We start from the raw sequence: 56,077 nt of genomic DNA on the forward strand, positions 1-56,077 counted from the left end.
GCTCTTGACGCTGCTATTGCAGGCGACCTGGACCCCTTCAGCCGCCTGATGGCCGTCGTGGCTGAACCGTACACGCAGCGCCCCGGGCTGGAACGCTACGCCGGCCCCGCCCCTGAAGACTTCGGGAACTACCGGACCTTCTGCGGAACCTGAGCCAACAAGGGCGGCCGGATTGGCGCGCCCTGCAGGCTGTCGCCCCGGTAACGATGTGGCAGGTCAGGCCCCGCAAGCCCGATATGCCCGGTAAGCTCACCAACTATGTCCCGGATTGTTCAAAGAATGCGGCTGCCCGCCCTCGCGGGCATGCTGGCGGTCACCCTGGTGGGGTCGGCTGCGCTGCTTCCGTCACATGCCGCAGACGACGCGCCGCCGGGCGGCTATCCCTCATGGCAGGACGTGCAGAACGCCAAGCAAAGCGAGGCCGGCAAGGCGGCAGAAGTCACGAGAATCAACACGCTGCTGGGCGGGCTCCAGACCGAAGCCGAGGCACTGGGCAATGCGGCCGTAACGTCCGCCGCGGAATCCGCGTTGGCCGAAGCGGCGCTTCAGGCCTCGACCTCCACCGTGGACGCCCTGGCCGCCCAGACCGCACGCGCCACGGCCGAACTGGGACAGTACAAAAAGGAAATCGGTGCCCTGGCGGCCCAGTCGTACAAGACCGGTGGCACCAACATGGGTTTCTTTGTTGCCCTCGACGCCGTGCAGAACAACAGCATCCAAGGCCTGAACATCGTCCAGATCGTCAGTGATAAGACAGCCGTCCTGGTGTACAAATCCGCAGCCGCAGAACGCATTTCCCGCGCCCTGGCCGATCAGGAGCAGGCAGCCAGGGCCGAACGCGAGCGCCTGTCCGGGGAGGCCAGAACCAAGCTCGACGCCGCCCAGTCGGCACAGCAGGCCATGTCCCGGCAGATCGCGGAGCAGCAGGTACACGGCCAGGAGCTGACCGCGCAGCTGGCCTCCCTCAAGGGCACTACTGCTGCGGTGGAGGATGAGTTCCGGCAGGGCCGGGCGGCCCTGGCCGCATACGAAACCGCGCAGGCCGCCAAACGGGCCGCGGCGCAGGAGCAGGCACGCCAGCAGGCGGAGGCGGCAGCCAAGGCGGCGGCCCTCGCCGCTGCGCAAAAACCGGCTCCGGCCCCGCCTGCTGTACCGGGAGTCCCCGCCCCTGCTCCGGTCCCGAGCCCGACGCCGGTGCCGCCGCCCGTCGTCGTTGTACCTTCCGTGCCGGGAGGCGCCATGAACGACCCCGCGGGCGCAAAAAACTACGCGGCCGGGCAGTTGGCTGCCCACGGCTGGGGCCAGGACCAGTTCCAGTGCCTGGCGTCACTGTGGACCAAGGAGTCCAACTGGCTGACCACCGCCACCAACCCCTCCTCGGGCGCATACGGCATCGCCCAGGCGCTGCCGGCCAGTAAGTACGGGACGGCAGGCAGCGACTGGCTCACCAGTTACCGGACCCAGGTCAATTGGGGACTGTCCTATATCGCGGACCGCTACGGGTCACCTTGCGGCGCGTGGAACCATTCCGTGGCCAAGAACTGGTACTGACCTGGTCCGGGTCGGCAGCCGGGTCACGTTTCCGGGGCTTTGGCGTATTCCGCGGCGCTGAGGAATTCGATGCCGACGAAGGTTTCATCGCCGTCCACCCAGGCGTCATGCCCTGGCGGAATGGTATAGGAGTCACCGGCGCTGATGGTGATCCGGTTGCCATCGGTGGTCTCGACGTGGAGGGAGCCGGAAACGCAGAAACCCACGTGGTTGTTTTGGCACGACTCGGTCTGGACCACTGGCTTGATGCAGTCCGACCAGCGCCAGCCGGGACTGAACGTCATCCGGCCGATCGTGTAGTCACCCACTTTGACGATGTCGACTTCAGTCTTGTCCGGGCGGCGCTTCTCATCCGGTGTGTTATGGGATTTGACTTCCAGCTCGGTAACGATGTTTGTAGGCATGACACGCAGACTTTCTCTTTTGATTCTGTGTCCATCAGCCGTCTGTCCCTGGCTGACAGACGGCATCTGAGGCGCTTACGATTGCCAGCTTCCTCCAACCCGCCGCACTTGTCGAGACCCAAACCACTAGGCTTTTCCCATGCCCGATTTTGACCGTTTCCGGGTCCTGCTGGAGGAAGAGCGCGCCCGGAAACTTGCACTCCTCCCCGCCCTCCGTGCGGACATCTCCTCGGCCAACGCCGCCCGCCAGGATTCCAACGTGGACGACGAACACGACCCCGAGGGTTCCACCATTGCGTTCGAGCTGTCGCAGGCATCGGCGCTGCTGCGGCAGAGCAGCTCTGGCCTTGACCAGGTGGAGGCGGCGCTGGCGCGGATTGCGGCCGGCACCTACGGGACGTGCGCCGTGTGCGGGGATCCCATCGCGGAAAGACGGCTCGAAGCCCGCCCGTCGACGCCGTTCTGCATAGTCCACGCTGCGACCGGCCGGCATGGACGGTAGCGGTGCCGTGAACGAGCGCGTCCCGGAGGCTGCCGGCTTCATCGACGCCACCCTGCAGAACGAGGGCGCCTGGTACCGGGCTGAGGACGTGGAGTCCCGGGTGGGTGGGGCGCTGGGGTCCTATGGATCGTCGGTGGGAGCCGTCCGCGGCACTGTCCGCGACGCCGGCACGAAGTTTAAGGACCTTGGCCATGACGACGTGACCGCTTTAGCGTCGCTCCTCTGGGGCCGGCCCGGTCCAGGCAGGCTTCCAATCTATGAGCGGCGGCTCGCCGCCGTTGTGTTGCTGCAGTCCCGGGTTTCCCTCCTCCGCCACTCTGACCTGACCCGGCTGGAGGGCTTCATCCGCACCGCGCAGACCGGTGAACTGGTGGACGCCCTGATTGCCGACGTTGTGGGTCCGTTGCTGCAGGGTCTGGGCGGAAACGACCGACAGCGCGCCGACGTCGTCATCACCCGCTGGCACCAGGACCCGGACGACGCACTCCGCCGCGCAGCCCGGCTCATCGCGTCCCAGGGAACTGACCTGCCGTCCATTTCCGGGAAGCGCAACCGGGCACAGGACTGACCCCTGTTCCCTGATCCCCGTCAGCCGTACTCTGGGCCTTGGAGGTGATTGCCATGGAGGCAGCGCAGGGTGACAGGATCATCGTCAGGGGGAGGACCGTCGGATCGTCGGACCGGCACGGGGTAATCGTTGAAGTCCGCGGTCAGGAAGGTCATCCGCCCTATCTGGTCCGCTTCGACGACGGACACGAAACGGTTATGTACCCCGGCGGTGATTTCGCCGTCGAACGCGGCCACGGGGGACAAACAGGCTGACGCGCCGCGGGCTGCGCGTCCGGGCCAGCGGGCACCTGTCAGACTGGTGGAATGGATCACTCCTTGGCTGCCACGTCCCCTGATGCGAACCTCACGTTTCCGCCGGTCCGGACCGGTCCGCGGGACCCCGGTGACGCCTGGGTGGAGGGCAGCCGCGGCAAGTTCTGGGGCCGGTTCGGTGCCGCCGGCGTCCTGGCCTATGATCCCGGCAAGGGTGTCCTGCTGCAGCACCGCGCGCTGTGGAGCCACAACGGTGGTACCTGGGGACTGCCCGGCGGAGCGTTGCACCAGGGTGAGGACGCCGTCACCGGGGCCCTCCGCGAGGCGCACGAGGAAGCTGCGATGCCTGCCGCGGATGTGAGCGTCCTCTTCACCTCCGTGCTGGACATTGGCTACTGGTCCTACACCACCGTCATAGTACTGGTGACCGCGCCTTTCGAGCCCGTGATCAGTGATCCGGAAAGTCTCGAACTCCAGTGGGTTCCGGTGGATGCGGTGGACCTCAAAGAGCTCCATCCCGGTTTCGCAGCATCCTGGCCGGATCTGCGGACAGGCATGCTGGAGCGTTCTGCCCAGCGGACAGGGTGGGCTGAGCCCCACAAAGACAAGCGAAAGGGTCAATGTTGACTGCTGCACTCCCGGAACTGGCCGATGGCGATTTCTATTATGAGGCGTTCGGCGGTGGCCGATTCCGCTCCACCATCCACGCCCAGGGGGCCTGGAACGAGCACGAACAGCACATGGCGCCGGCTTCCGGCCTGATGGCGGACAGCCTGGAGCGCCACGAACCCCGCGACGACATGCGGATGGCCCGGCTGAGCTACGAGATCCTGGGCCTGATCCCCGGGGGCGGGTTCCACATCGAAACCACCACTCTGCGCCCCGGCCGGACCATCGAGCTCCTGCAGGCCGAACTGGTTGCCAACGGCCGCGTGGCCATCCGTGCCACAGCATGGCGGATGATCACCAGCGACACAGCCGGGGTTGCCGCCGTCGAGGACGCCGCCATTCCGGCGCCCGATGAATGCAAACCGCTCGACGGCCCTGCCATCTGGCCCGGCGGCTACATCCGGTCCCTGGAGATGCGTGTGGCAGAGGGCCACCGGCCCGGCGCGGGGATCGTCTGGCTCCGCACCCTGCACCCTCTCACCGACAACGCCGACAGCGGCGACCTGGCCCGACTGATGGGCCTCGTTGACACAGCCAACGGGATCGCGGCCAGGGTCCCGCCAGGTAAAGACAGCTATGCCTTCCCCAACCTGGACCTGCAGATCCACATGTACCGCAGGCCCGGGGGCGAATGGCTGGGCCTGGACAACGCCGTCTCCTTCGGAACCGACGGTATTGGCCTCACGTCCACCGTCCTGCACGATCTACAGGGGCCCTTCGGCCGCGCCGAACAGATCCTGACGCTGCGCAGGACCTGAGGCGCAGTTCCCAGGCGTTGATTTCTGCCTGGCCGCTTCCCGGCAGGCCTCAGGACGCCGGGGGCTCCTGGACCGGCGTCGAGTCCTGGCCGTATTCGGCGGTCACCAGGATGGGCAGGTGGTCGGAGGCGCCGCGGGGCAGGGTTTCCACGTTCTCGATGTTCAGGCCCAGGGACGTGGCAAAGTCGAAGTGGCCCTTGAACACCTTGTAGCGCGTGTAGGTCCGGCGATCACTGAGGGATAGTTCGTACCCCGTGTTCTTCATGTGTTCGTTGAGGTTCTTCGTGAAGAAGGGGTAGTTGAAGTCCCCCACCATTAAAGTCATCAGGCCGGTGCCCATGCCCAGCAGTTCCGCGTGGGCAGCATGGATCTGGTTGCGCCGCAGCGAGTTGGTGGCGGTCAGCGGTGCAGCGTGGAAAGACGCGATGACCAGTTCGTGATCGGTCTCGTTGTCCCGCACGCGAGTGCCGATGAGGCGCTCATGGGCGGGCGCCAGGACCATGTCGTGAAGGGACTTCTTGAGCGCGAATGCCTTGGTGCCGTGGGCGGTGAACCGGTCCGGCCGGTAGTAGATGGCCAGCCCAAGCCGGTTGCCTTTCGTGGAATCGGCCAGTTGCAATTGACCCAGTGTGTCCGGCAGGTCAGTGGTGTCACATTCCTGCAGGCACAGGGCATCAACGCCGAAGTCCTGTGCCAAGGCGACCAGCTCCCCGCTGGCCTTGTGCTTACGTAAGTTGTAGCTAATGACGCGTATCAGTGGATTACCTCTTCTGAGGAGTAGCGGGTGGGCCCAGTTCTTGAGTTTAGCCACCGATGGGGGACGGTGCAGTATTAATCCGCTGGATGTCAGGTGGAGCGGAACACCAGCCATCCGGCGAGGGTGGACAGCCCAGTCAGGGCGGCACCCCATAGGATGTCCACGACAATAAGCTGGAGTGGCCACGTCTTGAGCGTGGCGGCATTCGTGAGGTCGTAGGTGGCGTAGGCAAAGGCGCCCAAGGCGGCCCCGTAGCCGACGGCGGTCAGCCAGCTGCCGCCGTCGAGCGCCGGCCGCAGCGCAAAGAAGACAATTCCTGCTATGTACATGACATAGAAAGCCACGGCGTAACCTAAGTGTGGCTTGTCTGCGAGCAGGTCACCGATGTGGCTGCGGTAAAACGGGTTCATGAGTTTGAGCCAGACGGAGTCGATGACGGCAAACGCAGCAGCGACAACAAGGAATTGCAATATGACCATAAGGGAGCTTAGCAACATGCAGGACGCCGAAGCGGGAATGCAGACCCTGACCGTGGTGCGGCAGGATCACACCCTCGGCGCCGCACGCGACCTGGAATTCGGCCTCGAACTGCTGACCCATGCGAAGACCGGCAGGATCGGCCCCACGCTCCGGCTGTACCGGCCCGCACCCACTGTTGCGTTCGGTCAGCGGGATACCCGGCTGCCCGGCTTCGACACAGCCGCCCAGGCGTGCCGGGAGTACGGATTTGAACCCCTGGTGCGGAAGGCCGGTGGCCGCGCCGCCGCTTACCACGAGGGCACTCTGGTGGTGGACCACGTGATGCCCCATACCGATGCCATTGCCGGCTCCAAGGCCCGGTTCGGATTCTTTGGTGAGTTGCTGGCGCAGTCTTTGCGGAACGTCGGTGTGCAGGCCGCAGTTGGCGAAATTCCGGGGGAGTACTGCCCAGGCGAGTTCAGCGTTCACGGAACCGATCCGGCCGATCCGGCGCGCCGGATCAAACTCGTCGGAACAGCGCAACGCGTGGTGAGTGGCGGGTGGCTGTTCAGTTCCGTGATCGTGGTGGAAAACTCCGCCCCCATCCGCCACGTCCTGACGGACAGCTATGCCGCCTTGGGCCTGGACTGGGACCCGGCCACTGCCGGCGCGGCCAACGACCTCGTGCCCGGGCTGACGGTCCAGGATGTCCAGGACGCCGTAATTGCCGCGTACGCGGGCCACGCCTCCCTCCGGCACGCCGACTTCAGCAGCTATGCAGGTTTGGACACCAGGGAGGCGTAGCCCGCGCTAGCCGTGCTGGGCCAGATGGCGGGGCTCCGGGGCCCTTAGTGGCCCCGGGCGATCCACTCGTCCAGGTGCGGGGCTTCTGCTCCGATGGTGGTGCTGTCGCCGTGCCCGGTCCGGACCACCGTTTCGGCCGGCAGGGGCAGCAGCCACGTCCGGATCGACTCGATGATGGTGGGGAAGTCGCTGTAGGACCTGCCCGTGGCGCCGGGGCCACCCTGGAACAGGGTGTCCCCACTGAAAAGCGAGCCCTCACCATCGGGCCCGTCCGCCAGGTGGAAGGACACCGAGCCGGGCGAGTGCCCGGGGGTGTGCAGGGCCGTCAGGCTGGCCCCCGCCACCTCGATGATGTCGCCGTGCTTGATGGCGACATCGGGTTCCACATCCGGGTAGACGTTGCGCCACAGCATCCAGTCGTCCTGGTGAAGGTGGATCGGTGCCTGGACGAGGTCCCAGAAGTCAGCTACCGACCGGATGTGGTCGTCGTGGCCGTGGGTCAGCAGGATCGCCTTGAGTTTCCGGCCACCGACGGCGGCGGCTACGGCCTTGGCATCGTGCGCGGGATCGATGACCACGCATTCCTCCGCGTTGCCCACGATCCAGACGTTGTTGTCCACATCCCAGGTGCCGCCGTCGAGCGAGAACGTCCCGGATGTGACGAGGTGCTCGATCCTGACGCTCACAGTTCCACCACAGAACGCAGCACGGAACCGGAGTGCATCTTCTCGAACGCTTCCTCCACCTGGTCGATGGTGATCCGCTCGGTCACGAAGGCATCCAGATCCAGCTTGCCCTGCTTGTAGAGGCTGATCAGCATGGGGAAGTCCCGGGACGGCAGGCAGTCACCGTACCAGGAGGACTTCAGCGACCCGCCGCGGCCGAAAACGTCCAGGAGCGGCAGCTCCAGGGTCATCTCCGGCGTCGGGACGCCCACCAGTACCACGGTGCCGGCGAGGTCTCGGGCGTAGAAGGCCTGCTTGTACGTTTCGGGACGGCCGACGGCGTCAATCACCACGTCTGCGCCGAAGCCGCCGGTGAGTTCCCGGATCTTCTCCACCGGGTCGGAATCAGAGGAGTCCACGGTGTGGGTGGCACCGAGTTCCTTCGCGCGCTCCAGCTTTTTCGCGTCGATGTCGACGGCGATGACGGTGGTTGCGCCGGCGAGCGCGGCGCCGGCGATGGCAGCCATGCCCACACCACCGCAGCCGATGACGGCGACGGTGTCACCGCGCTTGACGCCGCCGGTGTTGATCGCGGCGCCCAGTCCGGCCATGACCCCGCAGCCGAGCAGGCCGATGGCGGCAGCATCGGCGTCGGGATCAACCTTCGTGCACTGGCCGGCAGCCACAAGGGTCTTTTCGATGAAGGCTCCGATGCCCAGGGCGGCGGACAGTTCGGTGCCGTCCTCCAGCGTCATCTTCTGGGTGGCGTTACGGGTGTTGAAGCAGTACTGGGCCTGGCCGCGGTTGCACGCACGGCAGTCGCCGCAGACGGCCCGCCAGTTCAATACCACGCGGTCGCCCGGGGCGACGTCCGTGACGTCCGGGCCAACGGCACTGACCACTCCAGTGGCTTCGTGCCCGAGGAGGAACGGAAAGTCGTCGCTGATGCCGCCCAGCTTGTAGTGCAGGTCGGTGTGGCAGACGCCGCTGGTGAGAATGTCCACCAGGGCCTCGCCCGGACCCGGATCCGGGACCAGGATGGTCTCCAGAGTGACCGGGGCGCCCTTGGAACGCGCTACGACACCTTTGACTTTATGGATCACGAAAGGCTCCCTCAATGCAGATAGACAGAACGGGACCAACACGGATGTTGGTCCCGTTCTGTTTACCACATGAGCTGCGGTGTTCAGGCCGCGAGGCGGCTCTTTACCTCGGCAGCGGAAGGATTGGTGGCGGCAGTGCCGTCCGGGAAGAGCACGGTGGGCACGGTGCGGTTGCCGCCGTTGAGCTTCTCCACGAGGTCGGCTGTGCCCTCCACCTCTTCGATGTTGATTTCCGTATAGCCGATGCCCTGCGCGTCCAGCTGCTTCTTCAGCCGGTTGCAGTAGCCGCACCAGGTGGTGGAAAACATGGTGATGGTGCCGTTCTCGGGGGTAAAGTCCACGGAGCTCTCCTGAAATCGTTGGGTAGGTTCCTTCCCGTCAACGGTAACCCGGGGCAGGCTATTCCCTGAGCCGGCCCGGTGGATGCGGTGCCGGATGACAGCAGATAACGCTGATGGCATGCTGGAGCCATGTGTGGACGCTATGTGATGGCACGGGCCGTGGGCGACTTGCTGGCCGACTTTGATGCCCAGCTGGAGGAGGAAGTGCACCTTCCCCCGTCATGGAACGTGGCGCCAACCGACGCTGTCCCGATCGTCCTGGAACGGCTGATCGACGACGGCCCCGTGCGGCAGCTCCACGTGGCCCGCTGGGGCCTGGTGCCGTCCTGGGCGAAGGATCCGGGCATCGGCCCCAGGATGATCAACGCGCGCAGCGAGACTTTGCTCGAGAAGCCGGCCTTCCGCAAAGCCGTGAAGTCACGTCGCTGCGCTGTCCCGGCGGACGGGTACTACGAATGGAAGCAGGGCACCGGCAAAGCCAAGCAGCCCTACTACGTCCATCCGGGCAAAGGCAGCGGGCTGGTGTTCGCGGGCCTGTACGAGTGGTGGAAGGATCCGTCCAAGGCCGAGGGTGACCCCGGCCGGTGGATGCTCTCCACATCCATCCTGACGGCGGACACCCCGCCGCCCGGTGCTGAGTCGACAATCTTCGGCAAGCTCACTGCCTTGCATGACCGCGTGCCGCTGCCCATGGACCGGGCCACGATGGCGTCGTGGATCGACCCGCAGATCGACGACGCCGCCTTCCTGGTGGACCTGGTCCGCGCCCATGTCAAGGACGTCGCGGCCGACTGGCACGTGGATTCCGTCGGCACCGAGGTGGGCAACGTGCGTAACAACTCCCCGGAACTCATCCGTCCGGTAGAGGCGCTGTTCTGAGGCGTTCCGGTCGCTGACCCGGCTGACGGCGGAGGTGCCCGGCCCTTAAACGGTGACCTGGCCGCCGTCGTCCACTGTCCAGGTGGGGTTATAGGCAATTTCCCAGCGGAAGCCGTCCGGATCGGCGAAATAGCCGCTGTACCCGCCCCAAGGCTGGGTGACCGGCGCAGCGACGATGGTGGCTCCGGCCGATGCCGCCTCCGCCATGACCCGGTCCACCGCCTCGGTGCTGGGCAGGTTGTGGCTGAGTGTGATGCAGGGGACCGGGCCGGGCGCGCCTACGCCGGCCTCGGCGTGCATCTGCGCGGCGTCCCACAAGGAAAGGACGAGGCCGTGGTTGACCTGGATGAACACCACATCGCCCGGGAATTCGCGGTGGACAGGCCAGCCGAGGCCTTCGGCGTAGAACCGGCGGGAGGCGTCAACACTGCGAACGCCTAGTGAGATGAAGTCGACTCTGGGCTGCATGCTTCGATACTGTCAGAAGATGGCAACAATTCAAGGAAACGATCGGGATGCTTTGGCCGACAAGGAACAGCTCGCAGCCGTTCGGATTGCGGTCGACGAAGTTGATGAGCAGATTGTCACGCTCATTGCGCGGCGTGAACGCCTGATCCGCATCGCCGGAAGCCTGAAGGGGGACGACGCTGAAGTCCGTGCCCCCGGCCGGGTGGAACGGGTGATTGAGCATGTCCGGTCCGCCGCGGAAAAGAAGGACATTGATCCGGACATCGTGGAATCAACCTACCGGGCCATGATCTTAGGGTTTATCGAACTTGAAATGAAGGTCCACAAAGAGAGCAGCTGACACCGCCGCAGGTGCTGTCCGGATTCGGGTCCGGCAGCACCTGCCCCGGTGTTTGCCTGCTCCAGTGTTTCCTAGAGCGCTTCGTCGACGGCGACGCCCGACTGGAATTCCCGGCCGTCGGCCTCGCTGAAGGCCGACATGACGTGTCCCTTGCCCAGGCCATGGACGGCCGCGACGGGGAAGTTGCCCGTGATGGTGTTGCCCGAGTGTGTCACACCGGCAAGATCATAGTTTTCCTCGGCGCTTTGGTCATGGCTGAACGAGTAGAAGGCAATGGCCTCCCCGTTCATGAACTCAATACCCAACCGTCTTTGTGATGAGTAATCAGGGCTCGCCGCCACCAGGCCCACTACGTACGCACCTGCCCCCGGTATGTTGCCGTCGATATCGAAGGTTGCCACGAGCTTTTCGTCCTGGGCCTTGATGCTTACGTGCTTGAGGAGTGCGTCATGGGTGCTCATGCCACAATCCTGCCCTCCTGCTGCCCGTCCGTCCACCCCTGTCTAGGTTTTGTCGGAGCGCCGTCGTAGACTGGATTTATTCGAATATGTGTTCGAATAATTTGCTGTTGCATCAGCATCCTGCATCAGCTCCGTTCAGTTCCGGGAGGCGCCCATGGGTACGTTCAGCGAGTCCGTGGACGTCGTCTGCACCCCCGCGGGCCAGCCGCTGAAACTCCAGTGGGCCGGGCGGCACTACACCGTGTGCGCCGAGCCTGTCCGGTGGTACGAACGCCGGCAGTGGTGGGCCGAGGAGCGCCGTGCGCCCCTCGGCAGCGGGCCGGGGCTGGTGGACCACGAAATCTGGCGCGTCCAAGTACATGCGGACCCGCAGGGTACCGGCCCTCGGGATGCAGGAGAGCCGCTCACCCTGGACCTGAGCAGGCATGTCGGCAGCGGCCGCTGGAGGATCCTGCGGATCCACGATGCACTCCGGCCCCAGACGGCATGAGCTTCTCCCACCTTCACGTTTCCACGGCCTTCAGCGCACACTATGGCGTGGCGTGGCCCGACGAACTGGCCCAGGTTGTCGCCGCGGACGGCGCAACCGCGCTCGCCTGCACGGACCGGGACGGCCTGTACGGCACCATCAAACACCTCAAAGCCTGCATGGCCGCCGGCATCGACCCCATCGTGGGTGTGGACCTAGCGGTCTTCGACGACGACGGCGACCACCGCACCCAGCTCGCCGGCAGGGTGGTGGTGCTCGCCCGGGGCAACAACAACGGGGCGGGGTACCGGGCCCTGTGCCGGCTGGTGTCCGATGCCCATGCCCGCACCTCCGGCAAAGCCGGGGGAGCGGTACCGGTGGCGGTCACCCGCGCCGAACTCGCCTCCCGCACGCTCGACCCCAAAACCCTGAAACCGGTCCTGACAGTACTGATCGGCCCGGATTCCGACGTCGGACGGGCCATGAGCGGCCGGCGCTACCTCCGTCCGCGCACCCTTTTCAAAGGCTGGCTGGACGCCATGCCCCCAAAAACCCTGGTGGCGGAAGTCGTTTCCCAGCTCACCGCCCCCGGGGCGCACCTGAGTACCGCGCATGCGGTACGTATGCTCAAGCTCGCGGAAGAACACCATGTACCGGCTGTGCTCACCAACGCGGTCCGCTACTGCGCAGAGGACGGTGCCGCCACGGCAGACGTGCTCGACTCCGCCCGGACCCTGAAGTCCCTCCCCGAACTCGCGGCCGAACCGCTGCTCCAGCCCAACGGGCAGGCCTGGCTCAAATCCTCTGCGCAGATGCTTCAGCTCGGCAAGGAAATTATCCGCGCCGCAGGGTATGGCGCAGCGGACCTCAAACAGCTGATGGCGCAGACCGAGGCGCTCGCCGACTTCTGCCGGATCGACCCGGTGACTGACATGGGCTGGAAGCAGCCGGTAGTCCCCGAGGCATCGGTCATAGGCATCAGCCAGGACCCGCACAATGAACTGGTGCAGCGCTGTGAGGCCGGGATCAGCAGGCGGTTCCCTGGGATATCAGGCTCAGCCCACAAGGACATGCGCTCGCGGCTGGAGCACGAGCTGGGGATCATCAGGAACCTGGGGTTTTCCTCTTACTTCCTCACGGTCGCGGAGGTCTCCCGGATGATCCAGGACATGGGGGTCAGGGCAGCCGCCCGTGGTTCCGGGGCTTCCAGCCTGGTCAACTACCTGATTGATGTCAGCCAGGTGGACCCCCTGCAACACGACCTGATCTTCGAACGCTTCCTGTCCCGGGACCGGGCCACGTTGCCGGACATCGACATCGACGTCGAAAGCGCCGAACGGCACAACGTATACCGGCGGATCTTTGACCGCTTCGGTTCCGAGCGCGTCACGCTGATGAGCATGCAGAACGGGTACCGCGCCCGCGGTGCCGTCCGCGACGCCGGGATGGCCCTGGGTATGGACCATGATGACGTCGGCGAGATCGCCAAGCAGCTGTGGCGCTTTTCGGCCCGGAAATTCCGTGAGGCACTGGTTGAGAAACCTGAGCTGCGTGAGTTCGCCGGGCGGGTGGAACAGCGGGACTTCGCCGAAAACCAGCAGCTTGACCTGCTGGTGGACCTCACCGAACGGCTGGACCGGCTGCCCCGCCATATCTCCATGCATCCCTGCGGGGTGATCCTGGGCGACGCCACGCTGCTTGACCGGACCCCTGTGCAGCCCAGCGGACTGGGGCTGCCCATGAGCCAGTTCGATAAACACGACATGGATCCCATGGGCATGCTCAAGCTTGATGTCCTGGGCGTCAGGATGCAGAGCGCCATGGCGTTTGCCGTCCGCGAAGTCATCCGGATCCATCCCTCCAAAGCGGAAGTGGTTGCGGCCGGGGCCCACCCTGCAGGTCCTGACGGGACCGGGCCGGACTACATCGCCGAGAACGGGCACATCGACCTCAACGCCGTGCCGCTGGATGATGAACCAACCTACGAACTGATCCGCAGCACCCACACCCTGGGCTGCTTCCAGATCGAGTCGCCCGGGCAGCGGGAGCTGATCGGCAAGCTGGCGCCGCGTGAGTTCAACGACCTCATCATCGACATTTCGCTGTTCCGGCCGGGCCCGATGAAATCGGACATGGTGCGGCCTTTCCTGGAGCACAGGCACGGCTTCGCGCCGGAGGTCTACCCGCACCCCGACCTGAAACCCGTGCTGCAGGAAACGCATGGGGTCACTGTCTTCCACGAACAGATCCTTAAAACCTTCCACGTGATGACCGGCTGCGGCCTGGCGCGCGCAGACGAGTTTCGCCGGGCGCTCGGCGACGAGGTCCACGAGCTGAAGGTGGAGGAGTTCTTCCGCAAGGAGGCCCGGATCAAGGGGTACGCCCCGGAGGTGGTGGACAAGGTCTGGGAGACCCTGAAAGCCTTTGGCAGCTTCGGCTTCTGCAAGGCGCACGGTGCGGCGTTTGCCGTTCCCACCTACCAGTCCGCCTGGCTCAAGACGCACCACCCCGAGGCTTTCCTGGCGGGGCTGTGGGAACACGATCCCGGCATGTACCCCAAACGGCTGCTGGTGGCCGAAGCCCGCAGGCTGGGCATTCCCATCCTGCCGCTGGACATCAACCGCAGCCAGGCCGAGTACAGGGTGGAACGAGTGGCGGCAGGGCCGGATGCCGGCAAGCTGGGGATCAGGCTGAGCCTTAACGGCATCTACGGCCTGTCCGGGACCGAGCTCAAGCGGATTGTCGCCGGCCAGCCCTACGACTCCCTGGCTGACCTCCGGGCCCGGTCCAGGCTGAGCAAGCCAAGTATCAAAAGGCTCGCCCAGCTGGGTGCTTTTGATTCCCTGCACCGTGAATCGGGCGGCGCCGCCAACCGCGCGGACCTCGTCCAGCACCTGCAACAGCTCCAGGCCGCGGGCGGTACCCGGAAAGGCATCGACATCATGGAAGGGCAGCTGTCCCTGCCGCTGGGGGATGTGGAACTGCGGAACGTCAAACCCGGGCTTCCCGCGCCCACCCTGGTGGAAAACGTCCGGGCAGAACTGGACCTGATGGCCATAGACGTCAGCGGGCACCTGATGGACAGCCACCGGCCCCTGCTGGACCGGCTCGGGGTCACCACTGCCGACAAACTGTTGAGCCTGCGCAACAACACCGAGGTACTGGTGGCCGGGGTGCGCATCGCCACCCAGACCCCGCCCATGCGTGGCGGCCGGCGGGTGGTGTTCATCAGCATCGATGACGGCACCGGCTGCGTCGATTCCGTGTTCTTCCATGAAGCCCAGGAGCAGGCGGGGCTGTTGCTGTTCGGCACCAGGCTGCTGCTGATCCGGGGCACTACACGCCGGACAGGTCCCCGGGGAATCAGCCTGAGCGCCAGCATGGCCTGGGACCTGAGCCGGGTGGAATCCCTGCCGTTCGCGGCGGACCGCGTGGAGAGCACCGATGTACCGCATCCCCTGGACGGGATCAGCCGAAGCCTTGCGATTACCGGAATGGGCGGCTGAGGGGTCGCGGGTCCCGTTGGTCGGCCTCCCGGGAAACCGATAGCATTGACGATGGCTGGCTGTGGTCCCCGTACGCCACAAGCTATGAAGCCTAAAACTTTGAATAGGAGACACCCGTGTCAGATGCCCAGCAGATCACCCTCATCGTCGATGGCGAAGAGACTAAGGTGACTACCGGGACAACCGGTGCGGAACTCTTCTTTGAGCGCCGCGATGTTGTTGTTGCCCGCGTCAACGGCGAGCTGAAGGACCTGGACCAGGAACTGCCCGAGGGCGCCGAGATCGAGGGCGTCACCATCGATTCCCCTGACGGCCTGGACGTCCTCCGCCACTCCACCGCCCACGTGATGGCCCAGGCAGTGCAGCAGCTGCGCCCGGACGCCAAGCTGGGCATCGGCCCGTACATCACCGACGGCTTCTACTTCGACTTCGACGTCGCCGAGCCGTTCACCCCCGAGGACCTCAAGACCCTCGAGAAGATGATGCTCAAGATCGTCAACCAGAACCAGAAGTTCGTCCGCCGTGTGGTCAGCGAGGACGAAGCCCGCGAGGCCATGAAGAACGAGCCCTACAAGCTAGAACTCCTGGGCAAGAAGAACAACGCCGCCGAAGCAGGCGAGGGCGTCAACGTCGAGGTCGGCGCCGGCGACATCACTATCTACGACAATGCTGAGCGCAAAGAGGGCACCACCGTCTGGTGCGACCTCTGCCGCGGCCCGCACCTGCCCAACACCAAGCTCATCTCCAACGCCTTCGCACTGACCCGGTCCTCCTCGGCGTACTGGCTGGGCAACCAGAAAAACCAGCAGCTGCAGCGCATCTACGGCACCGCCTGGCCCACCAAGGACGCGCTGAAGGCCTACCAGGAGCGCATCGCGGAGGCTGAGCGGCGCGACCACCGCAAGCTCGGCGTCGAACTTGACCTGTTCTCCTTCCCCGACGAGCTGGGCTCCGGCCTGCCGGTGTTCCACCCCAAGGGCGGCATCATCCGCAAGGAGATGGAGGACTACTCCCGCCAGCGCCACGTCGATGCCGGCTACGAGTTCGTCTACACCCCGCACATCACCAAGGGCCACCTGTACGAAGTCTCGGGCCACCTGGACTGGTACAAGGAGGGCATGTTCCCGGCCATGCACGTGGATGCCGAACTCAACGAGGACGGCACCGTGCGCAAGCCCGGCCAGGACTACTACCTGAAGCCGATGAACTGCCCCATGCACAACCTGATCTTCCGCTCGCGTGGACGGTCCTACCGTGAACTGCCCCTGCGTCTGTTCGAATTCGGTTCGGTCTACCGGTACGAAAAGTCCGGCGTGGTCCACGGCCTGACCCGGGTCCGTGGCATGACCCAGGACGACGCCCACATCTACTGCACCCGCGAGCAGATGAAGGACGAGCTCACCAAGACCCTGAAGTTCGTGCTCGACCTGCTCAAGGACTACGGTCTGAACGACTTCTACCTGGAGCTGTCCACCAAGGACCCGGAGAAGTACGTCGGCGAGGACGCAGCCTGGGAAGAAGCCACCCGGACACTCGCCGAGGTGGCCGAGGAATCCGGCCTGGAACTCGTCGCGGATCCGGGCGGCGCAGCCTTCTACGGACCGAAGATCTCCGTTCAGGCCAAGGACGCGCTGGGTCGCACCTGGCAGATGTCCACCATCCAGCTGGACTTTAACCTCCCGGAACGCTTCGAGCTGGAGTTCCAGGCAGCCGACGGCACCCGCCAGCGTCCCGTGATGATCCACCGTGCGCTCTTCGGTTCCATCGAGCGGTTCATGGGCGTGCTCACCGAGCACTACGCCGGCGCATTCCCGGCGTGGCTTTCCCCTATCCAGGTGGTGGGCATCCCGGTGGCCGAAACGTTCAACGAGTACATGTTCGACGTCGTTGACCAGCTCAAGGCGGCAGGCATCCGCGCCGAGGTGGACACGTCCTCGGACAGGTTCCCCAAGAAGATCCGCACCGCCAGCAAGGACAAGATCCCGTTTGTCCTGATCGCCGGCGGCGACGACGCCGAGGCCGGCGCGGTGTCCTTCCGCTTCCGTGACGGGAGCCAGGACAACGGCGTGCCGGTTGCCGAGGCCGTCAAGCGGATCACAGAAGCCGTCCGTAACCGGACCAGCTAGCGGAAACGGATAAAAACACGGTGCAGGAGAACACAGGCGCAGGCTACCCAGGGGATGCCGGCGTGACAGATGACTTTGATCTCGCGGGCGTGCCGGATGCTTTCCAGCGCCTGTGGACTCCGCACCGGATGGCCTATATCAAGGGCGGCCAGCACCAGTTCAAGAACGAGAACGACTGCCCTTTCTGTGTGGGTCCGGGCCGGTCTGACGAGGAAGCCCTGATCGTTTACCGGGGCAAGACCTGTTACGTGGTCCTTAACCTGTTTCCGTACAATCCGGGCCACCTCCTGGTCTGCCCCTACCGGCACGTCCCGGACTACACCGACCTCACGGTGGAAGAGACCTCGGAATTTGCGGAGATCACCCAGACAGCCATGCGGGTCCTGCGCAAGGTTGCGAACCCGGGCGGGTTCAACCTCGGCATGAACCAAGGTGTGGTGGGCGGGGCAGGAATCGCCGCCCACCTGCACCAGCACATCGTTCCACGCTGGGGCGGGGACGGTAACTTCTTCCCCATCATCGCCCAGACCAAGGCCATCACGCAGACCCTGGATGAAGTCCGCCAGCAGGTTGCAGAGGCCTGGCCCGGGGAGACGGATGCTGAATAGGCATGCGCGCGGGTTTTTCACCGCACTGTTCACTCCGCTGGCGCGTTGGCTCCTGAGAATCGGTGTTTCCCCTGATGCCGTGACGGTCATCGGAACCGCCGGCGTGGTGGTCGGAGCGTTGGTCTTCTACCCCCTCGGCCAGCTCTGGTGGGGGACCCTGTTCATTACCGCGTTCATCTTCTCGGACGTGCTCGATGGCATAATGGCCCGGCTTCGGGACTCAGGCGGCCGCTGGGGAAACTTCCTGGACTCCACGCTGGACAGGATCGCCGACGGTGCACTGTTCGCCGGCGTTGCTATCTGGTTCTTCACCGGGGGCGCCGATTACGCCATCGCCGTCGCAGCCATGCTCTGCCTGGTTTTGGGCATGGTGGTCTCGTATGCGCGGTCCAAGGCCGAAGCCCTCGGTTTCACAGCCAATGTGGGCATCGCCGAGCGCGCCGAGAGACTGGTGTCGGTGCTGGTGGTCACCGGATTTACCGGCCTGGGGCTGCCCCCCGTGGTCCTTCTGGTGACGCTCGGACTCCTGGCCCTGGCCAGCCTCATTACCATCATCCAGCGCGTAGCCACCGTCCATCGCCAGGCGTTTGCGGAGTCCGCGGCTTCGGATTAAGGCTGATTAAGCCCGCCGCCTGGCGTGGGACTAGTATTGTGACTGCCCGGTCAATGTATCCGGCAACCCGGTGCGTGTACTTTCGGTTTCTTGCCGCCCTCACGCCCGGCGAAGATCAGCTATCTACCCATAGGGGTTTTTGTGTCTACACCTGATGTAAGCAGCGAAGCCGGTTCGTCCGCGAACAGCGTCACGGGCAGCAACCGCGTCAAGCGGGGCATGGCTGAGATGCTCAAGGGCGGCGTCATCATGGACGTCGTCAACGTTGAACAGGCCCGCATCGCCGAAGACGCCGGTGCCGTTGCAGTCATGGCGCTCGAACGCGTTCCGGCCGATATCCGCGCCCAGGGCGGCGTGTCCCGCATGTCGGACCCGGACATGATCGACAAGATCATCGACGCCGTCTCCGTGCCGGTCATGGCCAAGGCCCGGATCGGCCACTTCGTGGAGGCCCAGGTCCTGCAGTCGTTGGGCGTGGACTACATTGACGAGTCCGAGGTCCTGACCCCGGCCGACTACGTCCACCACATCGACAAGTGGAACTTCACGGTTCCCTTCGTCTGTGGCGCCACGAACCTCGGTGAGGCGCTGCGCCGCATCAACGAAGGCGCGGCCATGATCCGCTCCAAGGGCGAGGCCGGCACCGGCGACGTCTCCAACGCCACCGGGCACATGCGCCAGATCCGCGCCGAGATCGCCAAGCTCGCGGCCTTGCCCGAGGACGAGCTGTACGTCGCGGCCAAGGAACTGCAGGCCCCGTACGAACTGGTCAAGGAAGTTGCCGCTGCCGGCAAGCTCCCCGTGGTGCTGTTCACCGCCGGAGGCATTGCCACCCCGGCCGACGCTGCGATGATGATGCAGCTCGGCGCTGACGGCGTGTTTGTAGGTTCCGGTATCTTCAAGTCCGGCAACCCGGCCCAGCGTGCCGCTGCCGTGGTCAAGGCCACCACGTTCTTTGACGACCCCGACGTCATCGCCAAGGCCTCCCGCGGCCTCGGCGAAGCCATGGTGGGCATCAACGTCGCTGACATCCCGCAGCCGCACCGCCTCGCCGAGCGCGGCTGGTAACAGCTCTAAAGCAGTACGACGGCGGCGGGTCACCTTACGAAGGTGGCCCGCCGCCGTCGTCGGTGGTTAGCCCAGGCCGCGGCGTTTCAGCAAGGGCTCCAGTTCGGCGTCGCGGCCGCGGAGTGCGCGGAAGGATTCCAGCGGGTCCCTGCTGTTTCCGCGGGAGAGCAGCTCCTGGCGGAAGCGTTCGCCGTTGGCCCGCGTTAGCCCGCCGTTCTCGGTGAACCAGTCCACAGTTTCGGCGTCCAGCACCTCACTCCAGATGTACGAGTAATAACCGGCCGCATAGCCGGCGCCCGCGAAGATGTGCTGGAAATAGCCGGTTCGGTAACGCGGCGGGATCAGGGCATGAGCCACGCCCGCGGCGGCAAGGGCCTTTTCCTCGAAGGCGAGTGCATCGTCCGGGACCTCGGTGACATCCAGCGTGTGCCAGGCCAGATCCAGCAACGCAGCGCCAAGGTATTCCGTGGTCCCGAAGCCTTCGCCCCAGAGCCGTGCGCCGTTCAACTTGTCCACAACCTGCTGCGGAAGCGGTTGGCCGGTGGCGTGGTGCCGGGCGTAATGTGCAAGTACCTCCGGCCACAGGATCCACATCTCGTTGACCTGCGATGGGTATTCCACAAAGTCGCGGGGTACAGCAGTCCCGGCGAACCGCGGATACGCCACGTTCGACAACAAGCCGTGGAGCGCGTGTCCGAACTCGTGGAATGTGGTGCGCAGTTCGTCCAGCGTCAGGAGCGTAGGCTCGCCTGCCGGCGGCTTGGAGATATTGAGGTTGTTGATCACCACGGGAAGGGTGCCGAGCAGGCCCGACTGTTCCACCAGCGAGTTCATCCAGGCGCCGCCCCGTTTGGATTCGCGGGTGTAGTAGTCGCCCAGGAACAATCCCAGCCCGCTGCCGTCCTGGTCCCGCACTTCCCAGACGCGGACGTCCGGGTGGTAGCCTGCGAGGTCCTTCCGTTCGTGGAAGGTGATGCCGTAGAGGGATGTGGCTGCGAAGAAGACGCCGTCCCGGAGAACGCTGTCCAGCTCGAAGTAGGGGCGGAGCGCCTGTTCGTCCACTGCGTACGTATCCCGCCGCACCTTGGCCGAGTAGAACGCCCAGTCCCAGGCCTCCAGCGGATGCCCTGCCGCCTCGGCCAGCGCCGCAGCCTCGGCGTCGGCATTGCGCACGGCGGCGGGGGACAGCCTGTTCAGCATGGACTGGACCGCCTCAAAGTCGCGGGCTGTCTGGCGGTCCACCACGAATTCGGCATAGTTGGCGAAACCCAGAAGGGCTGCCTTTTCAGCGCGCAAGCCAGCCGTTGACCTGGCCAGTTCCAGGACATCCAGGCCGCCGCCGTCACTGCCCCGGCCGGTGGAGGCCTCAAACAGCCGACGGCGGATGTTCCGGTTTTCCAGGGCAGCCAGGGCGGGCTGGTTGCTGGGCTGGATCAGCGTCAGCAGGAATTTTCCGTCGTGGCCAACGGCGCGGGCCGCCTCAGCGGCGCTGGCGACATCATCGGCCGGCAAGCCGGCCAACTCTGCTGCCGTGTCCAGCAGCAGTGCGGCCGATTTCATGGCCGCCTTGACCCGCTGGCCAAACTCCGTGCCCAGTGTGGACAGCTCCGCGTTGATTTGCTTCAGCCGTTCCTGGCCCGTTTTGTCGAGCTGGATCCCGGACTGGCGGAACTCCTTCACATACTCCTTCACGAGACGGACGGACTCAGGGTCAAGCCCGGAGGTGTCAATCGCCGCGAACCTGTCGAACAGCGCGCGATTGAGGTAGATCTCGTCCTGATGGGCCGAAATACGGGGTGAGAGTTCGGTCTCCAGGTCACGGATCTCGTCTGTCGCGTCAGCTGAGGCAAGCGTGAAGAAGGAGGCCGTGGCCCGCTCGAGAAGTTGGCCGGCCTTCTCCATGGCCACGGCCGTATTCTCGAAGTTCGCAGGCACCGGGTTGTCCACAATCGCCTGGATTTCCACCAGATGTTCCGCCAGGCCAGCCTCGATGGCCTCGGCGTAATCGGATGCTCTGATGTGGGCAAAAGGCGGCAACCCATAAGGCAGGGTGCTGGCACTAAGGAGGGGATTCGTCATCTCGCTAACCTTTCATACTGCCGTATGCTTCTCAACGCGCGGCTTTGCGGCATTGGTGCGACGGCCAGACCTACAATGACGCCTATGGGGAAAAGGTTGGGCGCCGCTTCTGTGGGCGCTGTTGCTCTTCGTTCCGCCGCGGCGCTGTCCGGCGGCATGCTGGCCGCGGCGCTGCTGGCAGGCTGCGGCCTGATCGCCGAAGAGACCGCTGCTTCCGCCGGGGCCGCCGCGAGTACCGGTGCCGGGACAGCGCAGCCGAGCCCGACGGCAACCCCCACCCCGACGCCCACTCCCACCCCCGGCGCGGGGCCGGCGTGTCCCACGCTGCGCTGCGCGTCCGTGCTGGTGACCGGCGACATGCTGGTCCATACCCAGCTCTGGCAGCAGGCCCGCGACGACGCCGCCGCGGCAGGGAAAACAGGCCTGGACTTCACCCCACTCCTCGAAGGCCAGCGCAAGTACATCCAAGCCAGCGACCTCGCCATCTGCCATCAGGAAACCCCTGTGGCCGGGCCCGACGGACCGTTCTCGGCGTACCCGTCGTTCAACGTCCCGCCTCAGATCATTACAGCGTCCAAGGCGGTGGGGTACGTGGCGTGCACCACCGCGAGCAACCACACCATCGACCGGAGCACGGACGGAGTGCTGCGCACCCTGGATGCACTGGATGCCGCGGGGCTGAAGCACACCGGTTCCTACCGCACGCAGACCGAGTCGCAGGGAATCCTGATCCTGCAAACCAACGCCGCCAAGATCGCCATCATTCAGGGGACTTACGGGCTCAACGGCCAATACCCTGAATATGACTGGCAGGTGGACATCCTGGATGCGCCCACCATGATCGCCAAGGCCGTCAAGGCACGGGCTCTCGGTGCGGACATTGTGCTCGGGGCCATGCACGCCGGTGATGAGTATTCCAGCGAAGCCAACGCCCAACAGCAGGAAGTGGCGCATGCCCTGGTGGACAGCGGCCAGTTCACCATGATCTACGGCCACCACACCCACTCGGTGCTGCCCATCGAAAACTACAAGGGAACCTGGATCGTCTACGGGCTGGGCAACGGCGTCACTGAACTGTCGCCCTGGTATGTGGTGAACAACGAGGGCCTGCTGGTGCGGGCGCAGTTCAGCCAGGACGCTGCCGGAAAGTGGACGGCATCGGACCTCGCCTGGGCCCCTTCAGTGATTGTCCGCGACCCGTACCGCTGGTGTTCGGTGGCAACCGACGCGCCGCAGGGCGTCTGCGCGACTCCCGAGGCCGACGCCGCCACCCGGCTGAGGACCACCACCGTGGTGGACTCGATGGGCGCGGCTGCTGCGGGAGGGCACGAACTTCTGATCACCAAGGACCCCTGAGGCCCTTCGCCGGGGGAAACCGTCAGCGTGGTGCTACCCAGCGCAGTGGCACTCAGCGCGGACGGCGCGTCGCGTGCTCCCGGGCCAGTACTGCGTAGCGGTCGTCCGGGGCGCCGGCCGTGAAGGTGCCGTATTTACGCTCCGCGGCGGTCCTGATGAGGAAGTCGGCGATGGCAGGGTTCTTGGGCAGCAGGGAACCGTGCAGGTAGCTGGCCACCACATTTTTGTAGCGCGCGCCTTCGTGGCCGTCGCTGCTGTTGTTGCCGGTGCCCTTGGCAACGGTGCCGAGTGGCCGGACGCCAGCACCCAGGGTGGTCTGCCCGCTGTGGTTCTCGTAGCCCAGGACCTCGCCGAACTCCGGTGTGGCCACCTTGACGTTGCCGATCAGGCGTTCGTCGGTGCCGTGTGTTTCCACGTCCAGGATGCCGATCCCCGGGATGACCGTACCCAAGCGGGTCTTGAAGAAGCGTCCGAACAGCTGATACAGCCCGCAGATCACCAGCATGGGGGCGCCGTCTTCCGCCAGCCGGGTCAAGACGCCGGCGCGTGAGTGCAGGTCATCCTGGATGACCAGCTGGCCGCTGTCTTGCCCGCCGCCCCCGACAATGAGGTCCGCATCGGCGGGAAATTCGTCGCCCACGTTGTACTCCAGCAGCTCCGGGGTGTAACCGTGCCAGCCGATCCGCTGCTTGATCACCAGGGCGTTGCCCCAGTCGCCGTAGATGTTCATGTCCCGCGGGTAGAGCTGCAGGACGCGGATGGTGCCCTTGGAATTCTGTTCGACGCCGTCCGGACCGATGCCGGGTGATTCAGCAGTCATGAGACCACCTCCACTGTGGTGATTTTGGACAGCTCGCGGCGGATGGCCAGCATGGCTGTGTACGTGCAGAAGATCCGCTTCGGTTTGCCCTTGGCCGCACGGATGAATTCGGCCAGTGCGGGCGCGATCTCCGGCTGGACGCCGCCGATCCGGACGTCGTCATACTGCAGCCGCAGTGCCATATCGTAGGCCCGGGACCCGGTGAGCTGGTCCACGCCGCCGTCGCGGAGCGAATCGAATTCCACGTCCCACAGCCAGGACATGTCCCGGCCGTCGGCATAGTTGTCATTGATGGCGATCATGGTGGCGTAGCCGTCCGCGGGGAAGGACTTCAGCCCTAGCCGGAAACCGCTGGGGTTCTTGACCAGCACGAGGTCCAATGGCTGGCCGTCCACCGTGAGGCTTTCGCCGCGGCCGAACGCAGGCTCCACCCGGGATAGCGCCGTGAGCAGGGTGGCGTGGTCTGCTGTGACGGCACCACCGCCACAGATACTGCGGGCCAGGGTCAGCGCCGCAGCCGCATTAAAGATGTTGTAGACGCCGCGGAGCTTCATCGCTGTGGTGACCGTGACGCCGTCGTACTCAAAATCGGCGGTGTCCGGCCCCACTTTGCGGAGTACGACGTCGGCCGCCGGCTTGTGCGGGAGCGCTGCGGGGGCAGGACTGCCGGGCGCTGCCCGCATGTCGTCGTCGTTGGGGAAGGTGCTCAGGAGCGAATCGTCCAGGCCGAAGTACTGGACGTCCTGGCCGGTGAGCGTGTCCGCGATGCGGGCCACCCGCGGATCCTCCCGGTTGAGGACCACTGTTCCGGTGGTTTTGTCCGCGATGTGCTGCAGCAGCTGGGCCGTTTTGTCGATCTCGCCGAACCGGTCCAGCTGGTCGCGCAGGACGTTGAGAAGGAGGCTGTACCGCGGCGGAACACGGTTCACAAAATGCGTGGCGTGGGCTTCGTCGAGCTCCAGGACGGCGACGTCGGCCGTAAGCCTGCCGCGCCAGTCCACTTCGCCCAGCAGGGCAGCCGCCACACCACGGGTGAAATTGCTGCCGGTGCGATTGGTGAAGACCTTCAGGCCCTGGCTCTCCAGCAGTTCCACCACCATTTTTGTGGTGGTGGTTTTGCCGTTGGTCCCGCTCACAACTGCAACGCCGTGGGGGAGCGTGGCGAGCGTCCGCTGCATAAAGCCGGGATCGATTTTCTCGACCACCAGCCCGGGCAGCGCGGACCCTCCGCCCCTGAGCCGGGACACCCGGCGGACCAGCTTGCCGAGCGGAACACTGATGTAAAGCATGCTCTGTAATATATCCCAGCAACGGCATAGAACCCTTCCCGGAAGCGCTTCCGGCGCCGCCTCGGGACCAGCGCCCATTATGCTGATTGGATGACAAACCCCCTTTCGGCTGCTTCTGCACGCGTGGGCTCGGGCCTCCGGATCGGCGTCCTGGCACTTCAGGGCGACTTCCGCGAACACCTCCGGGCCGTGGAAGCCGCGGGTGCCGCCGGCGTCGGAATCCGCCGCCCCTCCGAACTGGACGGCCTGGACGGCCTCATCATTCCCGGCGGAGAATCAACAGCCATCGACAAGCTGGCCCGCGCCTTTGAGCTGGCCGGACCGTTGAAGGACCGGATCCGCGACGGACTGCCGGTCTACGGTTCCTGCGCCGGCATGATCCTTCTCGCAGACGCGATCGCCGATCCGGCCACGGACCTGGCCGGCAACCCGCAGCAGACTTTCGGTGGCCTGGACATCACGGTGCGGCGCAACGCCTTCGGCCGCCAGCGCGAGTCCTTTGAAGCGGACCTGGACTTCAAGGGCCTGGACTTCAGCGCCACGGAATCCGGTGTGGCCCCGGTGCATGCTGTGTTCATCCGCGGCCCCTGGGTGGAACGCGTCGGAGCCGGCGTGCAGATCCTGGCGCAGGTTGAGCCTGCGGACCCGGAGCATGCCTCCCATGCGGCCAGCCTGCCGGGGACAGCTAGAATTGTCGCAGTGCGTTCTGGCCACCTGTTGGCCACCTCCTTCCACCCGGAAGTGACTGGGGAGAAACGCGTACATGAACTTTTTATCCGCATGATCAGAGGAGACGCGTAAGCATGTCAGGACACTCCAAATGGGCAACGACCAAGCACAAGAAGGCCATCCTCGATAGCCGCCGCGCAAAGTCGTTCGCCAAACTGATCAAGAACATCGAAGTCGCTGCGCGTATGGGCGGACCGGACCTCGCCGGCAACCCGGGCCTGGAACTCGCCGTCACCAAGGCCAAGAAGACGTCGGTGCCCGCCGACAACATCGACCGTGCCATCAAGCGTGGCGCCGGCCTCACCGGTGAAGTGGTTGACTACACCGAGATCATGTACGAATGCCGCGGCCCGCAGGGTTCGGCGCTGCTGATCGAGTGCCTGACGGACAATAAAAACCGTGCAGCCTCCGAGGTCCGCCTGGCCATTTCCCGCAACGGCGGCACCATCGCTGACCCGGGTTCGGTGAGCTACCTCTTCAGCCGCAAGGGCGTCGTCTCGATGCTGAAGAACGGCCTCAGCGAGGACGACGTCCTGATGGCTGTCCTCGACGCCGGAGCCGAGGAAGTCAAGGACAACGGCGACAGCTTCGAGATCCACTCCGAACCGACCGACCTCCAGGCCATCCGCGATGCCCTCAAGGAAGCCGGAATGGAGTACGAGACCGACGAAGCCGAGTTTGTGCCGTCCATGCAGGTGCCGCTGGACCTCGACGCCGCCAAGAAGTTCATGAAGCTGGTGGACGCACTGGAAGAACTCGACGACGTCCAGAACGTCTACAGCAACGCCGACCTCAGCGACGAAGTCCAGGCCGCACTGGAAGCTGAGTGACCTTCAGCGTTGTGGCCTAGGGCGGATGTCCCAGGGTGACCCTGCGCGTATTGGGCGTTGACCCGGGCCTCACCCGCTGCGGCATCGGCGTTGTCGACGTCGAACGGAACCGGCGGGCCACGATGGTGGCCGTCGGGGTAGTGGGTACCTCTCCCGAGGAGACTCTGGACCAGCGCCTGCTGGTGATTGCCCTGGCCATCGACGAGTGGCTGGACCGCTATGAACCCCACGTAGTCGCCGTCGAACGCGTTTTTTCCCAACTCAACGTCAGCACGGTGATGGGGGTGGCGCAAGCCTCCGGTGTGGTGATTGCAGCCGCGGCCCGGCGCGGGATCCCGGTGGCTCTGCATACCCCGTCGGAGGTGAAGGCAGCCGTGACCGGCAGCGGCACCTCCAACAAGGAAGCCGTGACCAAACTTGTCACGAAAATCCTCCGGCTGGACGCGCCGCCGCGGCCGGCGGACGCTGCAGATGCCCTGGCACTGGCCATCACCCACGCCTGGCGGGCCGGCAGCGGCGCCGCCGTGGCCACCACCGGCCCCGGCAGCATGTCGCTGACGCCGGCCCAGCGCGCCTGGGCCGCCGCCGAGGCGAAAGCGCGCCGTGGGCGCTGAATGTCCGCCGTGCTTGCTAGGGTATTCGTAGATATGTTCGGATAGCCGGTCCTGCTCCCAGGAGTCCGGCAGTACACCAGGAGCCCGGCTTTGATCAGTTTCCTTCGCGGGACAGTAGCGCACGTTGGCCTTTCCTCTGCCGTAATCGACCTAAACGGGGCCGGTATGAGTGTCAACGCCACACCCCAGACCCTCAGCCGCCTCCGCACCGGCGAGGAAGGCAAGCTCTTCACCTCGCTGATCGTGCGCGAGGATTCGCTGACCCTGTTCGGTTTTGCCTCCGACGACGAACGTGAAGTCTTTGACGTCCTGCTGAGTGTGAGCGGCGTGGGCCCGCGGCTCGCTCTGGCGGTGCTCGCCGTGCACGAGCCTGAAGCGATCCGGGTTGCTGCCCACACTGGCGACAGCAAAACGTTCACGAAGGTGCCCGGCATCGGCCCCAAGGTGGCCGGACGGATCGTACTGGAACTGGCCGGCAAGCTGGTGCCACACGGCACGGCAGGTGCCCCCGGCGCTTCCACCCCGGCCGAAGCAGCCTGGAAGCCCCAGGTGGTGGCGGCCATGACCAGCCTCGGCTGGTCGGAAAAGGATGCCGCTGCCAGCATCGAGAAGGCCCTTGCGGACGATCCCGAGGTTGAATTCCGGGGCAACGTGGCCGAGATCCTACGGACCACGCTGCGCTGGCTGGGCCAGGATGGCGCGCGGGCCGGCAACCGCATAGGCAGCCGTGGCTGAGCCGTCGGTGGTGGCGGCAGGGGAGGAACCCGAGGAACGGGTGATCGAAGCCGCCCTCCGGCCGAAGAACCTGGATGACTTCGTCGGCCAGCACCGGGTACGCAGGCAACTCTCCTTGGTGCTGCAAGCGTCCCGGATGCGTGGACGCAGCGCCGACCACGTACTGTTTTCTGGCCCTCCCGGCCTGGGCAAAACCACCTTGGCCATGATCGTGGCTGCTGAGATGAACGCGCCTCTGCGGATCAGCAGCGGTCCGGCCATCCAGCACGCCGGGGACCTCGCCGCCATCCTTTCCTCGCTTTCCGAAGGGGAGGTCCTGTTCCTGGACGAGATCCACCGGATGTCACGGCCGGCAGAGGAAATGCTCTACATGGCCATGGAGGATTTCCGTGTGGACATTGTGGTGGGCAAGGGCGCCGGGGCCACCGCTATCCCGTTGGAGCTTCCGCCTTTCACTCTGGTAGGTGCCACTACACGCGCCGGCCTGCTGCCAGGACCGCTCCGGGACAGGTTCGGGTTCACCGGGCACCTGGAGTTTTACAGCGTGGCCGAGCTGGAACTGGTGCTCAGGCGCTCCGCCGGCCTGCTGGACCTCAAGGTCAACTCTGCGGGGTTCAGCGAAATTGCCGGCCGGTCCCGCGGTACGCCGCGTATCGCCAACCGGCTCCTCCGCCGGGTCCGGGACTGGGCACTGGTGCATGGGATTGAGCAGATCGATTCCCGCGCAGCCTCCGCTGCCTTGGACATGTATGAAGTGGACAAACGAGGCCTGGACCGGCTGGACCGGGCAGTCCTCGAAGCACTCATCACAAAGTTCGGCGGGGGACCCGTGGGACTTTCCACCCTGGCCATCGCGGTGGGGGAGGAGACCGAGACCGTTGAAACGGTGGCGGAACCGTTCCTTGTGCGCGAAGGCTTGCTGGGCCGGACGCCCCGGGGGCGCATCGCCATGGCCCCGGCCTGGACCCACTTGGGCTTTGCCATACCGGCCGGGGTTTTCGGGCAGGAGCCGCTGGATTTGTTCGAACCGGACCCGGACAGTGCCGAGTCCGCGGCCGAATGGGCGCCGAACGGTCAATAGCACTGTCCTCCCAGCTTTTCCCTTTAGACTGGTATGACACCCGGCACGTTCGGGTCTGTGTTCCCGCGGCGGCTCCGAGGAGCCGTTACCTGCCAGGCGCGATTTTCTGCAACGGGGAACGACGCGGACGCTGCCAAACACCCGATACGCCAGTACAGAACGGAATCTTCCCTGTGGATCCAATGAACATCGTCTTGTTCGCAATGCTCGGAATCTTTATCTTCATGATGTTCCGCCGCAACAAGAAGACCAAGGAACAGCAGGCAACGCTGCAGTCCCGGTTCGAGCCCGGTGTCGAGGTCATGACGAGCTTCGGACTCTTTGGCCGGATTGTCTCCATGGACGACGCCGAGAACAAGGTTGTCCTGGAACTCTCGCCCGGGAACTTGGCCACAGTTCACCGCCAGTCCGTGACCAAGATTGTGGAACCGGCTGTCGAAGCAGATGCTCCGGCCGTCCCGGATGACGCTTCGTCGCTGACCAGCCACTCATCCCTGACCAGCGAAGAAGCCGGCACCCCGGCAGTTTCCGCAGAAACCCCGGATGAGACCCTGAAGCGCCTCAATGACGAGGGCAAGAAGGACATCTAGTCCTCGCCGCACGGCAGCCCGCGTTATAACGCCTCTACGGCTGGGGACAACCGCCAGTGGGACTGTTAGTTCCCGCCGGTGGTTCCTCCGTAAATAAGAGAAAGATTCACAATGGCACGAACTGGCCCCAACAACTCAGGCCTGAGGGTACTGGTGTGGCTCGGTGTAGTCCTCGCCGTGCTGACCGCCGTCCTGGCCGGCGGCACCCTTGCCGGACAGGCAAGCTGGGCACCCAAGCTGGCACTGGACCTCGAGGGTGGCACCCAGATGATCCTGGCGCCGAAGGTTGAGGGCGGTTCGGACATCAATGAACAGCAGCTCAACCAGGCCGTGGCCATTATCCGCCAGCGTGTGGACGGCTCAGGTGTTGCCGAAGCGGAAATCAGCACCCAGTCCGGCCGCAACGTTGTGGTCAGCCTTCCGGGTACGCCTTCCACTCAGACCAGGGCTTTGATCCAGGCGTCCGCCGACATGAACTTCCGCCCGGTCCTCCTCAACGGAGCCGGCGCGCCCGTCTCCACGGAATCCCTCACCCCTGAAGACCAGCTGCCGAAGCCCACCGCGGACCCGGCCAACAGCAGCGACGTCAACTGGATCACTCCCGAGCTATACCGCGCCTTCGAAACCCTCGACTGCGACCACCCGTCCCAGGACAAGCAGAAACGGTCAGACCCCACCAAACCGCTGGTCACCTGCGAACCTGCCACGGCCACAACGCCGGCCCTGAAATACATCCTGGGCCCCGTCGAAGTCAAGGGCACCAACATTGTCACGTCCTCGTTCCAGCTTCAGCGGGGGTCTCAGGGTGCCGTCACGAACCAGTGGGCCGTGAACATCCAATTCGATGGCGAAGGCACGGCCAAGTTCAAAGACGTCACCCAGCGCCTGAACCAGTTCTACGTTGCCGCCGGTGGCGAAGCGGGCAAGGATCCCAAGGCTCAGTTCGCGATTGTTCTCGATGACCAGGTCATCTCCGCACCACGGTCGCTGGCTGTGATCACTGACGGGCGGCCGCAGATCACCGGTAACTTCACGGAGCAGACAGCCAAAGCGCTGTCCGATCAACTGCGGTTCGGTGCGCTTCCCATCAGCTTCGAAATCCAGAGCGAGCAGCAGATTTCCGCCACCCTGGGTGGCGAACAGTTGCGCATGGGCCTGTTGGCCGGTCTGATCGGCCTGCTGCTCGTGGTGGTCTACTCACTGTTCCAGTACCGCGCCCTGGGGTTCGTGACTATTGCATCGCTGGTGGTGGCCGGCGCCCTCACCTATCTGGCCATAGCCATCTTGGGATGGACTGAAAACTACCGGCTTTCCCTCGCCGGCGTGGCCGGCCTCATCGTCGCCATCGGCCAGACCGCTGACTCGTTCATCGTCTACTTTGAACGCATCCGCGATGAACTCCGCGAAGGCCGTGGATTGGTCTCCGCGGTGGAGAACGGCTGGAAGCGGGCCAAGCGCACTGTCCTTGCCTCCAAGGCCGTGAACCTGCTGGCTGCCCTGGTGCTCTACTTTGTGGCTGTCGGCAACGTCCGCGGGTTCGCTTTCACGCTGGGTCTGACGGCCATTGCCGACCTCCTGGTGGTCTTTATGTTCACGCATCCGACGCTCCAGGTCCTGGCGCGCACCAAGTTCTTCGGGGAGGGCCACCGGCTCTCAGGCCTGGACCCCAAGCGGCTGGGTGTTGTGCCGCTTTACCGCGGCGCCGGGCGCGTGCGGACGCCTGAGGCCAAGCCTTCCGTGGTCCGGGCCAAAAACACCGGTGCCGCAGCCGAAGCTGAACGACGCATGACCATCGCAGAACGCCGCCTTGCGGAAAAGCAGGAGCAGCTCACCGGCTCCTCCAAGAGCGCAGCCAAGGAGAACAAGTAATGTCCAGCAGCTTCGCCAATTTCGGCAACGAGCTTTACTCCGGCAAGCGCTCCTACAACTTTGTCGGGGCCAGGAAAGTCTGGTTCCTCGTCGCGGCGCTGGCGGTGGCTTTGTCCATTCTGATTCCCGTTGCCAAGGGCGGCTTCAACCTCGGCATCGAATTCCGCGGTGGGTCCGAGTTCACAGTCTCCAACGTGAAGACCGTTGATGCCGCGGCGGGCGAACAAGCCGTGCAGGACGTGATGCCAGGAGCCATTCCGCGCGTGGCCAACGTCGCCGGCACCACGATGCGGATCCAGACGGACAAACTCACTGATGATGAGACACTCAAAATCAAGGCGGGGCTGACGTCCGCCTACGGCGTCACCGACAACGAGGTGACCTCCACCTTTGTCGGTCCGACATGGGGTGCGGACGTTACCAAGCAGGCCTTGATCGGCCTGGCGGTGTTTGTGATCCTCGCCGCAGTCCTTATGGCGCTCTACTTCCGAACCTGGAAGATGTCGCTGTCGGCTGTTTCGGGCATGCTGGTGACGATGTTCGTCACCGCAGGGGTGTATGCCCTCAGCGACTTCGAGGTAACGCCGTCTGCCATCATCGGGTTCCTTACCGTGCTCAGCTACTCGCTGTATGACACGGTGGTGGTCTTCGACAAGATCCGTGAAAACACCGCCGATGTTGATGCGTCCACCCGCCGCACTTTTGGTGAGGAAGTCAACCTCGCCGTCAACCAGACCCTGGTGCGTTCCATCAACACAATGATGGTGGCCATCCTGCCGGTCGGAGCCATCCTGTTCATCGGTGCCGGCCTTTTGGGGGCGGGCACTTTGCGGGACCTGTCGCTGGCACTGTTCGTCGGAATCCTGATCGGTACGGCCGCGACCATATTTATCGCTGCCCCGATGTATGCCTGGCTGCGCCAGAATGAACCTGACCTGGTGAAGCAGGCCAAACGCGTGGAACAACGCAGGTCCGCGAACAACGCCAAGACCGAAGGATCAGCTGCGGCCGCAGGGGCCTGACCCATCGCACCACAACGGGCCGGGCGGCGTCGGGATATCGACGGCGCCCGGCCCGTTTCGCATTTCAGCGCCCGGTTACATATGTGAACTGGCGGGGGAATAGACTGAGGTAATTAAACAGTCGTGAGGGGTGCTTCATTGGAAGAACGTTCGGCGTCGGTGCCAACGGCAGACGGGGATAACAGCCCGGGCCACGGAATTCAGACCGGGCTGACCGCTTCCGCACGCCCGGCGCCGGCAGTTCCTGTAGACAATTCGGGCGCACGCCCTACATTTCCCGGCCGACGCGAGCGGACGCGCTCCCGGCTGGCCCGGCTGACCGGGCGCGGCGCGGTACCGTATTCGCCCATTCTTGAGCCTCTGCTGCGTACCGTACGCGCGAACAACCCCAAAGAAGACTTTGACCTCATCCAGCGCGCTTTTGAGGTGGCCGAGCAGAGCCACCGCGGGCAGAAGCGCAAAAGCGGCGACCCGTACATCACCCACCCCGTCGCCGTAGCCACCATCCTCGCTGAGCTCGGCCTTAGCGGAACCACGTTGGCCGCGGCCCTGCTGCACGACACGGTGGAGGACACTCCTTACACACTGGCTGACCTCAAGAAGGACTTCGGTCCTGAGGTTGCCATGCTGGTGGACGGCGTCACCAAGCTGGACAAAGTCAGCTTTGGTGAGGCCGCGCAGTCCGAGACCGTCCGCAAGATGGTTGTGGCCATGGCCAAGGACATCCGGGTCCTTATGATCAAGCTCGCGGACAGGCTCCACAACGCCCGGACCTGGCGGTTTGTTTCCGCGGAGTCATCGGCACGAAAAGCCCGCGAAACCCTGGAAATATTCGCGCCCCTGGCCCACCGGCTGGGCATGAACACCATCAAGTGGGAATTGGAGGATCTGTCCTTCGCTGCCCTCTACCCCAAGGTCTATGAAGAAATCGTCCGAATGGTGGGCGACCGCACCCCGGAACGGGAGAAGAGCCTGGGCGTCATCCGGGATCAGATCACCGACGACCTCCGTACCGCCCGGATCAAGGCCACCATTACGGGCAGGCCGAAACACTATTACTCGATTTACCAGAAGATGATCGTTCGGGACAAGGATTTCGACGACATCAACGACCTCATGGGCGTCCGGGTGCTCGTCGATTCGGTCCGGGACTGCTACGCAGCCCTGGGCACCATGCATTCGCGCTGGAACCCGTTGCCGGGGCGTTTCAAAGACTATATCGCCATGCCCAAGTTCAACATGTACCAGTCACTGCACACCACGGTGATCGGCCCCGGCGGCAAGCCCGTGGAGATCCAAATCAGGACCCACGAAATGCACCGCCGGGCTGAGTACGGTGTGGCAGCGCATTGGAAGTACAAGGATCAGCCCAACCGTACCGCAGTGGGGCCGGGCAGCCCCCGCGACGGCGACATGGGCTGGCTGAGATCCCTGGTTGACTGGCAGCAGGAGACCTCCGATCCGGGGGAGTTCCTGGACTCTCTGCGGTTTGAGATCAACGCCAGGGAAGTCTTTGTCTTTACCCCCAAGGGCGAGGTCATGGCCCTGCCTGCCGGTTCGACGCCGGTGGATTTTGCCTACGCGGTCCACACCGAAGTCGGTCACCGCACCATCGGCGCGCGGGTCAACGGCAAGCTCGTTCCCTTGAACAGCGAGCTGAACCACGGCGACTGGGTAGAGATTTTCACCTCGAAGGCTGAAGGCGCCGGACCGAGCCAGGATTGGCAGCACTTCGTCAAAAGTGCCCGCGCCCGGAACAAGATCCGTCAGTGGTTCAGCAAGGAACGGCGCGAAGAGGCAATCGACCGCGGCAAAGAACTGCTGACACGGGCCATGCGGAAGCAGAACCTGCCCCTGCAGCGACTCATGACGCACGAGGCCTTGGCAGCGGTGGCCGCAGAGTTCAAGTACGTTGACATCTCCGGCCTCTACGCCGGCGTAGGGGACGGCCATACGTCAGCGCAGTCGGTCATGGAGAAACTCGTTGAAAGCCTGGGCGGCAACGAGAGCACCGACGACGACATCACTGAAGTCAGCATCCCTACGCAGGTGGCCAAGACCAAGTTCTCCGATTCCGGAGTGGTGGTGCGCGGCGTTGGCGATGTCTGGGTGAAGCTCGCGCGCTGTTGCACGCCTGTTCCGCCGGACCCGATTCTCGGCTTTGTCACCCGCGGTTCCGGTGTTTCGGTGCACCGTACGGACTGCACCAACATTTCCGATCTCCGGGACCAGCCCGACAGGATCGTAGAGGTGGACTGGGCACCCACCCAGTCAAGTGTTTTCCTGGTGGAGATCCAGGTTGAGGCGCTGGACCGGAAGTCCCTGCTCTCGGATGTCACCCGCGTCCTGTCCGAGAACCACGTCAACATTCTGGCGGCCAGCGTTAACACCTCCACCGACAGGGTGGCTATCTCCAGGTTCGCCTTCGAGATGGGGGACCCCAAGTACCTCAGCCACGTCCTCAGTGCCGTGCGGCGCATCGATGGCGTGTTCGACGTCTACCGGACCACCGGCAACAAGCGCCGGAGCTAGCAGGGCCAGCTTTTCCAATCCAGCCCGTTTGTGCGGGACCCGGGGGCTGGCTTCGATGGCCAGGATCAGCAAGCGCAGCCGCACGTCCCGCTCCGGGCGGGCCAGCAACCCCGCCAGCGCGGGCAGGGCCCGGTGGGCGTCGACGTGCAGCGCAATATCCACGGCGGTACGCAGCGGACTGGAGACCATCAGCCCGCCCATACTTACAACGTCGAACGGCCCCAGCCGGACTTCATGGAGCGTGCACCCCCGTGTATTGCGGAGGCTCGAAATCCGCCGCTTCGCATCCACAAGCAACGCGAGGCGGTCCGGTTCAGCAGCACAGCCGTAGATCCACGCCGCCGTCATCCGCCCGGCTACCACGCGTTGCCTGACCGCCGCCGGCACCGCGCTGGCCACCGTTCTGGCCCGAATCTGGGGTGACGCTGCAGCGTCCGGCAACGTGAATCCGTGCTGGTGGAACTGCGCCAGGATGCCATCCGCCGCCAGCGACTGGAGTTCGGGCCACGCGAAAGGCTTCCCCGGCGAATACAGGTCCGGGTATTGGGACGGTGAGGAAGTGGCCATCCCTCCATTTTGCCGCGTCGTACCTTAACCAGCACAGGCCCCGTCCCGGTTATGTGGATAACCGGGACCGGGCCTGTGGGTCCTGCGACAGGCGCCTGGCGAAAGGCGTCCTACAAAATATTGACTAGGAAAGCTCGCTGGCCGAGCGCTGGATCTGGTCCAACCAAGCCTGCCTCGCCTCGAGGGCTTCGCGGGCCCCCTTGATCTTGCGCTGGTCGCCGGCTTTCTCGGCCTTGGCGAGATCGTCCTGCAGGCCGGAAATGGCTGCTTCCAGCTGCGACAGGGCGCTGTTGGTGCGGGCCTTCGTCTCGGGGTTGGAACGCTGCCAGTTTTCCTCTTCGGCGTTGCGGACAGCGTCCTCCACTTTGCGGAGGCCGGCTTCGATGCGGCCCATGTCGGCGCGGGGCACCTTGCCGGCTTCCTCCCAGCGGTCCCGGACAGACTGAAGCGCCTTTTTGGCAGCGGCCAGGTCCTTGACCGGCAGGATGCTGTTCGCTTCGGTGAGGAGCGCTTCCTTCACCGTGAGGTTGGCGGCGTATTCCTGGTCGATCTCCTCGTTGGCTGCCTGCCTGTGTGTGAAGAACACGTCCTGGGCGGCACGGAAACGGGCCCAGAGGGCGTCGTCGTCCTTGCGGCTGGCACGAGGTGAGGCTTTCCATTCATCCATGAGCCGGCGGTATTCGCCCGCGGCGAAGCCCCAGTCGGTGGATGAGGACAGCGCCTCGGCTTCGGTGATGAGCTTTTCCTTGGCCGATTTTGCGGCCGAGTTGGTGCTGTCCAGCTGGGAGAAGTAGGCGCGGCGGTGACGGTCGAAGACGGTCCGGGCGGCACGGAATCGCTTCCACAAGGCGTCCTCGTTGCTGCGGCCAAGCCGGATGCCGCCCTTCTGGGCCGTTTTCCAGCTTTCAAAAAGATCGTTCATCCGGGCGCTGGAGGTCTTCCATTGGATCTGTGCGGGATCCTGCCCCGAGATCTCTTCGGCTTCGGCCACGATGGCCTCGCGGGCCGCGAGCTCGGCGGAGCGAACGGCGTCATGTTCTGCCTTCTCCGCCTTTTCGAGGTCTGCGATCTGCACGGAAACAGCGTCGAGCCGTGCTTCGGTGGATCGGAGGTCTCCCACCATGTTCCGCTCCGCCAGCTGCTCGCGCAGGTGCGTGACGGTCTTCTGCATATCGGTGCTGGGCGCTTTGGAGCTGATGCGCTGCTCCAGGAGCAGGACCTGGGCAACGATGTCGTCATGCTTCCGCGCGAAGTAGGCAAGGGCTTCGTCATTGCTGACGCCGGGGTACTGGCCGACCGGGTGCTCATCGCCCTCGATCGTCAGGAATACGTGGCCGTCACCCTCGACACGGCCCCACTTTGAGGCTTCCGCCAGGGACGTCGCGGAGGCAACGGGTGCCGGTGCTGCCACAGGTGCGGCTGCTGCCGGCTTGGGCCGGGCGGCGAAGGCTGCCGGTGACGGAGCGGGTCGAGCCGACGGAGCAGGCGCCGGGGCTTCCTCAGCGGGAGCCTGAACAGCCGCGCTGTCGTCAATGGCCGCAGGCTCTTCAGCGGGGGCCGTACCGGCCGCGTCACTTTCAAACGGGACGGCCACGCCGCCTTGATCCACGTCCGCTGGAACCTCGGTTTCAACCGTGGCCTGCTCGGCGGTTGCCTGGACAGCGTCTGCCTGGTCAGCCACGGGGGCCGCTACCTCGGTCAGGTCTGCTGTTGTTTCGTCGGATTTCTGACTGTCTGTCACCGCTAAAAGTCTTTCGCTTGGAGGGAAATACTCACGTACTGCACCGCGGCCATAAGGCCTGGCTTCCTACTTCAGAGAAACCGAGTCTATCGTGACTGGTTGCACAGGTGCTCCGTCTGACGCGCTGGAGCCAGGGGTGATTCCAGCGGCGGCAATGGCGTTCACTGCTTCCATTCCGGAGGTCACCTTGCCCACCACCGTATAGCCCCCGGCCGAGTCGGCGGGAATCACTGTGTCTTTGTAGACCATAAAGAACTGTTTGCCGTTGCCGTAGGCGTTGTCGCGGGACCGGGCTATGGCAATCGTGCCGGCAGGGTAGGTGTTGTCTGCCGGAGTGTTTTCGAGGGGTCCCCAGGTGTACCCGGGGTCAGCGGCAGCGGTGGCCCCACCGCACTGCAGGAGTCCGAAGGTTTCACCCGTGGTCAGCCGGTGGCACGCGCTGCCGTTGTAGAAGCCCTCGTCCGTCAGTGCTTTGAAGACCGCGGCAGCCTGGGGTGCCTTGGTACCGTCGATTTCGACGCCGAGCACGTTTCCGTTCAGTGCCATTTCACCAGTGAACACCTTGCCCGCGGCGGTGTCCGCGGCCGGGATGTTGGCGCCGTTCGTGGCGGGCGCGGAAGGCGCGGGGGAGTCCGTGGGGCTGGTCAGGCCGGCCGCAAGGGCCGCGTATTCGTCCTCCGTGGGGTTGCCGGCAAAGGCAGTCAGCTGGAGCACGACGGCGAGCAGGACGGCGGCGGTGCCGGCGCCGGCGGCGATGATGTTGTCACGCTTGCGCCGTTTTTCCTGGTCCCGCCGCAGCTCGCGCTTTGCCTCCATCTGCTGGATGCGCCGTTTGGCTTCGCGGGCGCTGCGTGAACTGGCCGCCACTGGTCCTCCTGTGTGTCGGGCCGCGTCCGGACAATATTGAATCCGAACGCGGGTGTCTGCCGGCCGCCCTCTGCGCTGCCGGCCGCTGTATTAGAGATGCCGGCGGATGACGCATAAACTGACTGCCGCACATAGTTTATGCATGAGTTGCCGGACTGCCGCCGTTCCCTGCCCGTTTCGGGTGGAATGCCGGGCAAAGTCCCAGGCACCCTTCATCAAGAGGAGAACATCCACCATGGCACGCACCGCCTCCCTGTCCGGATTCCCCGAGTGGCTTCCCGAGGAGCGGCTGGTGGAGCTGCACGTGTTGGACACCCTTCGCAAGGTTTTTGAGCTGCACGGCTTCGCGTCCATCGAGACGCGTGCCGTGGAGACCGTCGGCCAGCTCCTGCGAAAGGGTGAGATTGATAAAGAGGTCTACGGTCTCAGCCGCCTTCAGGACGACGAGGCCGATACCACCGACGCGGGGAAGGCCGGCAAATCGGACCCCAACGCCCTCGCGCTCCACTTCGACCTCACGGTGCCTTTTGCGCGGTACGTCGTCGAGAACGCGGGATACCTCGCGTTCCCGTTCCGGCGCTACCAGATCCAGAAAGTCTGGCGCGGGGAACGCCCGCAGGAAGGCCGGGCCCGCGAATTCACCCAGGCAGACATCGATGTTGTGGGCGACGGGGAGCTGCCGTTTCGCTATGACGTGGAGATTGCCCTGGTCATCGCGGAAGCCCTAAGCGCGCTGCCGATTCCGGACTTCCGCCTGCGGATCAACAACCGCAAGCTTGCCGAGGGCTTCTACCGCGGCATTGGCCTGGATGACACCGCCGGCGTGCTCCGCAGTATCGACAAGCTGGAAAAGATTGGCGCAACCAAGGTCGCAGAGCTGCTCAAGACCGAACTGGGCGCCTCCGATGAGCAGGCGCAGGCAGCGCTCAAGCTGGCAGGAATCCGCACCGAGGACACCTCGTTTGTGGCCCAGGTCCGGGCACTCGGCGTGACGAATGACCTCCTCGAGGAGGGCCTGAATGAACTGGAACAGGTGATCGCAGCCGCCGTGCAGCGCGCGCCGGGCAAGGTCATTGCCGATCTCAGCATCGCCCGCGGCCTGGACTACTACACCGGCACGGTGGTGGAGACGGTCCTGGTGGGCCACGAACAGCTCGGTTCCATCTGCTCCGGTGGCCGCTATGACGCGTTGGCGAGCAAGGGCAACCGCAAGTTCCCAGGCGTCGGCCTCTCCATCGGTGTGACCCGGCTGGTGTCGCGCATCTTGAGCCAGGACCTGGCCAAGGCCTCACGGTCGGTCCCCACCGCAGTGCTGGTGGCGCTCACCACTGACGATGGCTGGGGTGCAGCGCAGGACGTCGCCGCCCAGCTCCGCAGCCGGGGCATTGCCACGGAAGTGGCTGCCAAGGCGGAGAAATTCGGCAAGCAGATCAAATTCGCGGACCGCCGCGGCATCCCGTTCGTCTGGTTCACCGACGACGACGGCAGGCACCAGGTCAAGGACATCCGATCCGGTGCGCAGGCCGACGCCGATCCCGCAACCTGGATACCGCCGTCGGAAGACCTTAACGTCCAGGTCACAACAGCCCAGGTGCCAGCGGCGGCAGCCCAGCCGGCCTGACCGGCCCGGTCTGGCGTTGCCGGCTAGCGGCGCAGCCGAAGCACCACGAACCGGCCGGCCGCTCCTGCGGCCAGGACAGCGGCCATCCCCAGCACTGAGGCGGGCGGCAACGTGAACGCCAGCAACAGGCAGCTGATGAAGCCCGCCACATTGAGCCACCGTGGGCCGTGGGCCGGATGCTCCTCCAGGGTGTACGCCGCGGCGTTGGTCACCGCGTAGTAGATGAGCACGCCGAAGCTGGAGAACCCCACCACCGTCATCACGTCAGTGGTCAGGATCAGGAGAATCACGACGGCGGCCACCGCGAATTCTGCCACGAACGGCACCGCGTGCCGGCCGCCCACCCGTGCCAGGGGCGCCGGCAGATCGCGTTCCCGCGCCATGGCCAGGGTGGTGCGGCCCACGCCGGTGACGAGGGCCAGCAACGCGCCCAGGCAGGCCGCTGCCGCGCCGGCCTGGACGACCGGCGCGCCGGCGGCCAACTGCGAATTAACCACTGCGTCCAGCAGCGGGGCCGAAGTGGCGGCCAGCCGGCCTTCGGTCAAGTGGTTTTGGAGCAGCAGCGCCAACGCCAGGTAGATAACGAAGGCGCCGGCGAGGGCCGATAGGATCGCGCGCGGAATGGTCCTGGCCGGGTTCTTGACTTCCTCGCCCAGGGTGGCGATGCGCGCATAGCCGGCGAAGGCGAAGAACATCAGGCCGGCGGCCGGCAGCACGCCACTCAAGCCAGCGGCAGCTCCGCCGTCGGCCGTCCCGCCTGTTGAAAAGCCGGACGGATGCGGCCCGACGATCGCGGCAACGGCAACGAACACCAGCGTGGCCAGGACAACGCACAACAGGATCCTGGTCAGCAGCGCTGTGCGGGTAATCCCAAACAGGTTCACAGCGGTCAGCGCCACGACCGCAGCGATGGCCACCGGCACTGCATAGCCCGGTGAGACATAGTGGCCGACGGTGAGGGCCATGGCGGCGCAGGAGGCCGTTTTGCCGCTGACAAATCCCCAGCCGGCCAGGAAACCAGGCCATTCCCCCAAACGTCTGCGTCCGTATACGTACGTTCCGCCGCTCGCCGGATACCGGGCGGCTAACTCCGCGGAAGCCACCGCGTTGCAGTAGGCAACGGCACCCGCGATCAGGACGGAGAGGACCAGGAATTGTCCGGCCAGTCCCGCGGCCGGGGCGAAGACCACAAAAACGCCGGCCCCGAGCATGGAGCCGAGGCCGATGGACGTGGCGTCAAACACGCCAAGCCTCCGTTGCAGCTGCTGGTGTTCGGACATGGGGTAGGCGGGCCTTTCCAGCGGGTAAACTCAGACGGGATTGTTCCCGGAACGATCCTATGCAGTTTTTTCTTTTGTTTTCCTGCTGTCGTCTTCAGAAAGGCGTGCTGTGCTGCGCACACATGACCTCGGATCCCTTCGCTCCGAGCACATTGGACAAACCGTAACCCTGGCCGGCTGGGTGGGCCGCCGTCGTGATCACGGTGGTGTTGCATTCGTGGATCTGCGCGATGCGTCCGGCGTGGCCCAGGTTGTGGTTCGTGAGGAAGAGGTCTTCCACAGCCTGCGCAACGAGTACGTCCTGCAGATCACCGGCACCGTCTCCCAGCGCCCCGAGGGCAACGAGAACCCCGCCCTGGCCACCGGCGCCATCGAGGTCATGGCGGACAAGGTGGTTATCCTCAACACCTCCGATCCGCTGCCGTTCCAGATCGATGAGCACGTGGAGGTCGGTGAGGAAGCCCGCCTGAAGCACCGCTACCTTGACCTGCGCCGCCCCGGCCCCGCCCGCAACCTCCGGCTGCGCTCCGAAGCCAACCGGATTGCCCGCGAACTGCTCCACCAGGACGGTTACGTCGAAATCGAAACCCCCACGCTGACGCGTTCGACGCCGGAAGGCGCCCGCGACTTCGTGGTCCCCGCCCGCCTGGCGCCGGGTTCCTGGTACGCGCTGCCGCAGTCCCCGCAGCTTTTCAAGCAGCTCCTGCAGGTGGGTGGCTTCGAGAAGTACTACCAGATCGCGCGCTGCTACCGCGACGAGGACTTCCGCGCCGACCGCCAGCCCGAATTCACCCAACTGGACATCGAAGCCAGTTTCGTGGACCAGGACGACATCATTGCCCTGGGCGAAAACATCGTCAAGGCGCTGTGGAAGCTGATCGACGTCGAGATCCCCACGCCCATCCAGCGCATCACGTACGCAGATGCCATGGCGCGCTATGGCTCGGACAAGCCCGATCTCCGCTTCGGCGTGGAACTGACTGAGCTCACCGAATTCTTCAAGGACACCGGCTTCGGCGTCTTCAAGGCCTCGTATGTCGGCGCCGTGGTGATGCCCGGCGGCGCTTCCCAGCCGCGACGCACCCTGGACGGCTGGCAGGAATTCGCCAAGCAGCGCGGCCACAAGGGCCTGGCATACGTCCTCTTCAAGGAAGACGGCGAACTGGCTGGCCCGGTTGCCAAGAACCTGAACGACACCGAGCGTGCAGGCCTCGCCGACGCTGTGGGCGCCAAGCCGGGCGACTGCATCTTCTTCGCCGCAGGTGAGAAGTCAGCGGCGCGCGCCCTCCTGGGTGCTGCGCGCGTGGAGATCGGCCACCGTACCGGCCTGATCGATCCCGGCGCCTGGGCCTTCTGCTGGGTGGTTGACGCCCCCATGTTCGAACCGGCCGCCGCAGCGGTGGCGTCCGGCGATGTGGCTGTTGGTGCCGGAAAGTGGACGGCCGTCCACCACGCCTTCACCTCGCCCAAGCCTGAGTTCATGGACACGTTCGACAAGGATCCGGAATCGGCCCTGTCCTACGCCTACGACATTGTTTGCAACGGCAACGAAATCGGTGGCGGCTCAATCCGTATCCACGAGCGCGACGTCCAGGAACGCGTCTTCGAACTGATGGGGCTGGACAAGGCAGACGCCCAGACCAAGTTCGGCTTCCTGCTCGAAGGCTTCAAATTCGGCGCCCCTCCGCACGGCGGCATCGCGTTCGGCTGGGACCGCGTGGTTGCACTGCTGGCAGGCGTGGAGTCCATCCGCGACGTCATCGCTTTCCCGAAGACCGGCAACGGCTACGACCCGCTGACGCAGGCACCCGCGCCGATCACGGCGCAGCAGCGCAAGGAAGCCGGCGTGGACTTCAAGCCCCAGGCGAAAACGGAAGAGCCCGAAAAGGCCGAGTAACCTGGACACCGCAGTCGAGAGGCTCCCCGGGAAACCGGGGGGCCTTTCGCATTGGAAGAGTGGTACATCATGACAGTTTCACGTCCTGCACCAGCCCTTGCCCTGCCCGGGTTTGAGGCGCTGATGGACGCCGCCTGGCCGGCCCCGGACCGTGAGGAATCCGGCGGCTGGGTGCTTCGGGCAGCCTCCGGCGTGACCCAGCGGGCCAACTCGGTCTGGCTGCGCGAGCCGGATCGCGACACCGGCCGGCAGCACGAGGCCTTGCACGCGGCGCGGCTCTGGTACCGCCGCAGGCGCCTGCCGTTGATTTTCCAGGTCTTCGATGATCCCCGCTCCGCCGGACTGAATACCGTCCTCGACGGGGAAGGCTTCACCCGGCAGTCCGAAACACTGGTGATGTGCCGGCGCAACGGCGCGAACGGAGCGGACCAACCTGCGGTTCGACCATCGGTGACCCACCCTGCGGTTCGACCATCGGTGACCCACCCTGCGGTGGCCGATTCCGGCGTCGAGATCTCCACGGTCCCCAGCGATGAGTGGATCGAGCTGTGGTGGAGCGTGGATGGCCGCGGCGGCCCGGCCGAGCGCGAGACCGCACGCGGCATCCTGGCAGGCTGCCCGTCGCTCTATGCCCTGGTGAGGTCCGACGACGGTGTTCCCGCCGCCGTCGGCCGGCTCGCTGTCCCTCCCACCGGGGAGGCAGGAGGCAGTTGGGGCGGGCTGTACAGCATGGCCACCCGCCCGGACGCCCGGCGACGCGGCCATGCCCTGCGGATCATGCAGGCACTCCTGCATGAAGGCCACACGCGCAACCTGGCCCGCTACTGGCTGCTGGTCACCGAAGCGAACTCCGGAGCCCAGCAGCTCTACGCCAAGGCGGGATTCCAGGAAGCCGGCCGCTACCTTTACCGGCAGGAACGGCCCACGCGGCATCTGACCGGCTGCTAAGGGGCCCGGAGATTCTGATTGCTCGCCGGGTTGTTCGCAGGCGCGTCCGCTACCTGGATCCGGACGGCGCAGACATCCGCGGCGGCCTTCCTCAGCACCGAGCCGTTGGGATCGGGCACATCCAGGAAGTCCAGCCGCGGGACTGAGGCATAGGGCCTCAGGGCCGGGTGATCCATGACCAGCCCAGCAAGGGTCCTGTCCCCGCCGGGAGCAAGATACTCGAGTGGCTGGCCGTCGAAGACCGCTGCTGCGTGCGCTGCCACTTTCTCCACCAGCTCATCCGCCTGGTTGGCCCGGCGGCGTGCGAACCGCTGCTGGGACTGGCCACCGGCCGCGCTGCGGGACTGGACGTAGCGTGTGCCCGTCTTGGACGCGAGCAGGATACCTTCCCTGGCCACGGCCGCCGCGTAGCCGCCGCGCCGCACGAGCACCAGTCCGGCCGTCCGGGGCTGGGCGGCGACGGAGGCCAGGCGCTCCAGCAGATCGGCGCCCCGTCCCGGCCTTCCGTCCGGTGGCCAGGGCGCCTGGAGCAAGGCGGTGGTGCCGTCGTCCGCCACCAGCCGCACGCCGTCGTCGTCATCGCTGATCCGGAAGCCGCCGTGCGCGGCACCGAAGCGGTCCGCCCATCCCGCCAGGCGTTCGCCGGACACAAACGCGGTCCTGACGGACCCCGTACGGCCGGCGCCGGGGGTGCTGCGTGCGCTCATGGCGGGATCCCTTAGGTGGCGGGCGGAAAATGGCGGGCGGAAATGGGGCGGTGAACTAATGAGTAGCCTATCTATGTGGATGATCTCTTCGCCCAAGGGCATGGCAATGACGACGACGACAGTGACGAACCGCCGTCGTCCGGCCGTACCGCCGCGCCGCGCAGTCCTTTGGCCGTCCGGATGCGGCCACGCACGCTCGATGACGTGGTCGGCCAGCAGCACCTGCTGGGGCAGGGATCGCCGTTGCGGCAACTGGCGGCCGGCACCGACGCCCTGGGCCCCGCAGGCCCCAGCTCCCTGATCCTCTGGGGACCTCCCGGGACCGGGAAAACCACCCTGGCCCATGTGATCGCCAAGGGCAAGGGGCGGAAGTTCGTGGAGTTGTCGGCCATCACGGCGGGCGTCAAGGACGTTCGGCGGGTCATGGACGAAGCCCTCACAGCGCGGGATCTGTACAAAACCACCACGGTGCTTTTCCTCGACGAGATCCACCGCTTCAACAAGGCACAGCAGGATGCCCTGCTGCCCGGCGTGGAGAACCGCTGGGTGGTGCTCGTGGCGGCAACCACCGAAAACCCGTCCTTTTCGGTGGTTTCGCCGCTGCTGTCCCGTTCCCTCCTGCTCACCCTGAAACCACTGACGGAGGCGGACATCGAAGGGCTCCTGCAACGCGCCGTGTCCGACGATCGCGGCCTGAACGGGAAAGTGGAGCTCAGCTCCGAGGCCCTGGCCCACCTCGTCAGGCTCGCCGGCGGCGATGCGCGCCGTGCATTGACGGCACTAGAAGCCGCGGCGGGAGTGGCATTCGGGGATGCGGACGACGCAGGTGCCGACTCGCTGGTCACCGTCGAGCTCAAGCACACCGAACGTGCCCTGGATGTGGCCGCCGTGCGGTATGACCGCGCCGGGGACCAGCACTATGACGTCGCCAGCGCCTTCATCAAATCCGTCCGCGGGTCCGACGTGGACGCCGCACTGCACTACCTCGCCAGGATGCTGGAGGCTGGAGAGGACCCGAGGTTCATCGCCCGCCGCATCGTGATTTCGGCGGCGGAGGACGTGGGAATGGCGGACCCCACGGCGCTGCAGACGGCCGTTGCCGCCGCCCAGGCGGTGCAGCTGATCGGCATGCCCGAAGGGCGGATCGTCCTGGCCGAGGCCGTGGTGCACCTGGCCACCGCGCCGAAATCCAATGCCGCATATATGGGAATCAACAAGGCCGTCGCGGATGTCCGTGCCGGCCTGGGCAACGGGATCCCGGCGCACCTGCGTGATGCGCACTACCCGGGCTCCAAGCAGCTGGGCCACGGGCTCGGCTACAAGTACGCCCACGATGCCCCCCATTCGGTGGCCAGCCAGCAGTACCCGCCGGATGACCTGGTGGGACGCGACTACTACGAGCCGACCGGCAACGGTGCGGAACGGGACATTGCCGTGCGCCTCGAACGGCTGCGGAAGATCATCCGCGGCACCTGACCGGCGCCGGCCGTGGAGGGACCCGGGCAGTGATGCCCCGGGAGTCATGCGGGGAGCGGCGGCCGGAGTGTGGGATTGCAGTCGAATCCTGCTAAGATTGTTCGTTGTCTGGCAAGGCGCGGACGCAATCTCCCCATCCTTCAGTATTTTGTGCTGTTTCGTTGGGGTAGCCCTGTGCCCAGTAGCAAAAGGCAGCGGTTGGCCGATGCTCTCCATTATGGAGGCCAGTAACACTGACACACCGCAGATATTGGAAGGACACAAGTGGCTAACAACACTCGTGCTCGCCGTACAGCACGCCTCTCGCGTGCACTCGGCATTGCTCTGACCCCCAAGGCCGCCAAGTACATGGAGCGCCGCCCGTACGGCCCCGGTGAGCATGGCCGTGCCCGCAAGAAGCAGGACTCCGACTACGCCGTACGTCTGCGCGAAAAGCAGCGTCTGCGCGCCCAGTACGGCATCCGCGAAGCCCAGATGACCCGCGCCTTCGAAGAAGCCCGCCGCACCAAGGGCCTGACCGGTGAAAACCTGATCGAACTGCTCGAAATGCGTCTTGACGCCCTCGTGCTGCGTGCCGGCTTCGCCCGCACCATCGCCCAGGCCCGCCAGCTCGTTGTGCACCGCCACATCATGGTTGACGGCATCCGCGTTGACCGCCCGTCCTTCCGCGTCAGCGAAGGCCAGCTTGTCCACGTGCACACCCGCAGCGAAACCATGGTTCCGCTCCAGGTTGCAGCAGCCGGCGCACACCGCGACGTCCTGCCCCAGGTTCCGGCCTACCTGGACGTCAAGCTTGACGCCCTGCAGGCCCGCCTGGTCCGTCGCCCGAAGCGCTCCGAGGTTCCCGTAACCTGCGAAGAGCAGCTCGTCGTCGAATTCTACGCACGCTAAATCCCAGCAGCGTATCCAAAGAAGCCCGTGGCAAGCGCCACGGGCTTCTTTGTATGTAAGGTACTTGGGGGACATCTGCGGAACGCATCAAGGCAGCGTGCGCGGAGGTAAAAAATCCACGTCAGTTTCAAGGAGTTGAACGTCTATGTCTGGTGGCGATATTGCCGGCTTGATCGCGGCCGGGGTGTTCGCACTCCTGGTGCTGCTGCTCGCCGTACCCATCCTGAAGCTCGGCAGTGTGCTGGAAGAAATACGGACGTCCATCCGGTCCCTCAGCGATGGCGCGACGCCCCTGATGGACGAAGTCACCGCGACGGTCTCCACCACCAACCAGCAGCTCAAAAAAGTGGATGGCATCGCCTCCAACGTTTCGGATGCTTCGGCAAACCTTTCGGCGCTGTCATCACTCGTTGCAGCGACCGTAGGTTCACCGCTGATCAAAGTGTCGGCTTTCAGCTACGGCGTGCGCTCGGCCCTCGCCAACCGCAAGAAGCCCGCCCCCGGCCGCCGTAGCCGCTAAGCCACCGGAGAACTGAAATGAAACGATTTGTCTGGATGGGAATCGGCGTGGCTATCGGTGTCATCGCTTTCCGCAAGATCAGCGAAGCCCAGTCCAACGTGGGGCCAGAAGGCCTGAACCGCGCCGTGGGCCGGCTGGCCGACGGCGTGTACGACTTCGCCGATGCCGTGCGTGCCGGAATGCACGAACGCGAGACGGACCTCCGGGCCGCCCTCGGGATCGACTCCCCGGCCGTCCCATCGCGGGATGCAGCCCGCCGCTGAACGCACGGGAAAAACGCGCGAGAATTAAACCAGCAGCCGCCGCTTGCCGGCACTGCCGTCTGAATCAATAAGTCATGCGTGGCACACGCGTGAACCGAGAAGGGTATGTAATCAGCTCATGAAGTCGCAGGAGATCACAAAGCGCTGGGTGGACTTTTTTGTCAGCAAAGGGCACACCGCGGTTCCCTCCGCCTCGCTGGTCTCCAGCGACCCCTCCCTCCTGTTCACCGTGGCCGGCATGGTCCCGTTCATCCCTTACCTGACTGCCCGTGAAGAGGCCCCTTTCGACCGGGCCGCCAGCGTTCAGAAGTGCATCCGCACCGGCGACATCGAAGAGGTGGGCAAAACCGCCCGCCACGGCACCTTCTTCCAGATGTGCGGCAACTTCTCCTTCGGCGATTACTTCAAGGAAGACGCGATCAAGTACGCCTGGGAGCTGCTCACCAAGAGCGTGGACGACGGCGGCTACGGCCTTCCGCCGGAACTGCTGTGGGTGACGGTTTACGAAGAGGACGACGAAGCCAAGGAGCTGTGGCTGACACACACCGGCGTTCCGTCCGAGCGCATCCAGCGCATGGGCAAGGCCGACAACTACTGGCACACCGGCCAGCCGGGCCCGGCAGGCCCCTGCTCGGAGATCTACTACGACCGGGGCCCTGCCTACGGCGTCGAGGGCGGTCCCATCGCCGACGAAAACCGCTACGTTGAAATCTGGAACCTGGTGTTCATGCAGTACCAGATCGACAACGTCCGCTCCAAGGACGACTTCGACGTCGTCGGCGAGCTGCCCAAAAAGAACATCGACACCGGCCTCGGCATGGAGCGCCTTGCGATGATCCTGCAGGGCGTCGAGAACATGTACGAGACCGACCAGGTCCGGCCTGTGATCGACAGGGCCGCCGAGCTGTCCGGCCGGGAGTACACCTCGGCCGAAACACCCGAGGATCCGCACCACACGGACGACGTCCGCATGCGCGTTGTGGGTGACCACATCCGTTCGGCCCTGATGCTGATCGCCGACGGCGTGACCCCGTCCAACGAGGGCCGCGGCTACGTCCTGCGCCGCCTGATCCGCCGCGCCGTGCGTTCCATGCGCCTGCTCGGCGTCGAAAAAGCGTGCCTGCCGGACCTGCTCCCCGCCTCACGCGATGCCATGAAGGGCGTCTACCCCATCGTGGCGACCGATTTTGACCGCATCAGCCGGATCGCCTATGCCGAAGAGCGGGCCTTCCTGCGCACCATCGCTTCAGGTACCGCACGCCTCGAAGACGCCGTGACGGAGTCCAAGGCCGCCGGCACGCCGCTGTCCGGCGCTGACGCCTTCGCCCTGCACGACACCTATGGCTTCCCCATCGACCTCACGCTGGAGATGGCAGAGGAAGCCGGTCTCAAGGTCGATGAGCCGGAATTCCGACGCCTCATGCTCGAGCAGCGCCACCGTGCCCAGGCCGATGCCAAGGGCAAAAAGGGCGGCCACGCCGATCTCAGCGCCTTCCAGGAGTTGCTGGCGCAGGGCGAGACTGTTTTCACCGGTTACACGGAGCTGGATGGCGAGTCCCGGGTCCGGGGCATCCTCAGCCGCGGCCAGAACGTGGGGCACGCCGCCACCGGCGACGAGATTGAACTCGTCCTGGCGGAGACCCCGTTCTACGCTGAGGCAGGCGGCCAGTCGGCTGACACCGGCCTCATCACCGGTGAGGGATTCGTCGTCGAAGTCCTGGACGTCCAACGCCCCATCAAGGGGCTGAGCGTCCACAAGGCAGTCGTCCGCGAAGGCGAGATCGGCTCCGACTCCCTGGTCCGCGCAGCCGTGGACCGCGAGCGGCGCCACGCGGCCGAGCAGGCCCACACCGGTACGCACATTGTGCACGCCGCCCTGCACCAGGTCCTCGGCCCCGAAGCAACCCAGCGCGGTTCCTACAACAAGGCCGGCTACCTGCGCTTCGACTTCGCCTGGGGCGAAGGCCTCAGCACCGCCGCGCGTTCGGAAATAGAGGAAGTCTCCAACCTCGCCATCCGCAACAACTTCCGCGTGGAGACCAAGGTCATGGGCCTGGCAGAGGCCAAGGCGCTGGGCGCCATGGCGCTCTTCGGCGAAAACTACGGCAGTGAAGTCCGTGTTGTGGAGATCGACGGCGCGTGGTCCCGGGAACTCTGCGGCGGCACGCACGTGGCAAACACGTCGCTGATCGGCAGCCTGTCGTTGCTCGGCGAGCAGTCAGTCGGTTCAGGCAACCGCCGGGTTGAGGCTTTCGTGGGCATGGATGCGTTCCGCCATCTGGCCGCTGAGCGCGCCCTGGTGACTGAACTGACCGAGATGCTCAAAGTGCCGTCCGGCCAGCTCGCCGACAGGATCGCCAGCACGCTGATCAAGCTCAAGGCCACGGAGAAGGAACTCGAGCGCCTGCGTAAGGAACAAATCGCCGCGGCGGCCGGAAACCTCGTGGGTACAGCACGGGACGCAGCCGGCATCCGGGTCATCGCACACGACGCCGGCCAGATCGGCGGGGCAGACGACATCCGCAACCTCGCCCTCGACCTGCGCAACCGCCTCGGTTCGGGAGCCTCCACCGTGGCAGTGGCCGGTGTCAGCAATGACCGGCCCATGATTCTTGTGGCCACCAACGAGGCAGCCCGGGAAGCCGGTGTGAAGGCCGGTGCCCTGGTCCGGATCGCGGCCGGAATCCTCGGCGGCGGTGGCGGCGGCAAGGACGACGTTGCCCAGGGTGGCGGCACGGACGCCGCCAAGATCGCACCGGCGCTGGCCGCCGTTGTGGACGCCATCTCCCGGCGCTAGGGAAACTGTGACAGAATCCGTTGGCGCCGCCGTCTATCCCCAGGGCATCAAACTGGGGGTAGACGTCGGCACCGTGCGCGTGGGTGTCGCCATCTGCGACCCGGACGAAATCCTCGCCACTCCCCACAAGACCCTGGACCGCAACGTCAAGAAGAATTCCGACGTGCGTGTCATCGTGTCGCTTGCTGTAGAGCTCGGCGCCGTCCAGGTCTTCGTGGGGCTGCCACGCACCATGAAGGGCGAGGAACACGCCTCTGCCAGGATGGCCACCGTCTACGCCGAACTGCTGGTTGCGGAGTTCGTTGCCCGCGAAATGGATGTTTCCGTCAACCTGGTGGACGAGCGCCTGAGCAGTGTCACGGCGCACCGTAACCTGCACGAAGCTGGCATGAGCAGCCGGAACCACCGTAAAGTGGTGGATCAGGTCGCGGCGGCAGGCATCCTCCAGCACGCCATCGACATGCAAAAAGCCAGGGGAACGGACGTTGGCCGCCGTGTGACTGCGCCGCCCCGTACTCGGCCATCCGGAGCAGGCTCGGCGGTTCAGCCCGACCATGCGGCCCCTGAAGGCACGACCCGATCCCAGAACACGGAAGGCTACAGTGAGCCCGTCCAATAACGACGACGCCTCAGGCGCCACGAGCAACGATGGGGCCAGACCGCTGACCCGAAAAGAGCTCCGCGCCCTGGAGAAGCACACGGGAAGCAGCGATGTGGTTCCCGAACAGGCCTACGAAACGGGGCAGGATGCGCCTGCACCTGCCACGGTTTCCGGTCCCGACGCTGCACCCGCTCCTGAGCCTGCCTCCGTACGCGAGCCAGCCCCCGAGCCCCAGCCGGAACCGGTCCACGCACCCGATGCTGAGCTGCAGCCGATTATTCCCTCAGCTCCGGATGAGCCGCCGTCCATCCAGGACGCCGTGCCGATCGCAGACCACCATCCGGATGACGCCCAGGTCCAGGAGTACCACCCCGAAGACCAACACCTTTACGAAGCGCACGACGCCGGGCACCACTACCCCGACGAAGCGCTCCATGACGCCGGACACCACTACCCGGACGAAGAACACCACGATGCAGGCCACCTTGATGATCACCATGTCGATGACCACTATCCAGATGATCACTATGCCGGCTCCGGCCTGTTCGCCGGCGCAGCCGCGGGTTCCGTAGTGGCGAAGCCCTCCAAGAAGGTGCGGCGCCGCCGCCGCCTCCTGGCACTGTTCCTGACTCTTGTGGTGTTCGTGGCAGCGATCGCCGTGGGCGCGCAGTTCCTGAAGCCCCTGCTGGGAAACGACAAAGCGGCAGGTTACCCCGGCCCAGGCACGGGCGAAGTCATGGTTTCGGTCCAGCCAGGTGAAGGTACGCGCTCCGTGGCCACCAAACTGGAAAGCGGGAAAGTCGTAGCCAACGCTGACACTTTCCTGCAGGCATTTGCTTCTTCCGGCGGAACGCTGTCGCCTGGGGACTACAAATTCAAGATGGAAATGAAGAACTCCGACGCCGTCAGCGTCCTGCTCGGCACCGACAAGAGCAAGGTCATCTACTTCGCCTTGAGTGCTGGTCTCAGGGTCGGCGAATCGCTTCAGGCCATCTCCGAGGGCTCCGGTGTGTCGCTGCAGCAACTGAAGGAGCTCAGCAACGCTCCCGCACAGTTTGGGCTCCCGGCCAACGCCAAAAACCTTGAGGGTTACCTCGCACCGGGGGAGTACCGCTTCCCGCTTGGCACTCCGGCCAAGGACATCCTCCAGTCGCTGGTCAAAGTAACCACGGATGAAATTGTGGCACAGGGCATCACCGATCCGGCGAAGCAGTATGAAGCCGTGATCGTGGCGAGCATTGTCCAGGCCGAAGGCGGACAGGCTGAGTACGGCGACGTTGCCGGGGCCATCTACAACCGCCTCAAACCGAATGACCAGACCTCCGGATTTCTGCAGGTGGATTCGGCTGTGACGTACGGGCTGGGCACCAAGAGCTTCAATTTCACCGATGAAGAGCGCAAGGACAAATCCAACCTCTACAACACATACGCCAACCCGGGCCTGCCGCCGGGCCCCATCGGCTCCCCGGGCAAAACCGCCATCGATGCAGCGGCAAGGCCCAAAACCAACGACTACCTGTACTGGGTAACCATCAACCTGGACACGAAGGAGACAAAGTTCTCCAAGACGCTCGACGAACACAACCGCTACGTTGAGCAATACAACACCTGGTGTACGGCCAACGTGGGCCGCTGCGCATGAGTCTCCGGGCCGCCGTCCTGGGCCATCCGATCGGCCACTCCAAGTCCCCGGCCCTGCATCTTGCGGCCTACGGCAAACTCGGGATGGACATCGGCTACACGGCCCTGGACCTGACCGAGCAGGCGCTGCCCGCCTTTATGGAACAGGTCAGGACGCAGCAGGGCTGGCGGGGGCTCTCAGTCACCATGCCCCTGAAATCGGGCATGGTTGCCGAAGTGGACGAAGTCCGCGGCGTGGCACGGACCCTGGGCGTGGTCAACACCGTTGCCTTCGAGGAAGACCTCGGCTCCGTCAGGCGTATCGGTTACAACACCGACGTCGCCGGTATCGTCAACGCTGTCCTGAACGCCGGAGTGGCGGCCAGCCCCGCCGCCGTGGTCCTGGGCGGAGGGGGAACGGCCGCAGCCGCAGTGGCCGCGCTGAAGGATCTGGGGACGCAGCACGCCCAGGTGTTCGTCCGGGATACCTCCCGGGCAGGGGAAGCACGCGCCGCCGCGGCCGGAGTAGGCCTTTCCATCGTCGTCCGGCCGCTGACCGAAGCCGCCGTTCCGACCGCAAGTGCCGACGTCGTAATTTCCACTCTCCCGCCGCGCGCAGCGGACGGGCTGGCGGCGGAAATCGCCGCCTTGGGAACGGGAACACCCGGGGTTCTCCTGGACGTGGCCTATGATCCGTGGCCCAGCGAGATTGCGTCGGCGTGGCAGTCCGGCGGCGGCGCGGTGGTGCCCGGACTCGAGATGTTGATGTACCAGGCGGTGGAACAGGTACGCCTGTTCACCGGCCGCGGTGATGACGTGAATGCAGCTGTCATAGATGTGATGTGTGACGCAGTCGGCCTTCCCCGACGGGCGTTCTGACCGCCATACGTGGCAGGATGGAAATTATGTTGCGTTGGTTGACTGCCGGTGAATCCCATGGTCCGGCCCTGATGGGAATTATTGAAGGCGTCCCCGCCGGTGTTGAACTCACCAGCGGGCAGATCGCCGATTCATTGGCACGCCGCCGCCTTGGTTACGGCCGGGGCGCACGGATGAAGTTCGAGCAGGACGTCGTGACCATTCTCGGCGGCGTCCGCCACGGCCTGACCCAGGGCGGTCCGGTGGCCGTCCAGGTCGCCAACACCGAATGGCCTAAGTGGGAGCAGATCATGGCTGCCGATCCGGTGGATCCGGAAGTCTTGGCGGACCAGGCCCGCAACGCTCCGCTGACCCGGCCCAGGCCGGGCCACGCAGACTTCACCGGGATGCAGAAGTACGGGTTCACCGAGGCCAGGCCCGTTCTGGAACGCGCCAGCGCCCGGGAGACCGCCACACGGGTCGCCATGGGCACCGTGGCGTCCCAGTTCCTCAAAGCGCTCGGCATCGAACTGGTCAGCCACACAGTCTCCATTGCCAGCGTGACCGTACCGGAGGGCCGCCCGCTGCCCGTTCCGGCCAACGTGATTGCGCTCGACGCGGATCCCTTGCGCTGCTTTGACCGCGAGACCTCTGACGCCATGGTTGCCGAGGTTGACGCCGCCCACAAAGAAGGCGAAACCCTGGGCGGTGTGGTGGAAGTCCTCGCTTATGGGCTCCCGCCGGGGCTGGGCAGCTACGTCCACTGGGACCGCAGGCTGGACTCCCGGCTCGCCGCCGCCCTGATGGGCATCCAGGCCATCAAGGGCGTGGAAGTCGGCGACGGGTTTCTGACAGCTGCGCGCCGCGGCTCCGCAGCCCACGACGAAATCGTCAAGGACGCGGACGGCAAGATTATCCGTACCAGCAACCGGGCAGGTGGCATTGAAGGCGGCATGAGCATCGGCGACGTCCTGCGCGTGCGTGCAGCAATGAAGCCCATCGCCACGGTGCCCCGCGCCCTGCGCACGGTCGACGTCAGCACGGGCGAGCCTGCAAAGGCGCACCACCAGCGCTCGGACGTCTGTGCCGTGCCAGCCGCAGGTGTTGTAGCTGAGGCGATGGTGGCGCTGGTCCTGGCCGAAGCCGTCACCGAAAAGTTTGGCGGTGACTCCGTGGCGGAGACCGCCCGCAATATCAAGGGTTACCTGGACAACATTCCGGCATCCCTGGACTCGATCGGCCACTAGTGCCCGGGAGCCGTAAGGCCGGTGTGCCTGGCAACCGGCCGATTATCCTCATCGGACCCATGGCGGTGGGAAAGTCCGCAATCGGCCACGAGCTGGCCAGGCTGCTGGACGTGCCGTTTGTCGATACGGACGATCTGATCGTGGACGCCCATGGCAGTATCGCCTCCATTTTTGCAGGCCGCGGCGAGCACGCATTCCGGGAGATTGAGGCCCGGACCGTGGCCGGCGCGGTGGAACATGCAGAAGGCTCAGCCACCGTGATTTCCCTGGGCGGCGGTGCAGTGCTGGATTCCGGCACGCAGCAGCTTCTGGGCCGCTGCACTGTGGTGTACCTCGAATGTGATGAGGAAACCGTAGCCGTCCGCGTGGCCCGGAACTCGGGCCGGCCGCTGCTCGCCGGCGATGCCATGGCCCGATGGTCCGCACTCTTTCTTACCAGGAAACCCGTTTACGAACGGCTGGCCGACCTCGTGGTGGATGTCCGCCATGGCTCGGTCAGCGAGCTGGGACACCGGCTCGAAGTTGCACTGCGTGACTACGCGGCCGCCAAACAGGAAGTTGAAAATTGAGCGTTGATTCAACAGTCATCAAGGTCACCGGCGAATCCGCCGGGCAGAATTACGACGTCGTAGTTGGCCGCGGTCTGCTGGGGAACCTTCCGGCGTTGCTGGGGGAGCGGGTCCGGCGTGTGCTGGTCATCCATCCCCGTGCGCTGCGGCTCACGGGTGACACTGTCCGCGACGAACTCGCTGCAGCTGGTTTCACCTCGCTGACGGCGGAAATCCCGGACGCCGAGGAGGGCAAGCACATCCAGGTTGCTGCTTTCTGTTGGCAGGTCCTGGGCCAAAACGACTTCACGCGTTCCGACGCCATCGTGGCAGTGGGCGGCGGGGCCGTTACCGACTTGGCCGGTTTTGTGGCGGCTACCTGGCTCCGCGGCGTCAAGGTCATCCACATGCCCACCAGCCTGCTGGGTATGGTGGATGCTTCCGTGGGTGGCAAGACCGGCATCAACACCGCAGAAGGCAAGAACCTCGTGGGCTCCTTCCACCCGCCGGCCGGCGTGCTGGTGGACCTGGACACGCTGAACACGTTGCCCAGGAACGAAATCATTTCGGGCATGGCTGAAGTTATTAAATGCGGCTTCATCGCAGATCCGGCCATCCTTGACCTGATCGAAAAGGACCCTGCGGCGGCCACCGATCCCGGCTCGGACACCCTGCGGGAACTCATTGAACGCGCCATCGCGGTCAAGGC

General features: G+C 65.2%; 55 protein-coding genes (2 of these 55 running past the window's edge). 40 read left to right on the forward strand and 15 right to left on the reverse strand.

Annotated elements, in window-relative coordinates; genetic code table 11:
• Together ACQCS0_RS10320 and ACQCS0_RS10325 are read left to right on the forward strand one after the other, a co-directional pair.
• Positions 1-153, forward strand: partial view of a protein adenylyltransferase SelO gene (locus ACQCS0_RS10320; protein ID WP_354154967.1) — the 3' portion only. 1,311 nt of this gene lie to the left of the window's left edge; only the last 153 of its 1,464 coding nucleotides appear in the window; the start codon falls outside the window, past its left edge; the stop codon is at positions 151-153.
• A gap of 126 nt (positions 154-279) precedes the next feature.
• Positions 280-1,551: a lytic transglycosylase domain-containing protein gene (locus tag ACQCS0_RS10325; RefSeq protein WP_426938362.1), complete on the forward strand. Its 1,272-nt coding sequence runs from the start codon at positions 280-282 to the stop codon at positions 1,549-1,551.
• A gap of 23 nt (positions 1,552-1,574) precedes the next feature.
• On the opposite strand, the gene ACQCS0_RS10330 is transcribed toward ACQCS0_RS10325, so the two are convergent.
• Positions 1,575-1,955, reverse strand: a complete 381-nt coding sequence (locus ACQCS0_RS10330) for a cupin domain-containing protein (RefSeq protein WP_354154969.1) — start codon at positions 1,953-1,955, stop codon at positions 1,575-1,577.
• Positions 1,956-2,094: 139 nt separating this feature from the next.
• Between ACQCS0_RS10330 and ACQCS0_RS10335 the strand changes: the two genes are divergently transcribed.
• From ACQCS0_RS10335 to ACQCS0_RS10355, 5 genes are read left to right on the forward strand one after another with little or no spacing between them, the layout of a single operon-like run.
• On the forward strand, positions 2,095-2,457 hold the full coding sequence (locus ACQCS0_RS10335) for a TraR/DksA C4-type zinc finger protein (RefSeq protein ID WP_354154970.1): 363 nt from the start codon (positions 2,095-2,097) through the stop codon (positions 2,455-2,457).
• Entirely contained in the window at positions 2,447-3,025 is a 579-nt protein-coding gene (locus ACQCS0_RS10340) for a DNA alkylation repair protein (RefSeq protein WP_354154971.1), read from the forward strand. Before ACQCS0_RS10335 ends, ACQCS0_RS10340 begins: the two co-directional genes overlap by 11 nt.
• Positions 3,026-3,078: 53 nt before the next feature.
• A complete protein-coding gene (locus tag ACQCS0_RS10345; RefSeq protein ID WP_193342549.1) occupies positions 3,079-3,279 on the forward strand; it encodes a DUF1918 domain-containing protein in 201 nt (66 codons plus the stop codon).
• Between the two features lie 51 nt (positions 3,280-3,330).
• Positions 3,331-3,906 (forward strand): NUDIX hydrolase, encoded by a 576-nt coding sequence (locus ACQCS0_RS10350; protein ID WP_354154972.1) that lies wholly within the window; start codon positions 3,331-3,333, stop codon positions 3,904-3,906.
• On the forward strand, positions 3,903-4,706 hold the full coding sequence (locus tag ACQCS0_RS10355; RefSeq protein WP_354154973.1) for a thioesterase family protein: 804 nt from the start codon (positions 3,903-3,905) through the stop codon (positions 4,704-4,706). Before ACQCS0_RS10350 ends, ACQCS0_RS10355 begins: the two co-directional genes overlap by 4 nt.
• 49 nt (positions 4,707-4,755) lie before the next feature.
• Here ACQCS0_RS10355 and ACQCS0_RS10360 read toward each other — a convergent pair whose 3' ends face one another.
• Positions 4,756-5,460, reverse strand: a complete 705-nt coding sequence (locus tag ACQCS0_RS10360; RefSeq protein WP_282331555.1) for an endonuclease/exonuclease/phosphatase family protein — start codon at positions 5,458-5,460, stop codon at positions 4,756-4,758.
• Positions 5,461-5,552: 92 nt separating this feature from the next.
• Positions 5,553-5,942, reverse strand: coding sequence for a DUF2177 family protein (locus ACQCS0_RS10365; RefSeq protein WP_354154974.1), 390 nt, complete (start codon positions 5,940-5,942; stop codon positions 5,553-5,555).
• A gap of 16 nt (positions 5,943-5,958) precedes the next feature.
• Here ACQCS0_RS10365 and ACQCS0_RS10370 point away from each other — a divergent pair, with 16 nt between their 5' ends.
• Positions 5,959-6,726, forward strand: a complete 768-nt coding sequence (locus tag ACQCS0_RS10370) for a lipoyl protein ligase domain-containing protein (RefSeq protein WP_354155054.1) — start codon at positions 5,959-5,961, stop codon at positions 6,724-6,726.
• 44 nt (positions 6,727-6,770) lie between these two features.
• On the opposite strand, the gene ACQCS0_RS10375 is transcribed toward ACQCS0_RS10370, so the two are convergent.
• The 3 genes from ACQCS0_RS10375 to ACQCS0_RS10385 all read right to left on the reverse strand — a co-directional run bounded on the left by ACQCS0_RS10375 (position 6,771) and on the right by ACQCS0_RS10385 (position 8,835).
• Complete coding sequence (locus ACQCS0_RS10375) at positions 6,771-7,412, reverse strand: MBL fold metallo-hydrolase (protein ID WP_354154975.1); 642 nt, start codon at positions 7,410-7,412, stop codon at positions 6,771-6,773.
• On the reverse strand, positions 7,409-8,494 hold the full coding sequence (locus tag ACQCS0_RS10380) for an S-(hydroxymethyl)mycothiol dehydrogenase (RefSeq protein WP_354154976.1): 1,086 nt from the start codon (positions 8,492-8,494) through the stop codon (positions 7,409-7,411). Before ACQCS0_RS10380 ends, ACQCS0_RS10375 begins: the two co-directional genes overlap by 4 nt.
• An 83-nt stretch (positions 8,495-8,577) precedes the next feature.
• On the reverse strand, positions 8,578-8,835 hold the full coding sequence (locus ACQCS0_RS10385) for a mycoredoxin (protein WP_056340387.1): 258 nt from the start codon (positions 8,833-8,835) through the stop codon (positions 8,578-8,580).
• A 129-nt stretch (positions 8,836-8,964) separates the two neighbouring features.
• On the opposite strand from ACQCS0_RS10385, the gene ACQCS0_RS10390 reads away from it, so the two are divergent.
• Positions 8,965-9,714: an SOS response-associated peptidase gene (locus tag ACQCS0_RS10390; protein ID WP_354154977.1), complete on the forward strand. Its 750-nt coding sequence runs from the start codon at positions 8,965-8,967 to the stop codon at positions 9,712-9,714.
• Positions 9,715-9,759: 45 nt separating this feature from the next.
• On the opposite strand, the gene ACQCS0_RS10395 is transcribed toward ACQCS0_RS10390, so the two are convergent.
• The gene (locus ACQCS0_RS10395; protein WP_354154978.1) at positions 9,760-10,182 is read right to left on the reverse strand and encodes a VOC family protein; all 423 of its coding nucleotides are present in this window, start codon (positions 10,180-10,182) and stop codon (positions 9,760-9,762) included.
• 19 nt (positions 10,183-10,201) lie between these two features.
• On the opposite strand from ACQCS0_RS10395, the gene ACQCS0_RS10400 reads away from it, so the two are divergent.
• Positions 10,202-10,522, forward strand: a complete 321-nt coding sequence (locus tag ACQCS0_RS10400; RefSeq protein ID WP_354154979.1) for a chorismate mutase — start codon at positions 10,202-10,204, stop codon at positions 10,520-10,522.
• A 71-nt stretch (positions 10,523-10,593) separates the two neighbouring features.
• On the opposite strand, the gene ACQCS0_RS10405 is transcribed toward ACQCS0_RS10400, so the two are convergent.
• Complete coding sequence (locus ACQCS0_RS10405) at positions 10,594-10,983, reverse strand: hypothetical protein (protein ID WP_185260689.1); 390 nt, start codon at positions 10,981-10,983, stop codon at positions 10,594-10,596.
• Positions 10,984-11,137: 154 nt separating this feature from the next.
• Here ACQCS0_RS10405 and ACQCS0_RS10410 point away from each other — a divergent pair, with 154 nt between their 5' ends.
• From ACQCS0_RS10410 to pdxS, 6 genes are all read left to right on the forward strand, one after another.
• On the forward strand, positions 11,138-11,473 hold the full coding sequence (locus ACQCS0_RS10410; protein ID WP_354154980.1) for a DUF6504 family protein: 336 nt from the start codon (positions 11,138-11,140) through the stop codon (positions 11,471-11,473).
• Entirely contained in the window at positions 11,470-14,958 is a 3,489-nt protein-coding gene (locus ACQCS0_RS10415; protein WP_354154981.1) for a DNA polymerase III subunit alpha, read from the forward strand. The genes ACQCS0_RS10410 and ACQCS0_RS10415 overlap by 4 nt, the downstream gene beginning before the upstream one ends.
• Before the next feature lie 116 nt (positions 14,959-15,074).
• A complete protein-coding gene (gene thrS, locus ACQCS0_RS10420) occupies positions 15,075-17,084 on the forward strand; it encodes a threonine--tRNA ligase (RefSeq protein ID WP_354154982.1) in 2,010 nt (669 codons plus the stop codon).
• Positions 17,085-17,104: 20 nt separating this feature from the next.
• Positions 17,105-17,692 (forward strand): HIT domain-containing protein, encoded by a 588-nt coding sequence (locus tag ACQCS0_RS10425; RefSeq protein ID WP_354154983.1) that lies wholly within the window; start codon positions 17,105-17,107, stop codon positions 17,690-17,692.
• Positions 17,682-18,305, forward strand: coding sequence for a phosphatidylinositol phosphate synthase (gene pgsA / locus ACQCS0_RS10430; RefSeq protein ID WP_354158065.1), 624 nt, complete (start codon positions 17,682-17,684; stop codon positions 18,303-18,305). The genes ACQCS0_RS10425 and pgsA overlap by 11 nt, the downstream gene beginning before the upstream one ends.
• A gap of 141 nt (positions 18,306-18,446) precedes the next feature.
• The gene (gene pdxS, locus ACQCS0_RS10435; protein WP_354223206.1) at positions 18,447-19,373 is read left to right on the forward strand and encodes a pyridoxal 5'-phosphate synthase lyase subunit PdxS; all 927 of its coding nucleotides are present in this window, start codon (positions 18,447-18,449) and stop codon (positions 19,371-19,373) included.
• A 66-nt stretch (positions 19,374-19,439) separates the two neighbouring features.
• On the opposite strand, the gene ACQCS0_RS10440 is transcribed toward pdxS, so the two are convergent.
• The gene (locus tag ACQCS0_RS10440) at positions 19,440-21,452 is read right to left on the reverse strand and encodes a M3 family metallopeptidase (RefSeq protein WP_354154986.1); all 2,013 of its coding nucleotides are present in this window, start codon (positions 21,450-21,452) and stop codon (positions 19,440-19,442) included.
• An 84-nt stretch (positions 21,453-21,536) separates the two neighbouring features.
• Between ACQCS0_RS10440 and ACQCS0_RS10445 the strand changes: the two genes are divergently transcribed.
• Positions 21,537-22,808, forward strand: a complete 1,272-nt coding sequence (locus tag ACQCS0_RS10445) for a CapA family protein (RefSeq protein WP_354154987.1) — start codon at positions 21,537-21,539, stop codon at positions 22,806-22,808.
• Between the two features lie 52 nt (positions 22,809-22,860).
• Here ACQCS0_RS10445 and ACQCS0_RS10450 read toward each other — a convergent pair whose 3' ends face one another.
• Together ACQCS0_RS10450 and ACQCS0_RS10455 are read right to left on the reverse strand one after the other, a co-directional pair.
• Entirely contained in the window at positions 22,861-23,628 is a 768-nt protein-coding gene (locus ACQCS0_RS10450; RefSeq protein WP_354154988.1) for a glutamine amidotransferase, read from the reverse strand.
• The gene (locus ACQCS0_RS10455) at positions 23,625-24,917 is read right to left on the reverse strand and encodes a MurT ligase domain-containing protein (RefSeq protein WP_354154989.1); all 1,293 of its coding nucleotides are present in this window, start codon (positions 24,915-24,917) and stop codon (positions 23,625-23,627) included. Before ACQCS0_RS10455 ends, ACQCS0_RS10450 begins: the two co-directional genes overlap by 4 nt.
• A 90-nt stretch (positions 24,918-25,007) precedes the next feature.
• On the opposite strand from ACQCS0_RS10455, the gene pdxT reads away from it, so the two are divergent.
• From pdxT to ACQCS0_RS10500, 9 genes are all read left to right on the forward strand, one after another.
• On the forward strand, positions 25,008-25,718 hold the full coding sequence (gene pdxT, locus ACQCS0_RS10460; protein WP_282330648.1) for a pyridoxal 5'-phosphate synthase glutaminase subunit PdxT: 711 nt from the start codon (positions 25,008-25,010) through the stop codon (positions 25,716-25,718).
• 2 nt (positions 25,719-25,720) lie between these two features.
• Positions 25,721-26,476 (forward strand): YebC/PmpR family DNA-binding transcriptional regulator, encoded by a 756-nt coding sequence (locus ACQCS0_RS10465; RefSeq protein ID WP_354154990.1) that lies wholly within the window; start codon positions 25,721-25,723, stop codon positions 26,474-26,476.
• Between the two features lie 35 nt (positions 26,477-26,511).
• Positions 26,512-27,090: a crossover junction endodeoxyribonuclease RuvC gene (gene ruvC, locus ACQCS0_RS10470; RefSeq protein WP_354154991.1), complete on the forward strand. Its 579-nt coding sequence runs from the start codon at positions 26,512-26,514 to the stop codon at positions 27,088-27,090.
• 90 nt (positions 27,091-27,180) lie between these two features.
• Positions 27,181-27,825 carry a Holliday junction branch migration protein RuvA gene (ruvA, locus tag ACQCS0_RS10475; RefSeq protein WP_354154992.1) on the forward strand — a complete coding sequence of 215 codons (645 nt, stop codon included), beginning with the start codon at positions 27,181-27,183 and terminating at the stop codon, positions 27,823-27,825.
• Positions 27,818-28,906, forward strand: a complete 1,089-nt coding sequence (gene ruvB, locus ACQCS0_RS10480) for a Holliday junction branch migration DNA helicase RuvB (RefSeq protein ID WP_354154993.1) — start codon at positions 27,818-27,820, stop codon at positions 28,904-28,906. Before ruvA ends, ruvB begins: the two co-directional genes overlap by 8 nt.
• 182 nt (positions 28,907-29,088) lie before the next feature.
• Positions 29,089-29,496, forward strand: coding sequence for a preprotein translocase subunit YajC (gene yajC, locus ACQCS0_RS10485; RefSeq protein ID WP_354154994.1), 408 nt, complete (start codon positions 29,089-29,091; stop codon positions 29,494-29,496).
• 111 nt (positions 29,497-29,607) lie between these two features.
• Positions 29,608-31,365 carry a protein translocase subunit SecD gene (secD, locus tag ACQCS0_RS10490; protein ID WP_354154995.1) on the forward strand — a complete coding sequence of 586 codons (1,758 nt, stop codon included), beginning with the start codon at positions 29,608-29,610 and terminating at the stop codon, positions 31,363-31,365.
• Positions 31,365-32,387 (forward strand): protein translocase subunit SecF, encoded by a 1,023-nt coding sequence (secF, locus tag ACQCS0_RS10495; protein ID WP_354154996.1) that lies wholly within the window; start codon positions 31,365-31,367, stop codon positions 32,385-32,387. The genes secD and secF overlap by 1 nt, the downstream gene beginning before the upstream one ends.
• Before the next feature lie 138 nt (positions 32,388-32,525).
• Positions 32,526-34,919 carry a RelA/SpoT family protein gene (locus ACQCS0_RS10500; RefSeq protein ID WP_282330656.1) on the forward strand — a complete coding sequence of 798 codons (2,394 nt, stop codon included), beginning with the start codon at positions 32,526-32,528 and terminating at the stop codon, positions 34,917-34,919.
• A gap of 691 nt (positions 34,920-35,610) precedes the next feature.
• Here ACQCS0_RS10500 and ACQCS0_RS10505 read toward each other — a convergent pair.
• Both ACQCS0_RS10505 and ACQCS0_RS10510 read right to left on the reverse strand, forming a co-directional pair.
• Positions 35,611-37,227, reverse strand: a complete 1,617-nt coding sequence (locus tag ACQCS0_RS10505) for a DUF349 domain-containing protein (RefSeq protein WP_354154997.1) — start codon at positions 37,225-37,227, stop codon at positions 35,611-35,613.
• Positions 37,228-37,293: 66 nt separating this feature from the next.
• Positions 37,294-38,094: a peptidylprolyl isomerase gene (locus ACQCS0_RS10510; protein WP_354154998.1), complete on the reverse strand. Its 801-nt coding sequence runs from the start codon at positions 38,092-38,094 to the stop codon at positions 37,294-37,296.
• A gap of 235 nt (positions 38,095-38,329) precedes the next feature.
• Between ACQCS0_RS10510 and hisS the strand changes: the two genes are divergently transcribed.
• On the forward strand, positions 38,330-39,715 hold the full coding sequence (hisS, locus tag ACQCS0_RS10515; protein ID WP_354154999.1) for a histidine--tRNA ligase: 1,386 nt from the start codon (positions 38,330-38,332) through the stop codon (positions 39,713-39,715).
• A gap of 23 nt (positions 39,716-39,738) precedes the next feature.
• Here hisS and ACQCS0_RS10520 read toward each other — a convergent pair whose 3' ends face one another.
• On the reverse strand, positions 39,739-40,995 hold the full coding sequence (locus ACQCS0_RS10520) for an APC family permease (protein WP_354155000.1): 1,257 nt from the start codon (positions 40,993-40,995) through the stop codon (positions 39,739-39,741).
• Between the two features lie 109 nt (positions 40,996-41,104).
• On the opposite strand from ACQCS0_RS10520, the gene aspS reads away from it, so the two are divergent.
• On the forward strand, positions 41,105-42,892 hold the full coding sequence (gene aspS / locus ACQCS0_RS10525) for an aspartate--tRNA ligase (protein WP_354155001.1): 1,788 nt from the start codon (positions 41,105-41,107) through the stop codon (positions 42,890-42,892).
• Positions 42,893-42,961: 69 nt separating this feature from the next.
• Positions 42,962-43,840: a GNAT family N-acetyltransferase gene (locus tag ACQCS0_RS10530; RefSeq protein WP_354155002.1), complete on the forward strand. Its 879-nt coding sequence runs from the start codon at positions 42,962-42,964 to the stop codon at positions 43,838-43,840.
• Here ACQCS0_RS10530 and ACQCS0_RS10535 read toward each other — a convergent pair.
• On the reverse strand, positions 43,837-44,547 hold the full coding sequence (locus tag ACQCS0_RS10535) for an acVLRF1 family peptidyl-tRNA hydrolase (RefSeq protein ID WP_354155003.1): 711 nt from the start codon (positions 44,545-44,547) through the stop codon (positions 43,837-43,839). The two genes, ACQCS0_RS10530 and ACQCS0_RS10535, sit on opposite strands and share 4 nt — an antisense overlap.
• Before the next feature lie 75 nt (positions 44,548-44,622).
• On the opposite strand from ACQCS0_RS10535, the gene ACQCS0_RS10540 reads away from it, so the two are divergent.
• The 11 genes from ACQCS0_RS10540 to aroB all read left to right on the forward strand — a co-directional run.
• Positions 44,623-46,023: a replication-associated recombination protein A gene (locus ACQCS0_RS10540; protein ID WP_354155004.1), complete on the forward strand. Its 1,401-nt coding sequence runs from the start codon at positions 44,623-44,625 to the stop codon at positions 46,021-46,023.
• A 264-nt stretch (positions 46,024-46,287) separates the two neighbouring features.
• Positions 46,288-46,914, forward strand: a complete 627-nt coding sequence (rpsD, locus tag ACQCS0_RS10545) for a 30S ribosomal protein S4 (protein WP_058932352.1) — start codon at positions 46,288-46,290, stop codon at positions 46,912-46,914.
• 145 nt (positions 46,915-47,059) lie between these two features.
• Positions 47,060-47,434 carry a DUF948 domain-containing protein gene (locus ACQCS0_RS10550; protein WP_354155005.1) on the forward strand — a complete coding sequence of 125 codons (375 nt, stop codon included), beginning with the start codon at positions 47,060-47,062 and terminating at the stop codon, positions 47,432-47,434.
• Between the two features lie 17 nt (positions 47,435-47,451).
• On the forward strand, positions 47,452-47,697 hold the full coding sequence (locus ACQCS0_RS10555) for a DUF6167 family protein (protein WP_354155006.1): 246 nt from the start codon (positions 47,452-47,454) through the stop codon (positions 47,695-47,697).
• 118 nt (positions 47,698-47,815) lie between these two features.
• Entirely contained in the window at positions 47,816-50,494 is a 2,679-nt protein-coding gene (gene alaS, locus ACQCS0_RS10560) for an alanine--tRNA ligase (RefSeq protein WP_354155007.1), read from the forward strand.
• Between the two features lie 7 nt (positions 50,495-50,501).
• Positions 50,502-51,113 (forward strand): Holliday junction resolvase RuvX, encoded by a 612-nt coding sequence (gene ruvX / locus ACQCS0_RS10565; protein WP_354155008.1) that lies wholly within the window; start codon positions 50,502-50,504, stop codon positions 51,111-51,113.
• On the forward strand, positions 51,097-52,737 hold the full coding sequence (gene mltG, locus ACQCS0_RS10570; protein ID WP_354155009.1) for an endolytic transglycosylase MltG: 1,641 nt from the start codon (positions 51,097-51,099) through the stop codon (positions 52,735-52,737). The genes ruvX and mltG overlap by 17 nt, the downstream gene beginning before the upstream one ends.
• Positions 52,734-53,594, forward strand: coding sequence for a shikimate dehydrogenase (locus ACQCS0_RS10575; protein WP_354155055.1), 861 nt, complete (start codon positions 52,734-52,736; stop codon positions 53,592-53,594). Before mltG ends, ACQCS0_RS10575 begins: the two co-directional genes overlap by 4 nt.
• 26 nt (positions 53,595-53,620) lie before the next feature.
• The gene (gene aroC / locus ACQCS0_RS10580; protein ID WP_282330671.1) at positions 53,621-54,820 is read left to right on the forward strand and encodes a chorismate synthase; all 1,200 of its coding nucleotides are present in this window, start codon (positions 53,621-53,623) and stop codon (positions 54,818-54,820) included.
• Between the two features lie 59 nt (positions 54,821-54,879).
• Positions 54,880-55,389, forward strand: a complete 510-nt coding sequence (locus ACQCS0_RS10585) for a shikimate kinase (RefSeq protein ID WP_426940222.1) — start codon at positions 54,880-54,882, stop codon at positions 55,387-55,389.
• A protein-coding gene (gene aroB / locus ACQCS0_RS10590; RefSeq protein WP_354155010.1) for a 3-dehydroquinate synthase crosses the window boundary here: on the forward strand, positions 55,386-56,077 show its 5' portion. Its footprint extends 400 nt past the window's final position; 692 of the gene's 1,092 nt are visible here — the first part of the coding sequence; it begins with the start codon at positions 55,386-55,388; its stop codon lies beyond the right edge, outside the window. Before ACQCS0_RS10585 ends, aroB begins: the two co-directional genes overlap by 4 nt.

Origin of the sequence: Pseudarthrobacter sp. S6, assembly GCF_050156575.1 — a bacterium.
Taxonomy (GTDB): Bacteria; Actinomycetota; Actinomycetes; order Actinomycetales; family Micrococcaceae; genus Arthrobacter.

What these genes read in the sequence shown, in the direction of transcription:
- ACQCS0_RS10535 (WP_354155003.1), bottom strand. Translation starts at nt 44,547, where the DNA reads ATGAGCGCACGCAGCACCCCCGGCGCCGGCCGTACGGGGTCCGTCAGG.
- ACQCS0_RS10350 (WP_354154972.1), top strand. Translation starts at nt 3,331, where the DNA reads ATGGATCACTCCTTGGCTGCCACGTCCCCTGATGCGAACCTCACGTTT.
- pdxT (WP_282330648.1), top strand. Translation starts at nt 25,008, where the DNA reads ATGACAAACCCCCTTTCGGCTGCTTCTGCACGCGTGGGCTCGGGCCTC.
- ACQCS0_RS10415 (WP_354154981.1), top strand. Translation starts at nt 11,470, where the DNA reads ATGAGCTTCTCCCACCTTCACGTTTCCACGGCCTTCAGCGCACACTAT.
- ACQCS0_RS10345 (WP_193342549.1), top strand. Translation starts at nt 3,079, where the DNA reads ATGGAGGCAGCGCAGGGTGACAGGATCATCGTCAGGGGGAGGACCGTC.
- ACQCS0_RS10395 (WP_354154978.1), bottom strand. Translation starts at nt 10,182, where the DNA reads ATGCAGCCCAGAGTCGACTTCATCTCACTAGGCGTTCGCAGTGTTGAC.
- ACQCS0_RS10370 (WP_354155054.1), top strand. Translation starts at nt 5,959, where the DNA reads ATGCAGGACGCCGAAGCGGGAATGCAGACCCTGACCGTGGTGCGGCAG.
- ACQCS0_RS10390 (WP_354154977.1), top strand. Translation starts at nt 8,965, where the DNA reads ATGTGTGGACGCTATGTGATGGCACGGGCCGTGGGCGACTTGCTGGCC.
- ACQCS0_RS10405 (WP_185260689.1), bottom strand. Translation starts at nt 10,983, where the DNA reads ATGAGCACCCATGACGCACTCCTCAAGCACGTAAGCATCAAGGCCCAG.
- ACQCS0_RS10520 (WP_354155000.1), bottom strand. Translation starts at nt 40,995, where the DNA reads ATGTCCGAACACCAGCAGCTGCAACGGAGGCTTGGCGTGTTTGACGCC.
- ACQCS0_RS10575 (WP_354155055.1), top strand. Translation starts at nt 52,734, where the DNA reads ATGAGTCTCCGGGCCGCCGTCCTGGGCCATCCGATCGGCCACTCCAAG.
- ACQCS0_RS10445 (WP_354154987.1), top strand. Translation starts at nt 21,537, where the DNA reads ATGGGGAAAAGGTTGGGCGCCGCTTCTGTGGGCGCTGTTGCTCTTCGT.
- ACQCS0_RS10455 (WP_354154989.1), bottom strand. Translation starts at nt 24,917, where the DNA reads ATGCTTTACATCAGTGTTCCGCTCGGCAAGCTGGTCCGCCGGGTGTCC.
- ACQCS0_RS10440 (WP_354154986.1), bottom strand. Translation starts at nt 21,452, where the DNA reads ATGACGAATCCCCTCCTTAGTGCCAGCACCCTGCCTTATGGGTTGCCG.
- pgsA (WP_354158065.1), top strand. Translation starts at nt 17,682, where the DNA reads ATGCTGAATAGGCATGCGCGCGGGTTTTTCACCGCACTGTTCACTCCG.
- aroC (WP_282330671.1), top strand. Translation starts at nt 53,621, where the DNA reads ATGTTGCGTTGGTTGACTGCCGGTGAATCCCATGGTCCGGCCCTGATG.
- ACQCS0_RS10335 (WP_354154970.1), top strand. Translation starts at nt 2,095, where the DNA reads ATGCCCGATTTTGACCGTTTCCGGGTCCTGCTGGAGGAAGAGCGCGCC.
- ACQCS0_RS10330 (WP_354154969.1), bottom strand. Translation starts at nt 1,955, where the DNA reads ATGCCTACAAACATCGTTACCGAGCTGGAAGTCAAATCCCATAACACA.
- ACQCS0_RS10340 (WP_354154971.1), top strand. Translation starts at nt 2,447, where the DNA reads ATGGACGGTAGCGGTGCCGTGAACGAGCGCGTCCCGGAGGCTGCCGGC.
- ACQCS0_RS10555 (WP_354155006.1), top strand. Translation starts at nt 47,452, where the DNA reads ATGAAACGATTTGTCTGGATGGGAATCGGCGTGGCTATCGGTGTCATC.
- ACQCS0_RS10450 (WP_354154988.1), bottom strand. Translation starts at nt 23,628, where the DNA reads ATGACTGCTGAATCACCCGGCATCGGTCCGGACGGCGTCGAACAGAAT.
- alaS (WP_354155007.1), top strand. Translation starts at nt 47,816, where the DNA reads ATGAAGTCGCAGGAGATCACAAAGCGCTGGGTGGACTTTTTTGTCAGC.
- ACQCS0_RS10365 (WP_354154974.1), bottom strand. Translation starts at nt 5,942, where the DNA reads ATGGTCATATTGCAATTCCTTGTTGTCGCTGCTGCGTTTGCCGTCATC.
- ACQCS0_RS10585 (WP_426940222.1), top strand. Translation starts at nt 54,880, where the DNA reads ATGGCGGTGGGAAAGTCCGCAATCGGCCACGAGCTGGCCAGGCTGCTG.
- ACQCS0_RS10530 (WP_354155002.1), top strand. Translation starts at nt 42,962, where the DNA reads ATGACAGTTTCACGTCCTGCACCAGCCCTTGCCCTGCCCGGGTTTGAG.
- ACQCS0_RS10400 (WP_354154979.1), top strand. Translation starts at nt 10,202, where the DNA reads ATGGCAACAATTCAAGGAAACGATCGGGATGCTTTGGCCGACAAGGAA.
- secD (WP_354154995.1), top strand. Translation starts at nt 29,608, where the DNA reads ATGGCACGAACTGGCCCCAACAACTCAGGCCTGAGGGTACTGGTGTGG.
- ACQCS0_RS10325 (WP_426938362.1), top strand. Translation starts at nt 280, where the DNA reads ATGCGGCTGCCCGCCCTCGCGGGCATGCTGGCGGTCACCCTGGTGGGG.
- ACQCS0_RS10465 (WP_354154990.1), top strand. Translation starts at nt 25,721, where the DNA reads ATGTCAGGACACTCCAAATGGGCAACGACCAAGCACAAGAAGGCCATC.
- secF (WP_354154996.1), top strand. Translation starts at nt 31,365, where the DNA reads ATGTCCAGCAGCTTCGCCAATTTCGGCAACGAGCTTTACTCCGGCAAG.
- yajC (WP_354154994.1), top strand. Translation starts at nt 29,089, where the DNA reads ATGAACATCGTCTTGTTCGCAATGCTCGGAATCTTTATCTTCATGATG.
- hisS (WP_354154999.1), top strand. Translation starts at nt 38,330, where the DNA reads ATGGCACGCACCGCCTCCCTGTCCGGATTCCCCGAGTGGCTTCCCGAG.
- ACQCS0_RS10550 (WP_354155005.1), top strand. Translation starts at nt 47,060, where the DNA reads ATGTCTGGTGGCGATATTGCCGGCTTGATCGCGGCCGGGGTGTTCGCA.
- ACQCS0_RS10410 (WP_354154980.1), top strand. Translation starts at nt 11,138, where the DNA reads ATGGGTACGTTCAGCGAGTCCGTGGACGTCGTCTGCACCCCCGCGGGC.